The sequence below is a fragment of the Bacteroides sp. AF20-13LB genome, from assembly GCF_003603065.1.
GTDB classification, from domain to species: domain Bacteria; phylum Bacteroidota; class Bacteroidia; order Bacteroidales; family Bacteroidaceae; genus Bacteroides; species Bacteroides uniformis.
Map to the genome: position 1 here is coordinate 166178 of NZ_QTMH01000007.1, position 57671 is coordinate 223848.

Below are 57671 nucleotides of genomic sequence, written 5' to 3' on the forward strand. Positions count from 1 at the left end.
GCAGAACGTGATGACTGGAATGTAAGCTATGAATTGGGTGATACTTGGAAAAATGCACGAAAAATAAAGTTGAAAAATAGTTCTTTGTTCAAGATTGATATATTGGTGTATCCGGAATTCTCTTTCAAGAACGTGATTATTACGCAGATTTATCAAATTCTATTTGATTTGAGCCCTGCAATAGAAATTTCGTTATGGAAGGGGATGAAAGCCACAGCACAAGTGAAGATACCGGTTTATAATGATGGATATGGAGCTCGGGAAGGAAAGGTTCATCCGGGTTTCCTAACTCTTTCACAACGTTTCAGGTTGCCTTATAATGTTTTTGGTAAATTCTCTGTAGGCTATTTTAGTGGTAACCGATATGGTGCTGATGTAGATTTCTTTCGCCCCTTTAAAGATGAACGTTTTTCTTTGTTGGCAAGAATAGGATATACGGGAGCTGGACGTTGGGACGGATTTAGGTTCCAATATGATCCTTCATTATGGCGTATGACGTGGTCTTTGGGTGGAAATTTATATTGCTAACTCGCTCTAAATTGGACTTTGATTGAAAATCAAGAAGTTGGGCGTTTGCCTATATTATATAGGTAACAATATGGAAACGAGCGGACTTCTGCTCGTTTCTGTATTTTGCAATATGCAAAGAACGCCTCAATTCGGGGACAAAGATACGATATTTTTCTAAATATCCAATGATTTACAAGAGGAATTTTATGGAAATTAGAACTTTTGCGTAAAATCTGATGCTTACCAACACAATATGCATCCAAAAAAAACAAACAGCAGGTATTCGGACATAGCTTATCCGAAAACCTGCTGCCATAACGTTTTATTGCTGACGATGATTCTGACATCGGCTTTTATGTACTGTTGCAATATTGGGGTATTTTGTCCCTATGTGCTCACAGTGGCTGTAGCCATAAAATAGTTGCCATCTTCCCTATGTATAAGTTTGGCATTATGGCTTATGATGTTGCAGTTATAAGATGCATTGTCGTTGCCATCGAAAGAAACATGAGCTGTCCTTGGCTCATCGAAAAGACGCAAATACTTAAAAAATCTCAAAACATTCTTTGTCCCCGATTAAATATCGTATCTTTGCAACCGAAAGAGTTCTTTGAATGGTTATGCAAATCACGGCAGGATGCTACATTCTGTATATTTCTAATTCGTAACCTCTTCTTTTTATGAGATAAAAACTTATCTCATTCTCAATTACTTATAAAAAATAAGTACTTTCGAAGAAAAAACTCTTCAATATTTAGACTTACTGACATAGAGCTGTCATAGAAGACGCTATCTTTGTATCAAAAAGTATTCAACTTAATATTATAAAATATGAAAAGATTATTTTTATGCTCATCATTTGCTGATGTTGCTAATCTATTTGTCGATTGTGCCAAAGAAGATTTGCAAGGGAAAATTATAGCTTTTATACCAACTGCAAGCCTTACAGAACCAATACGATTCTATGTAAAAAAGGGGAAAAAGGCTTTAGAAGAAGCAGGAATGATTGTTGAAGAAGTCGAGATTACCCAACTGTCCAAAGAGGAAATATCTTCTATATTACATAAATGCGATTATATCTACATAACAGGTGGAAATACATTTTTCCTTTTGCAAGAGTTAAAAAGAAAAGGTGTTGATAAAATTATATCTAAACAAGTGAAATTGGGTAAACTGTATATTGGGGAATCTGCCGGAGCAATAATAGCCTCTCCCGATGCAGAATATATGAGAAGTGTGAATTTTGATCCAATAGAAAAGGCTCCTGAATTGAAAGACTGTACTTCTTTAGATTTGGTCGATTTTTATACGATTCCCCATTATGGAAATTTTCCATTCAAGAAAAAAGGTGAAAAGATAGTTCAACTATATAATGAGAAGTTGCAGCTTATTCCTATAAGTAATAAACAAGCTGTTATTATTGAAGATTCAAATATTCAAATTAAAGATGCAAAATGAATAGAATAGACCGTATTTCTGCTATATTGATTCAGTTACAATCGCACTCGTTAGTGAAAGCACAGCAAATTTCAGAACGTTTTGTAGCATAGACGAGATGCCAAGAAAGCATATCAAAGCAGAATGCAGCAACAAGAACGGTTGGCAATTCGTTACCTCAAAATCGGACAGTCCTCCCAATGTCCTTATTATAAAGGGATAAAGATTATATTCCAAAATTACACTAAATAAATGAGAGGGGAATGTATTAAGTTTATTTCCCTCTCATTTAGTTTAGTTAGTTTCCAGAAACTTTATTTTGAGCTTTTCATAGCACGTTTTATGCGATTTGATTCTTGCAAAAGCTTATTGGCTATACTATCTTTATAAGTAGCCATTTCAACCATTTCATGATGATGGCGAATAGAATCCTCGTAGGCAGCAACACGATTTCTTACATCATCTATAACTTTCTCATCTCGGCAAACAGAAAAATGCTTTTCGATGTATCGAACATTGGGGTCGTCAGATGGAAGAACCATCTTCAATGCCCGATATTTCAAATCTGCTACCTCCCAAGCTTGATACTCTCGCCATTGGGCTAGGTTGCCCCAAATGGAGATGACAAGAGATAGAGCCAAGCCTCCAATGAAAAGAAGAACATACTTTGAAGTTGGCTCGAAGCGATGAGTCACTACTTTCTTCAGAGGTGTGTTATCCATTGAGTGAAGTTTGTCCTGCACATTTTTTGATGTGGCATTCAGCTCTTGTTTCACCTGATTAATGGTATCAAACAAGAGTTTGCTTCGCTGTTCATCTTTGCTTGCTTCTTTCTTGGTAAGGTCGGTAAAGATACAGATAGCCTCTCTTAATCTTACCAATTTGTCAATAGCTTCCCCTTCTTTTACAGCCATAGCAAGAATAGCTTTTTCAAGTTTGCTTGTATCAACACTTACAGAGACTGGAGTGCTTTCCGCCTCTGTATTCTTTGGTGAGGCAGAAAGTTCATCGACTTTCTGCTCCAATCTCTCAACTGTGCCGTAGATGGCTTCCAATAGTTCTTCTTTCATCTTTCTTTTGTTGTTTGAATGGTTTGTAACTTGCATCAAAGGCTAAAGCCTCTTCTGCGTTTCTTCTTTTTCTTCTTGGATGATTCGTCCTCAGGGAAAGACTCAAAGGTCTGAGCGTTGGCAGAAGCAAAAAGTCCAATGGAAGAAATGCCGTCCCAAGGGTCTTGGCTGCTATCCGACATGGATGGCTCATGGTTGCTCTTGTGATAGCCTTGCTCGTATTGCAGAGTAGAGTTGGATTTTGGTGATACATGGTTCTCCATTCCCTCAAACCTTGCATTCAGCTTGCCAAAGCTATAGCCTCGGCTAATCTGCGTACCCTTGAAACTATATCCGTCCTTACAGAATCGGATGCCTTGTACCTTGGTTCTCTCCTTGTCCTTATAGACAAGCTCCAAGCGAACACCTCGTTTTGCAAGTTCATTCTTGAACTTCTGCCAGCTATCTGCAACTTTTAAGGCATCTTTGACTGCATTGTGAATCTCGTATTTGGCACGTTCCGCATTGCGCAATCTGTGAGTGTTAGTCTTGCTCTTATCCGTTCCATAAGTCAGTCCATATTTGGATTTTAGAGCCTTGGTAACTTGCTCATTACGCCTGTAATCATTCCTGTCTGATATGAGCTTGCCCTCGTTATTGATGCGGTTATACACAATATGGCAATGTGGATTATCCGTGTTGTGATGCCTTACGATGATGAATTGGGTATCAGTGATGCCCATCATCTGCATGTATTCAAGGGCTATCTTAGCCATGAGTTCATCCGTCAAACGAGGCTTGTCTTCGGGCTTGAAGCTCAAGGCGATGTGTCCCACAGGCTTCTTAATCTTTGGATTTAGTTGCCTTTGTAGCTCGAAACTTTGCGCCATCTCAGTATTTGTACCGAGTAACACACCATCCGAGGCAAGGATTTTCGCCTCATCCTTGCCTGTAACATAGCGGATGCAACCACCAAATGAGCTGCCTTTCTTTAGCTTGCCTATCATGTGGTATCCTCCTTTCTGCCCATACTGCTTGGCTTCGGTTTATAACTTGCTTGGCGATACTCGCCAAGGATTTCTTTCAATCTTCTCAACAAGTCCACCACATACACATGAGTTTCATGGAAACCTCTCTGATGCGACAGCTTGGTAAGTTGGTTGAGGTTGTTTGCCATACCGATGAGGTTCTTGGCAATGGCAACCGTCTCTGTGTTGTGTCCGCTCACCACCTCACCGTTCAAGGCGGACTCACGGATGTACTCCGCCAACTTGCGGTTGGCTTTTCTCGCCCTCAGTCTCAAAGCCTCGTAGCTTGGCTTCGAGAACTTTACCGTGACAGACTTCGACAGCTTGCGAACCCTGCCTGTTGGCGGTCTTCCGCCCTTTCTCCTGTCCTGTTCCTGCATGCTTGTCATTCGATATACTGTTTACAGTTGGTACACTCACTTTCTGCGACCATCGGGAGCAAAGTTCCTCCGCCCTCATGGTGGAGCGAGGCGTTTTGGGGTTCCCAAAACATAACCTCGCTCCCTCTCAGAACACGTTAGTTGGAACTACAGCCTTTCAGCTATCCACGTCCAAGGTCGCAGACCTTAATTCTCACAATTTGCGCCAAGCCTCGAAGTCTTCTTCATAAAGGCTTAGGTGGTGGCGCACGATGTTCTCGATGATGCCCGATACGCTCATGCGCCTCCCTCCGAGGATGCGGACGACTCGATCAAGACGGTCTCGTACATCGGAACTGACGAAGACTGGCTTGCGGTCGTCAATCCTTGGAACTTGGAGGAAGGTCTGCTGATACTCCTCTAATGTCGCCTTGCGCTGCTTGCCACTGATGCGCTTCTGCGGATTCGGTGGCGATTGAACCTCGTTCGTCAGCTCGTCCTCCATGTTGGAGGTTGTTGCAGCCACATTCTCTGTCACAACTTCTAAATCGGAGTTCTCCACCTCTTCAAAGAAAGAGCTATGTTCTTGGGCATAGTCTTTACCATAAGTGGATGATTGAAGCGAAGCCACCACCTCCTGTGTCATTTTCTCCTGCTGTTCAGGAGACATTTTCGTTTCTTTTGTTCTTACCATAGCTTATGCTGTTTTATTTGTTAGTATAGTGGTCACGGTTTGCACCATTGACCGATTGTCGGGTGCAAAGTAAGTGTACTGAGTGCAGCCATGCAACTGATTGGGTGTAACGTGGCAATTTAGTTGTGGCTTGCTTATTTGCATACCGAGATAGTTGTGAGAACTTCAACGTATTTCTCAACTCATCATTGTTCATGTATTCGTTGCAGTCGTGCAAGTTTTTCTTGTTGTTTTTGGCGTTGAAGTCGGCAAACCCCGGCAACATACTGCCACAGAAATTGAAAACGCTTGTTTTTAGATTGCCGTGCCTTATCTTTGCACTCACAAACGTGGAGCACAGCATATGCGTGGAGCTTTGCGACATACAACATAGTATTAACTTAGAAAAAAGAAAAGTATGGGATTCATCGTATTCGAGGAAGAGGCATTCAACTATCTTGATGCCCAGTTGGAGAACTTCGTGAAGCGCATGGACAGAATCCGTGAGCGCAGTGAGGACAAGACCATGAACAAGTGGCTCGACACGCAGGACGTGTGTCAGACGCTCAACATCTGCCCACGGACAGTGCAGACGCTTCGGGACAACGGAACTTTGGCTTATACGCAAATCAGCCACAAGACCTACTACAAGCCGGAGGACGTGATGGCTATCGTAGCAGTAGTGGAGGACAAGAAAAAGGACATGCGCTTTCGCAAGCGCACAGGTTAGGCTGTCAATATACAACAGCCACTTTATCCAAAGCAGCAAGTAAACCGAGTAACGTAAGTATCAACTATAAAACGAGACAACTATGAGCAATGAAGTAATGACAAGAAACAGCGAGTGGATGAACCACATCGTGAACCACCTCAACCGAATGGTTGACAATTTTGAACGTGCCGTGATGAACTACCGCCCCATGCTTGGCGGTGAGCGCTTCATGACGGACAAGGAGCTTTGTGCCAGGCTGCAACTGAGCCGAAGAACCCTGCAGGACTACCGAAACAACGGTGTCATCCCGTATATCCAGCTTGGCGGAAAGATACTCTACCGCGAGTCCGACATTCAGAAGATTCTGATGGCTAACTATCGTGAAGCGTACAGAATGAAAGGTGTGTAGGAGAATGTCCTTGATGAGTGGGGTGAAATGAACAAGGCGACAACGTATAACTTACCGAGCGTGGTTGTTATAGGTTGTCGCCTCGTTTTATTGGCTATACCGAGTTGGTCGTGTTTGCCGAGTGTTCTCCGTATGGTCTGTATAAAATCTAATACCATGCTAAAACACACTGCGGTGGTTCGCCCAAGTGGCTGGAGGCGCAAAGCCTCCAAGGAACGTTGCTTTATGGCAGGGCTATGCCATTGCATTCTCTGTAAAGATACAGACCAGTTTAGTGCGGCTTTTTTAGAGGCGCAAAGCCTCCAAGGAACGTTGCTTTATGGCAGGTCTATGCCATTGCATTCTCTGTAAAGATACAGACCAGTTTAGTGCGGCTTGTCTGCTTGCCGATGACGGACTGCATGATGAACTCCCGAAAGGCTCTGCTCTCAATGCTGTCAATACGGAAGGCTACCGCAATGACGAGTTCAAGGCTATACACATCATAGCAGATGCGGTCGTTCTTCCTGACATGACGGCGTACACCCTGCTCTTTCAGAATGCCGTCCTTGAATACAGCCTTGACAGCCTTGCGCACATAGCAGCCGAATACATTATACATGTCGGCAATCTCCTGCATGGTCATCCATACAGTATCGGTCGGCATGGATACCGTTCCGCTCTCGCTGATAGTTATAACTCCTCTGTTCATTTTCCAATAGTTTTTCGTTCGACAATCTGTTCCTTTCTCGCTTGGCAATAAGCTTATCCATGTCATTTGAAATCTTCTGCTCCGTCACCTGCGCATAGACCTGTGTGCTTGTAATGTCTGCGTGTCCCATCATCTTGGCTATGCTGCCGATGGGAATGTCCTCGTTGAGCATCAAGACTCCGAATGTATGGCGGCTGGCGTGGAATCCCAACTTATTACTTATACCAAGCACCATTCCAAGGGTATGCACATCAAGATAGATGTCTTTCTTCTCACCCAGTGGAAAAACAGGCTTGCTGTCGTCCGTGGTATTGTAGAGCGAAAGAATCTTCTCGGCTATCGGATGGAGTGGTACGAAGAACTCCACGCCTGTCTTCTCTCTTTCCTTGCGGATGAACTTCCTACCATCGGAGTTCTCACTGATATGGTGAGGGTACAGTTTCTTTACATCTATATAGGATAAGGAGGTGAGCGAGGCAAAAATGAAACATCTGCGTGCAAGCTCCGTTCGCTCGTCAGCCATCGGGGTAGAGAGCATCTTGATGAAGTCTGCCTTGCTGATATGGGTCATCTTCGGGGCTGCCTTCTTCTCATACCCTATCTTGGCTATGGGATTGAAGCGGATAATGCTCCTGTCCACTGCCTTGTACATCAACATGTTCAGCCAGAGAAGGCAATGGTTCACGTAGCTGTCGATACGTCCCTGGTCTCGTTTCAGGAACAGCTTGTATTCCTCCCCGAAATTCTCGTCTATGTCCTCAAAGGCGATGTCGTCCTTATCCAACGAATGGACAAAGGCTCTCAGGTTCTTCTGCCATGTCCGCTTGTGCAGAAAGGTTTGTCTGGCTTTTGAGGTTCGATACCATTCCACGATGGTATCACCAAAGTTCAGCAAGAACCTTCCTGTCGTGTCCTTGTCCTTCAACACTGCCTTCAGCATTTCCACGGTGATGATGCCGTTGGCGGTAAGAAGTGAGTTGTATTTATCCTTGACCTCAGCAAGGAAACTTGCCAATCGTCCGTTGTCCCTTGCGTTCCGTACCTCTCCCTTCTTGGCGTTCCACTCCTGTGGGGTACAGGATATGCCTGTGGAAATGGCTGCACTTTTGCCGTCAACGGTGATGCGGCAAAGTATGTTGGCTGTTCCGTCTGCCTTCACCTTCTGTCTGTTGATGTAAGGCAAAATTGAAAATGTACTTCTGCTCATAGTTGTTGTCCTTATAATATAATAATGTAGTTGAAACTGTAAAAAGAAAAGTTGAAAGCCTTGTTCATAATGCGAGAATAAAGTCCTTCTCGGTTGCAGCGATGAACTTGTCCATGTCCTCAAACAGCTTCTTTTGGGTTACTCTCGCATACCGCTGCGTCATCTTCACATCCTTGTGACCGAGCATCTTGCAGATGGTCTCCATCGGCACACCAGCCTCCAGCGTAATGAGGCTGGCGAACGAGTGCCGTCCCGAATGGTAGGAATAGGTCTTGCTCGTTTCCGCCAGCTTGCAGATGGTGATGAGATCGATACGAACACGATTCGTGTTCAGCAATGGGAAAAGGGTATCTCTTGCCCCGTCCTCGTATTTCGCCATCAGCTCCAACGCCTCGGGCAGGAGTTTCACCCTGGCAAGTGTTCCGGTCTTCTTGCGGTTATAGATGAGCCATTTGTCGCCATCCTCCAACACCTTGACATTGGCTTTCGTGATGGAAACGGTGTCTATGAAGGCTGTTCCTGCATAGCAGGCGAAAAGAAACAGGTCACGGCTAACGGATAGTCTCGGCTTGTCTTCGGGCAGTTCCACATCACGGATTTTTATGAAATCAGACATGCTGAGAGCCTTGGGTGTCGTAACCCTTGGAGTGCCAACCCGATAATGGGCGAACAGCAGGTTCTTGCACAAGCCTCGCTCAAAGGCGATGCGGCACATCTTCTTGAAGAGCGACACATAGATGGTGATGGTTCCTGATGAAAAGCCTTTCTCGTCAAGCAGGTAATGGTGAAAGTCACTGATGAAAGGCTCGGTCAGCTGTCCGAAAGCCAAATCAGTCAACCTATACTTCTCCCCGATGAACTCAGCGAGATTCTTGCGAATCTTTCTGTAAGTCCAGACACTGCTCTTCGACATATCGATGCCCTCATGGGTGCTGAGTTCACTGATATGCTCGTCCACGAAGGAGAGAAGGGTGGTCTGTGTCTTGACGCTGCCCTGCAAAGCCTCCTTGACATCCTTAGCCTCGAAGTCCGTTCTCTTTTCCACAAGCACATCGAAAGCCTTTTGGATGGAAAGCAACAACTGCCCGATGTCCTTGTTGGTCTCCACGGCTTCCTTGCTCTTGCCCTCCAATCGGCTGGCACGAGGATTCCAAAGCGATGGAGTGCAAGACAACTTGCAGGAGAACTGCGCCATAGTCCTGTTCACCGTGATGCGTCCCATGATGGGAGCTTTTCCATTCTTGTCCATTCCGCTCTTTTTTAGGTAGAGCAACACCTTGAATTTTTCGATTTTCATAACGCTTACATTTTGAGTGTGCAAATATAATCATTTTGTAAGCGTTCCTTGATACACAAAGCATTGAGAATCAGTGCAATAAAATCCGTTGATGCACAAAGTTGCCTTTCCGCATTGTTACCTGCTTTGCATAGGTAACTGTGGCTCACGATTTAGTAACTGAACTACTTCAATATTCCTCACTCGCTTGCTTTATGTCGATTTGGCAACTTTGTGCAAATCTGCTCATTCCCAACTGTTTACGTTCCAACCTCTCTTATTCTCCTTTGGCTGCTTTAGAGCTTTATGTTACTATTGGCCACGATTTAATACACTGTTCACACTGAAGGCTGAACAGTATTTGTTGAAGGAAAAGGGGGGTCGGTTTGAAATGATCCGTCATTTCCGCTATTGTTCGATAGGCTTTTATGCGATGAAGGCGGAGCATGCCAAAGCAAATGGAGGATTTCGGTTTCAAGTGGCATTGCCTCCATACAAATATAAAAGAAGGGGGCATATCCCACGTGTGAATACTTCTACTAACATGGGCATTGCTTATAATGCGGGTAATGAAAGGTATTATTATAAGGACTATAAGGCAGAAGCAAGTGATAATATAATGGAAAGAAATAGTTTTAACCCATATTTTATTAAGTCAGAATTGTTAAATTTTTAATTAATTAATTGAGATGAAAAAGAAAATTTTTTTAAGTGGCGTAAATGCTAAATTAGCATTGGCGGCAGTGGCTTTGACAAGTGTGATGTTCACAAGCTGCGAAAAAGAAGAATTCAATGTTGCGCCTGTAGAATTGGACCCTGCAAGTGCTACTGTTGCTATTACTGTATATGATTTATCAGATGGTTCTATCATAAATGGTGCAAGCATTACAGAAAATGGTGCTGCTATTACTAGCAATCCTTTCGTAATTGAAGCTGGTTCAGATGGAAAGATTGCTGCTGCAACAAGAACTTTTGCAGCTACAAAAGACGAGTATCTGTCTGGAGAAGGCCAAGCTACTGTTCCTGCTTTGAATAAAGGACAATTTGCTTTGATTCCGGTAAGTATTTTCTTGCAACAAGAACTGAATGCTGCTGAAGATGTTGTTGTTGATCAGGATGAGGAAACTATTACCCCTAGTGAAGTTGGAGGAGAACAAAAAGGTGGTGAAAATACAAGTAGTAAAGAAAAAGAAATGGATCTGCCATATACAGCAAAAGTTGGACAAGAAGTTACTAATATTGCTGCTGTAAATGCATCGATTGATGCTATGCCTATAACTAGAGGATTGTCTGATGATGAAGTAAAAAAGGTGTTGAAAGCATTGGTTAAATCATATAGCCCGGGTATCACAGATGTAACTTATACTAAGAAAGTAACAGTTCCTGCTTATACTATTGTAACTTTGAAGACTACTACAGAATACGAAACTTCTGATAATACAATCTCTACAGTGGTGGATGGCAAACTGTACACTATTCCTAATGTAAAGATTAAGAAGGTAGTTAAGACTGTTGTAGATCCAGTCTTTACTTCAACTGAACATGGTCATGGTCACGGTCATGGCAATGGTAACAATGCCGGTGGTGGTGACGGTGCTGCTGAATAATAATAGTTTTAGTTATTATTTTAATTTTAAACTAAAGGAATAATGAAAAGTAAATTAGTAATAGCCTCCTTATTATTAGCAGGCGCTTGTGCAGCAAATCTGAATGCACAAGAAAAAACGAACTACTACACTCCGAAATGGAGCGATAATATTTTCGTGAGTGTAGGTGGTGGTGTCCACGCTATCAACAATGATGGTTTCAATAAATTGGCTCCGCATTTCAGCGTATCAGTTGGTAAGTTGATTACTCCGACATGGGGTGTACGTGCCCAGTTCAATGGCGTTACTCAGCACTTGTGTCTGGATAACTCATATTGGGAACACAATAAGACGTACTTTGGTGGTAACATTGATGCAATGATCAATCTTTCTACATTGTTCGCAGGCGTTAATCCTAACCGTTTCTTTGAAGTTTATGGATTCTTGGGTCCTCAAGTAACTGTTGCAAAGTCAGCAAATGTGCTGATTCAAAACGATGGAACAATGATTCCTGATGGAGATGAAAAGGCTAGAGCACGTGTAGGCGCTTCTGCCGGTTTGGGCTTGAAGTTCAATATCAACACCAAGTGGACCATTGACGTAGAAGCTCGCGGTGCCATCGCTCCGTCCATTTTCGGTAATATCAGCAGCCATCGCAAGGCTGAAGGTACAGGTATGCTGACCGCAGGTGTTAGCTACATCTTCGGCGGTAAGAAGTTCGTTCCGGTTTCTAAGATTGACGAAGACGCAGTCAATGCGGAAATCAACAGATATAGAAGTGAACTGGCTCAGGCTCAGGCTGACCTGGCTAACTGCAAGAATGCACTGGCCAACGCTAAACCTGAAGTTAAGGAAGTGACCAAGGAAGTTGAAGTTGCCGGTCCGCGTGCCATCTTCTTCAAGATTGGCAGCGCCCGTCTGGACGACTATGGCAAGGTTAACATCCAGTTGGCTGCCAAGATTCTGAAGGCTAATCCGGATAGGAAGTACAAAGTTGCCGGTTATTGCGATAAGGCTACCGGTAGCGCTTCTTGGAACCAGAAACTGTCTGAAAAGCGTGCTCAGGTTGTTTACGATGCTTTGATTGCAGAAGGTGTAAGTAAAGACCAACTTGAGCTCGTAGGATTCGGAGGTACTGAAAACATGTTCGGCAAGAACTTCCTGAACCGTGTAGTTATCCTGGAATAATAACTCCAAGTGACAAATAGACTCTAAAAATGAAGGCGTCTGGGACTCAGACGCCTTTTTTTGGTACTATGTCCGATGCATGTCATAAAGCAATCCATTTTTTATCAGCGACTGAATTTATATGTGATGATGAAGTTTAAGCTATTCTTTATCGTTCTGTTTTGCAGCCTTTCCCTCTCGGCCTTTTCCCAGTTGTCGTATGGTACGACCGGGCTGTTGCATGCACCCTCTGCGGAGATGCAGCGTGACAAGACTTTCATGGTTGGCGGTAACTTCCTGAACAAGGAGCTCACACCACCCACCTGGTACTATCATACCTACAACTACTTCCTGAATGTCACAGTCTTTCCCTTTCTGGAAGTGGCCTACACGTGTACACTTTTCAAGGCGGAGGCGTTGGGATTGAAGCCATACGGATACAGCGGATTCACGAACCAGGACCGTTACTTTTCCGCCCGACTGCGTGTGTTGAAGGAGGGGCAGTTCTGGAAATACATGCCGGCTGTCGTGCTGGGGACGTCCGACCCGTTCACTTCTTCCGGAGGGGGGCAAGTCGGCACCACGGAAGGTAACGGATATTACAGCCGTTTCTACATTGCCGCCTCCAAGCATATACCCGTTGTGGGTAAAGAGGAGATTGGTGTCCATCTTTCCTACCTTTACAACAACCGCAAGGAGTACAAGCTGAATGGCTTTGCACTGGGTGTCACCTACAATCCGTCCTTCCATCCGCAGCTGAGGGTGATAGCGGAATATGACTCCAAGGACTTTGCCTTGGGAGCCACCTATCTGTTGTTCAAGCATCTGCATGTGCAGGTGGAAATGCAGAGGATGAAATATTTCAGTGGAGGGCTGACATACAAAATTCATCTGAAATAAGAAATAAGAAGTAACCCAAAGTCTCAGTGACTCCATTAAAAAAGCAGCTAAAGTATGACATCCAACTTTAACTGCTTTTATTCTAATATACCAATTTTACATTGTCAATCCACAACGAATTACCGGGAGAACCTATGTAAGCACCGCCATGGCTGGAGGTAAACTGTAACAACAAATGAGTAGGCACATCATCTTCCGTTCCCCAGGCAACCTCCTTAATAGGTACGCTCTCTCCTTTACTATTAACTGCATAGCGTTCTTCAACCTGAAGACGCATCATGTGGGCCTTGTACGCAGGGTCACCGGTAATATCACCGTACATGATGGAATAAGTGGCATTATTATGCCAATCGGTAGTAGTATAATATCTTACGACCATCGTTCCTACGCGCTTGGCATAGATATTCCCCTTCTCATCTTCCCAACGCTTTTGCAGAAACAGATTCACTTCCGGGAAGTCCTTTCCTTCCACATCTGTGATACGGCTAAAGCCCGTTGCACGAATACGCTTCTCGCGGTCGGACATCTTTACTTTATAATCAAACTGTATGGCGATAGGTTTCTTTGTAAACGGTATGCCGGAATTCAGCATTTTCTGCGGATTTTTGGTTCCCTTGATAGGTTCGTGCACCTCACCCAGAAACATAGAGCCGGCAGCCAGCACCGTGATATCCACTATTCCAAAAACCTTCACACTTTCCATACGGGTGTCCATGCGGGCGCAGAAACCATCCCCTCGCTTTTCCGGAAAAACAGAAGTATTAGTTTTCGTGATACCGGCTACCCGGGCCATCACATTGGATGTCGCCCACGGCGAACCTCCCATATTCTTGTATGCCTTGGTTTCGGTGACAGTAGCAGTAGGGCCGATGGCATACACATTCTTCGTGGCACCGCCAATAATACCGGATTCCTTGATTTGGCGGTCAATCCATTGATCCATATTTCCGAAAGGAATCATCTCTACCTCGTGCTGCTGCGCAGAAACGGCTCCGCAACAAAGCATGGCAGACAGCACTCCCAACATACGAATTTTCTTTTGAATCATTTCTCTCATTGATAATTGACAATCATTATAAATCGTACTTCCACTGTTCCAGCGCAAAATTCCAGTTATCCTGAACCAACTGCACTGTACGCTCATCATACTTGTATTTATTCTTCTTATATCCTTTCTTTCCGCCTACATACTTCTCAATATCGGCACGCGCCTCTGCAAAGCCCGGAATGGACAAAGCCTTGTAGATATGTTCAGTCATTCCCATTGCGTCCGCTTCGAAGTCCTCAAACTTCACCTCTATCAAGTTTCCTTCAGGAATGCATGCCTTGTCCGCTTCGTACTTATGATACAGTTTGGCATAAATGGACAAAATATTCTTCTCAAGCTCCTCATGACTGATATCCTGCAGTTTCAACGGCTGAATGGTGTTAGTAAAGAAACTACGTGTGCTTTCGAAAACAGTATAAGGATTACGCATCAGATAGATAAACTTGGCATTGGGGAACATCTTGACAAGCTCTTTCACACGTCCCGTATGAGGCGGATTCTTACTAAGAAACTGGGTTCCGTTCGTATTCCAAAGAGAAATCTTTATCAGTTTGACGAAAGTCTCCTCAAATACTTTCAGCTCTTTCTCTGTGATGTCATCAAACAGCAGGTATTTATCGGCATACTCTTGCTGATATTCGGGCAGGAACCAGAAATTATAATAGGTGTAGGGCATCATATTTGCCAAAGCAAACTCCTCTTCTTGCGGAAGGTCAACGGCAAGTTCCATATTGTCCGTGGGACGTTTGTCCGGCATCAACCAACTCATGTTCTTCTTGAAGAAAGGCTGCCCCCACATCATAAGATGCGGAAATACAGTCTGGTATGTCGTGTTGTAGCCGAAATGCTTGTCGCAGGAGAAAACATTATGCACAAACGTAGTTCCGCTACGCCAGTGTCCCAAAATGAATACCGGATCATGCTCCAAGGGCTTATCTGCCAGAAGCTTTTCATAGCGTCTGTCCTGCAGAGGAGCCAAAGTGGACAGCAGGCGGCAGACAGCTTTTGTTAGCCGATACTTGCCTTTGTAGGCAGCACCGATGTCACGACCGCCCGTTATATCCTTGAATGTTTTCCAATCCGCACCTACCAGGGTGTTTATCGGAAGCTTATTGAATTCTAACAATCCCATTATTATCTTTATATTAATATGTTATGGTTTTCTTCCGGTGATACCGAGAGAGAACTGCAATACTTATAAAGAAGTACTGCACTCTATCCGTACGGCCACGCCCTGGCGTTCCAGCTCTTTCACAGCCTTTTCTATAGCTTCGTAATGTTCGGGAGCTATACCCAGCTTAGGCAAATTCAGCATAGGCAGGTCCTCAGCTAAGTGCATGTCCTTATCCTCCACCCTATCGATAATCATACCTACAGCACTGGTATTGTTGGTTATCGGGTCTATCAGGATGAACGAACCGGTAGCCTTATTCTGCCGATAAGGGTCAAAGAAAAGCTCTTTGGCAGTGGTCAGCACCACACGCGCAATCTGATTGAGCTGCATCGGCAATGTTTCCTTGCTCAACTTTCCATTGTCAATGGAAAGATGCTCCATCGTATTGACATCCACCTTATACTTGATACTGTCGATGCGAGTACGGCTTATATTGGTGGTCTGTTTGATGAAGAATGATTTGTTGATATCCATCGGCTCTTCATCCATCCAAACCAGCATCGTTTCAAAATTGCGGTCCATGACGGGCAGGTTATCCGGATGTACCAGCATTTCCCCTCTCGACACATCTATCTCGTCTTCCAGAGTCAGGGTGACGGACTGGGGCGGAAAGGCGTAATCCAATTCGCCGTCGTATGTAACTATACTCTTGATATGCGACTTCTTACCGGAAGGCAATGCCATCACTTCATCTCCCTTACGAATAATACCCGAAGCCACCTTACCGCAAAAACCACGGAAATCGAGATTGGGGCGCAAGACGTATTGAATCGGGAAACGAAAATCCTTCAAATTATGGTCGTTGTCAATATGTACCGTCTCCAGAAAGTCAAGAAGTGAAATACCCTCATACCAAGGAGTACGTTCCGATTTCTCCACCACATTGTCGCCATCCAAAGCTGACAGCGGAATGCAGTTTACGTCAGGAATACCCAATGGAGCTATAAACTTCCGATATTCATCGACTATCTCATTAAAACGTTCTTCGGAAAAATCCACCAGGTCCATCTTATTGACAGCAAGCACCACATGCTTGATGCCAAGCAACGACACCAGAAAAGTATGCCGGCGCGTCTGCGTAATGACACCCATACGTGCATCCACCAGAATAATTGCCAAGTTAGCTGTAGAGCCCCCGGTAATCATGTTGCGTGTGTACTGCTCGTGTCCCGGAGTATCGGCAATGATAAACTTACGGTTGTTGGTCGAGAAGTAGCGGTATGCCACGTCGATGGTGATGCCTTGTTCGCGCTCTGCCTTCAAGCCGTCCAGCAAAAGGGCGTAGTCAATGTGGTCGCCGGCATTTCCCATGCGCTTGCTGTCGCGTTCCAGTGCGTCCAGCTGATCCTCATATAGTTTCTTGCTGTCGAACAACAGACGGCCTATCAATGTGGATTTTCCGTCATCCACAGAACCGGCAGTCAGTAAGCGCAATAAGTCTTTCTGCTCATCCTTATCAAGAAAAGCCTTTATATCAAGTGTAGAATCGTTCATCCTTAATGATTTAATTTTTAATTCTTAATTTTTAATTCCTTTAGAAGTATCCCTCGCGCTTCTTCTGCTCCATGCTTGCGTCTTGGTCGAAGTCAATGACACGGGTCGTCCGTTCACTCTTGGTGGTGGTCATCATTTCCTCGACAATCTTCTCGATGGTATCGGCATCGCTTTCCACAGCACCGGTCAACGGCCAGCAACCCAGCGTACGGAAACGCACCATACGCATCTTTATCTGGTCGCGGTACTGTTCAGGCAAGCGGTCGTCATCCGCCATTATCAGATTTCCGTCAATCTCCACACAAGGACGTTCCTTGGCAAAATACAACGGCACAATAGGAATATTTTCCAAACGTATATATTGCCAGATGTCCAGCTCCGTCCAATTACTTAACGGAAATACTCGGATACTCTCTCCTTTATGTACCCGGGCATTATAAATATCCCACAATTCGGGACGCTGATTTTTGGGGTCCCATTGATGGAACTTGTCACGGAAGGAGAAAATACGCTCTTTGGCACGTGACTTCTCCTCGTCGCGACGAGCACCACCGAATGCCGCATCAAACTTATACTTATCCAATGCGTGGAGCAAAGCCTGCGTTTTCATCAGGTCCGTATGCACCTTGCTGCCATGCGTAAAAGGCCCGACACCTGCATTGAAAGCTTCCATATTGCTTTCCACTATCAGGTTCCAACCATACTTCTTGGCATACTCGTCACGGAACTGTATCATCTCCTTAAACTTCCACTTGGAATCGATGTGCATCAACGGGAACGGCACTTTGCCGGGAGCAAACGCCTTTTCGGCCAAGCGCACCATAACCGAAGAATCCTTGCCGATACTATACAGCATCACCGGATTTTCAAACTCCGCTGCCACTTCACGGATAATATGAATGGACTCTGCTTCGAGTTCCTTCAAATGGCTCAATTTATATTCTTCTTTCATTATATCTTATTTCTTCTGAATTCTTGGTAAAATGAGTTCCAACAGTTTATTGACCGATTCTTCCAGGCTGAGAACAGAGGTATCCAACGTCAGAGCCGGATGAGCCGGTTCCTCAAAAGGCGCGGAAATACCTGTAAAATTCTTGATTTCTCCCTTACGTGCCTTGGCATAAAGTCCCTTCACGTCACGGCGTTCACACTCTTCAAGCGGGGTACTGACATAAACTTCCAGAAAATCGTCTTGTCCGATAATATCAGCCGCCATTTCACGAATATCGTTATTAGGACTGATAAAAGCCGCGATTGTTATAACACCCGTATCAAGAAAGAGTTTGGAAACTTCGGCTATACGCCGGATATTCTCCACACGGTCGGCCTCCGTAAAACCGAGGTTATTGTTGATGCCACTGCGGATGTTGTCACCATCCAGGATACGGCAAAGCAATCCTCTTTTATGAAGTTCGCGCTCCAAGGCAATGGCTATCGTACTTTTGCCGGAGCCGCTCAAACCGGTAAACCAAACCATCACGCTGTGCTGCTTCAACAAGTCTTCTTTGTCTTTCCGCATCAGCATTTTGTCAAATATCGGATATATGTGGTTGTTTTCTTCCATATGTTATTATTTCTTCTTTTTTTAAAATGGCCAAATTAAAGGAATCAAGAAAATGGATATCAGGAAAGTAATGATATTCAAAGGTAACCCGATGCGTACAAAATCCGTGAACTTATAGTTACCGATACCTTGTACAATCAAATTAGTCTGATACCCTATAGGAGTGGAGAAGCTGGCAGAAGCCGCCATACAAATTACAACGAAGAAAGGCATCGGACTGACTCCCATCTGTGAAGAGATGGAAAGTGCCAACGGGAAAGCGAGTGCCGCGGCCGCATTGTTCGTAATCAGTTCTGTAAACAAGTTCGTTATGATAAACACAGCAGCCAGCAACACGTGGGGGCCATAATGATGGCTCATGCCTATAATGAAACGCGCCACAGCATCTGCCACTCCGGAATTCACCATCGCCTTGCTGATAGCAAAAGCACAAGCAATCGTTATCAGAATATCCCAAGATATATATTTGGTATACTTGCGGGCCGGAAATATCTTTGTCCAGGCCATAATGATAGTAGTAATGGAAACGAAGAAAAACATATCCAACTTGATTTCCGGAAAAGCTTCCTTGACAACCGGAAGTTCACCAACCGTTGCACCCACTATCATCAATATCAGCAAAACCAAGGCAAACCAGCGCTTTCCCTTTCCGGGCACCGGTTCCGTATCCTTGCCATTGGCCAGCAACACGAACACCGAAGATTCCCCCCAGGTCTTTACAAAAGAGTCATCAGCCATCACCACCAGCGTATCCCCTTCGCGGAGATATTCATTTTCCAGATTTCCGACAATGCTCTGACCGCTACGCTTAATCTCCTTCACTTCGGCCCCATAATGCCGCTTGAAGTTAAAATCACCAAGTTTCTTGTTGATACCGGGAAAACGGGCGCCGAGTACAGCTTCCACCCGATGTAAATCTCCATGCTCCTCCGGTTCCTCATCCAGCTTTACCGCATCCGTACGAACATCCGGCAAAAGCCTTGAGGAAAAAGCGAACAGATAAAGGATGCCTGCAATCGCGACGAAAATGCCCACTTTACCCAACTCGAACATAGTAAAGCCTTCATATCCGGCTTCCAATATCATACCATGCACCACCAGATTGGTCGACGTCCCTATCAGGGTGCAGATTCCGCCAAGTATCGTCACATAAGAAAGGGGTATAAGGAACTTGGTAGCAGGCAATTTTACAGATTCGGCCCAACGCTTGATAATGGGAGCAAAGATAACAACCACCGGAGTATTGTTTAGAAAAGCTGAAATAAAAGCAATGGTGGGCAACATACGGAACTGCGCTTTAAAGACCGTAGTCTTACCTTGGGGAAGCAGCTTCTTGATTACTTGCCCCAAAGCACCCGATTGCCTGATGCCTTCACTGACCAAAAACAGCATGGCAACAGTCATCATCCCCTTATTACTGAACCCTTCCAGCATCTCCTTAGGAGTGAGGATACCTGCACACAAGAACAATACTACGACAGAAAAGAGCACCATGCCCGGACGCATTTTATCCAGAACCAAGGCAATCACCATGCCCAACAATGCCAGCAGCACAAACAATATCTCAAATGTCATAAAGTCGTTATTTTATTTCAGTATGCTTGGGTTCTACGATAAACCACGGATTCAGCAAATCCTCCTTATTATATTGCAAAGGTTCTTCCTTCCCCGCCTGATAAATTTCCATTCCGGCAGCACGTGCAATAGCATGCCCAGCCGCCGTATCCCATTCCATCGTAGGGGCAAAACGAGGATATACATCAGCCTTGCCTTCAGCTACCAGACAAATCTTGATGGAACTTCCACTTGATATAAGCTCAACTTCCGCATGGCTGCATTTCATTTTCTCGATATAATCTTCTGTCTCGGGCGTCAGATGCGAACGGGAAGCCACAATTACAAACCGTTCGTGCACGCTTGTTTCCGGCAGCCGAACAGCTTTCGCAAGCAGTTCATCCCACGACATTCCATCACGTGCAGTAATACCGGATAGCTTATAAGCACCCGAATCATGCACTCCAAAATAGAGCTCCTTTTTTACCGGCACATAAATGACTCCCATTACCGGTACTGAGTGATGCACCAAAGCTATATTCACTGTGAACTCACCGTTCCTCTTGATGAACTCCTTCGTACCGTCCAAAGGGTCTACAATCCATAAAGTTTCCCAACTCCGTCGTTCCGAAAAAGGCAAATGTTTGCCTTCCTCGCTTAGCAGAGGGAAAGGTGTATCAGCCAAAAAACGGCAGATAGTTTCATGAGCCTTACGGTCGGCAATAGTAAGAGGAGAATTATCCGCTTTTTTTTCTACCTGAAAATCCGATGCCGGATCATCGTAAATGGAAAGAATTTTCTCGCCAGCCTGCAAAGCGGCATCAATCGCATTCAGTATATATCGTCGTTCCATACTATATTCTTCTCAAAGATAAAGCACAAAATTAAAAACTTTTTCAGGTCTAAAAGTTTCCACCTCTTGTTTTATAACTTCTTTTAAACGAAAGAGAGAATATTATAAGCACTTTTCACAATCAGAAAAATCAATCCGGAGCAGAGAAATAGAGTGAAATATTCACGAAGGAAGAGGAACTAAAGAGACTGTGACAACATGAGTTTATCTGGGTCTTTTCTCAATTAGTCCGTTAGTTCACAGTACTGAACACTTTGTTTCAACCTTTAAAAACAAGTTGTTTCAGTATATAAAAACATTTTGTTTTTATGCGATAGAACGAGATGTTCTCCGTAATGAAACAAAGTGTTTTTTCAAGATGCGCAAATATAGTGCAAACCTATTAAAATTCAAATAGTTATAAAACTAATGTTTTAATCGGATGTGGTGAATAAAGCTAAATAGAGCATATTTGGGAGTGAGTTATGTTACTTATCTGTTACCTCTTCCAATTTGCCTACTAATCGGATATAAGGCATTAGTTTTCAATATATTGCATTATTCTTCATAACTTCAAATACCTCAACAGTAATTAAATTTGTAACTAAAAAAGTTGAGTTATGAGAAGTACATTCAGAGTGTTGTTTTACACTAAAAATCAATCGATTAAGAATGGTAAAGTACCTGTAATGGGACGTATTACCATCAACAAGACCACAGCTTGCTTTAGCTGTAAGAAGGAGGTGTCTATTTCTTTATGGGACGCCAAAGCTAATAGGGCTAAAGGGAAATCCGAAGAAGCTAGAATGTTAAACCAGGAACTTGATAATGCCAAAGCCCAAATTGCCAAGCATTACCAATACATATGCGATCATGACAGTTTTGTCACAGCCAAGAAAGTCTATAGCCGCTATGTCGGTTTTAAAGAAGATTCCCACACCCTTATGGAGCTTTTCAGGGAACAGCTTGAGTCATACAAGGAGAAAGTAGGCAAGGAAAAGGCAAAAAGCACCTATCTTGGTTTAGTAGCCGATTATAAGAGCGCATTGCTTTTTTTGAAAGACAAAAAGAATGTTGAGGACATTGCACTTGATGAACTTGACAAAGATTTTATTGAAGACTATTATAATTGGATGTTGGGCACATGCGGCTCGGCCAGTTCTACAGCATTCGGACGTGTTAATACCATGAAATGGCTAATGCATATCGCTCAAGAGAAAGGTTTAATAAAAGTTCATCCCTTCACGGGTTTTGGATGTAAGCCGGGATATAAAAGACGTTCATTTCTCTCTGAAGAAGAACTGCAGAGGCTTATACATGTAGAATTGAGGTATAAACGTCAGCAGGCTATGCGTGACATGCTACTTTTCATGTGCTTCACAGGCCTCGCCTTCGCAGATCTGAAAGCAATTACTTATAAGAATATCCATACAGATTCTGATGGTGGCACATGGCTCATGGGAAACCGTATAAAAACAGGCGTAGCATACGTCGTGAAATTATTACCTATAGCAATTGAACTTGTAGAAAAGTATAAGGGTGATAACAAAAAGAAAGATTCTCCTGATTGCGTTTTCCCCGTCGGTGATTATGAAACCATGAAAAGTAGTTTTAAGGTTTTAGGGAAAAAGTGTGATTGTAATGTAAATATCACCCCTCATATCGGTAGGTATTACCTTTTATCCTATCAGCTGAAAATAAGCAGTTTATACGAATCGCTTTATTAAGCAGGTAACGATTTAGAAACGAGCGAAGTTCTATATTTTTTCTTGTTTTGCATTAACCAAAAGAACGCTCCATTCAATGCAAAAATACGGAGTATTTCTATAATTACCAAAACAATTGTTAGGAAAAAAGGAATAGTAAACAAGCTTTTCAAACGAAGAACAATACTGTGCATATTAGTTTTTAAATCATCTTTTGCCTTTGAAGAAAAGCTAGATGGACTGCAAATATGGATAATGTCCAGTGTCTACTTTCTTAATATCTTCATTACAGAATTTTGGTAAAATCGTTTATTGCTTTGACTTCTTATTTGCGATTATCGCTCAAAATCTATTGCAATATCAACAAATTTAAGTGAGTATAGTAATTAAGTTATTTATCAATACATGGAAAAAAATGTATCCATCTTGGATTTTTTGTTTACTGTGCATTGTGATTGCACAGAATTGCGCTATCTTTACAAAAGATTATAAACCAATTGATTTTTAGAACATGGTTAATATATGCAATAGTGAACAGCATGTTGTTTTGATGAGGATTTTGGATACTCGTAACAGACCGTCCATAACCCCAGATATGCCCCTTTGGAAACTTAAATTAACCGAGGAAGAATATACAAACTTAAAGGAGACTCTTGTCCAAAATGCGTATCGATTAGAAGATTTTGGAATAGAGGCGGCCTTGTGTTACGCTGAATGGTGGAGAAGAGACTATAATGGAGGAATTCCTTCCAGAGAAGATGTTGCAGTCGGATTAGGACTGCCTCATTATTGTTGGGAGCAACTATATAAAGCTGCACGTCATGGGCTTAAAAGTCATGGATTTGCATTTATTCACTCTCTCAAGGGGAATGAATATTTTAGAACTTTACTAAATCAAGGAGGTCTTCCTGTAAATTACATAAAGAACGGAACTAATCTTAGCGGGTTTTCACGTTTTCTCATTGGATTGGTTGAAGAATTGTCTTCAATAAATATTGATTGGGATGATAATAATATAGATTTAATCAAGAATTTTAATTGTATAGCTTATCTTGGGAAAGCGTTCAAAAATGACAATATTTACGATGTTTCATTACAGATTGCTCATGCAATCATATCCGAAGAAGACCGCTGGCTACCATATGATGATACGGATTCCTCTTTGTCGGAACTGACTAAATCCTTAAAAAGAGAATACCGGCGAGTTAAGAGTGAACATAGAACCAAACCACTTTCTCTAAGTTGGAAACTTCGTTTGACCTCAAGTAAAACTGCAAATCTTTTTGTCAATTTAAATATAGTAAAAGAGATTTCATCAAAATCTATTGAAGGTCTAAACTATCAATCGTGCTACACCTTCGATGTGTTTGTCTCTGGTATACTTGTTGGAAAGTATGTAAGAAAATCCCTAGTTAAAGATGACAAAGGAGAGGTTATCGGTGCGATATATTCTCGTATAACTGTTGGCGTAGCAAATGATATAAAGTGGAGTGGAGAACCTGTAGTTGAAGTTAAGATCAGGTGTGACAACGATGACAGATTGTTTCCAACTTTATGTGGTAGTTATCCTCCGAATTTTGAATGCCCTCAGGTTTTCCAAATGCTTGATGATAATGTATATTCTTTGAAATCGACAGCGAATGCTGAAAATAATATAGCTGTTTTCTCCACTAATTGGAAGTGTGATGGTAGTCACAATCTATTACTAAATGGAGAACTTTATTCGGCGATTAAGTTTACTGATAAAGTAGATTTACACAATTGCATGTCGAATGAGGATATAACCATAACCAATGAGTTCACGCCTTATAGCGCTGAATTCAGAGGTACATATATACAATGGGTAGAGCAATCTAATTTTAAGTTATTGACTCGCATTCCAGTAATAAGCGTTTTTGACCAAACTGGCACTAGAGTCGGGAATATCAAGCCTAAATATCGTGTTCATAATAGTAAGGCTGAGTGGCGGAATTTGTCCAATTCATGCCTTTTGCCATTTGGACTTGTTGATATCAAGGTTGAATTTCCTGACAATAAATACGTGATGGAAACATTTTATTTCATAGACGATATGACATTTGTCTCTCGCAACGAAACAATGTTTTCCACAGAGCTACACCTATATTCTCGCCATGTTATCTCTGCAAAAGTTGATGAATGCGAAAACTTATCTGTTGAAATGACGGATAAAAATACCTGGAGGATTTCCAGAGATGCCTGTGCTTCTAAATATTCTCCTACGTGTAATTTGAAAATAATTGCCGAGAATAATCCTCCTTTGAAAGTATCTGTTGTAGCACCGTTTGAGGGTATAGTAATATCTGATTTGGAAGGGAAAATTGTGCCATCGGGAAAAATCATATCTTATGATAACCTGAGATATTTTAATATAATCAGTCATGGACAGTCTGGTATGATAGATGTAACTTACAAATCTGATAAAATAAAGGATGACAATACAATCAAGCATCTTAAGAGTCCAGTAATTGAAGGTATAGTTCCATTATCCGATTATCGTGATTTGTTTGCAAGAATGTTTCAATTATATGGTGCAAATACTTTTGACCGTAGTAGTTCCATAGAACTAAAAATATTTGACAAACGCATCTATATAAGAAAATTTGTTCTTGATAGTGAGTTGAGTTCAGATAAAATTCGAATCACAGATTATACCAGCGAAGACACTTCCGATTTCATATATGACGGTGATGTATATGCATTGCCGGTTTCAGAAAATATAAAACCAGCTGAATTAGTGCAGATAAAGCTTGAGCCGTATAATCGACAAATGAACTTGTTTACAATTCCTGATGAGCTTTTGAATTCGGAAGCAATTCTTTTCTCTGGTCCCGAAAGTTCGCGCAGGCTTGTTCCTAAGTATTACAATTTTGAACAAGAAGATTACAGTTCGGAAGTACGTGGAGAGATGTCTGCTGCTAACACAATACTTTGGAGTGAAAGGCTTTGCAAGGATGATGTTTTTGCCGGCGAGTATTGGGCAAAGACAGTAAAAGCATTCCGTATTATTTCAGAATTTAATCTTCCATTTACCACATATAATGCTTTCAAAGCTATTGGTTGTGAGCCTAAATTATTGGTTAACTTAATATTAGCTTGTTGGATTAATGGCGCTTCCGACGTTCTCATTCAAGAAATTGACCGTTTTGAAGATGAATTAAACATTGCAGTACATTGGATTCCGCACACTGTGTGGGGAAAATGTATTGAGAGTTTCATACGTTCGCTTCCTCCAACACTCATTAATATAATGAATACAAAATTAGGTGAGATTACAGAACTGATAAATGCACTTTTCAACGCTACACTATCTGCAGAAGTTGCGTCTGAACTTACCCAATATGTTGCGGGAGGGAATATCGGAAATGCCAGGATTTTCTCAAGAGCGGACATAAATCAATTTAAATCAAAAATACATGGGTGTACAGATAACAATATAGACCTACCTCTAACCCGATTTGTACTTCAAAATAAATATTATGTAGATCAAGAGATGCACAAGTCCTATCGTGTAATGATTGAGTCCGCAATGTGTGCTGCGGAAAACTTCGCACAAGTAAAAAATCGCACAAATCTTTTTTTATTGGAAAGTCGAGACTATGCTCGTATCACTAATTTTTACCGAAAATACTTTAAAGAAACCTACAGTGAGATATTCATTGGGACAGTAAAACAAATTGTAAACAAATGAATATGAATTATTTTTCATTCTACAATAAGGCCAAGGAATTATTAATAGATTCTCTTGCCTCTCTTTGGTTCAAGGGTCAAGCCCAAGAACAAGAATATATCAAGAGGATTTTGACTAAGGATGAGCCTCTTTTTGCAGAACCTGTATTCCAATCAATATTCCCTTGGGAGGAGAGTGCCGACAGTTTTGAGGAACATTCTTCTAAACTCAGATTGTTAACTCCTTCATTTGTTAATGCACTGAGTAGCGAAGAAGTTGACAAGGATTTGAGATTTCCATTAGACAGGCATCCTTATAAGCATCAAACAGAAAGCTGGAGAACTATGCTTTCTTCTCGACCACAAACCATTGTCGTGACTACCGGAACAGGATCAGGTAAAACAGAGTGTTTTATGATACCAGTGTTGCAAGATTTGGCTAAAACCAATGAAAAAAATTGTGTTCAGGCCATATTTCTTTATCCTTTGAATGCACTGATGAAAAGCCAACAGAAACGTATTCATGCTTGGTGCAAAGCTCTTCCCGAAAAGGTTACCTATGCGATATATAATGGAGAAACCGACAAAGAAAATCGGTCTGACAGATATACTGCATCTCATTATCCACAGCTCGTAACAAGGCCTCAAATAAGGAAAACTCCGCCTCAGATTCTCTTTACTAATCCAACTATGCTCAACTATATGTTGGTACGAGCAGAAGACCGTGAAATCTTGGAAAAATCCAAAGGGAAGCTCAAATGGATTCTTTTAGATGAAGCACATACTTATACTGGCTCTTCAGCCGCTGAATTATCATTGCAAATCCGTCGTGTACTAGATGCTTTTGGCGTAACTATTGATCAAGTGAATTTTGCTGTAACATCAGCGACTATCGGGGATGAAAGTGACCCCAAAACGACGATAAAGCTAAAAACTTTTGTGTCTCAACTCACTGGAAAACCATTTGAAGATATAAAAATAATTAGTGGCAAGCGCATTATTCCAGAACTAAACAAGGGAATTGCAGAAGATCAATTGTCCAAAATAAACAAAAAGTTTAGTATCGAATTGAGTTATTCTGATATTGAGAAGTTGAGAAAAAAGCTTAACTCTTCGCCGGTATTGAAAGCAAAGGAAATCGGTCGTATGCTTGATAAAGGAATTGGGAAAAATGTGGATACCTCATTGGAAATAATAGATGCTCTCGGGGAAAAAGTGAAAGGTATAAACAAAGGAGGCGGCCTTGGAGCTTTATTGCCAACACGTGCTCATTTATTTGTTAGATCGATAAGTGGAGTGTATGTTTGCACCAATCCCGATTGTCAGCGTCATAAGGGATATAGATTGTCGATAGGAAGTCTGACAACATATCAAAATATGAATTGTCCAGTTTGTAAATCAAAGATGCTGGAACTTGCTACATGTTCGTCTTGCGGCTCTCCCATTATAGTGGGTGAAACAAGCACAACTAAGGGATTTAGGATGCACACCAATGTAATTGATCTTGACAAGAGTCTTTTCTATGAGCAAAAGGAAGATCTCATTGATTTGGAAGATATGGGAAATATAGAAGATGTTGAGCAAAATGAGGCGGATGGCTTTTCTCGCTTCTTTTTCGCCATTCCGAAGAAAGCATGTCTAAGGAAAAATGCGAATAGAACATATCACATCTTCAATCATCGGAATGGTAAAATAGAACTTGTCCCTGAAGACAATAGAAGCAACAAGTGTTTTACTTCTTTAAAAAGTGAAGGAAGTATTCCTATAATATATCAATCTCTTCGACACTCAGGAGATAATCACGTTCTTTGTCCTCATTGTGGCAATAATCTCAGCGAGTTTAAAAACCTTGATTATCTCAGAATAAGTGCTACTCAAATTGGACGTACTTTAGCAACATTGCTTCTTGATAATGCTGAACCCATTGACAGTAATGACGCAGACGTTGTATATGAAGGCCGAAAGTATATAACATTTACCGATAGTCGTCAAGGGTCTGCACGTTCTGCGATGGGACTTAATCAGGATGTAGAACGTTCATGGATTCGAGCTTCCATTTTTCATAAACTTGCCGACATGCGTTTGAATGATGTGAAACCTGGTGGTCTGACTCCTGATGAGGAAGCAGAATACAATGCATATCTGAGTATTCGGGAACATCTTCCGACCTTACTTTTTGAAAAATTTAAACGACTTGAAGAAAAAAAGAATGGCACACCAGTAATCCCCAATCCAGAGGAGGTGTCATGGGGGCAAATAAGCCAGTCTCTTGAAAATGACTCAAATTTCAAGAAGTTGTATGAACATGTTGATAAAGCACGTGGCAGAAAAAATTTCAAGAATGCAACGGACTATCTGAAAGCACTTCTTGTCGACCAATTCGGATGGATTCCTAAACGGGCGAACTCATTGGAAACGATGGGATTCGTACGTCTTGTCTATCCAGCACTTAAAAATGCGAAATGCCCAGCACTCCTTCAGAAAAGATGTACAGACACCGACTGGCAGAATTTTCTCAAGATTTGTATGGATTATGTCATTCGTGGAGGTCGTCATTATATGCTTTCTGGAGCTTATAAAGATTACCTTACACAAAATAAGTACTGTTCTCCTATATATCCTTCAAATTCAGAACTGAGGAAGAATGGGAGCCCTGTATCGAAATGGTTTAAAGTCAATGTAAGTTCAAAAGGTATTAATGAGAATCAGAATAGACTCGTTCTTCTTCTATGTGCAGTTCTAGGTTATGATGATATTTCTCAAATCAATCAGATAAAGATTGCTGACATCAACTCAATGCTTGATGCCGCATGGGATTTTCTGAGACAAAATGTTCTTGAAGCAACAGATGTAGAAAATCAAGGATATATGCTCGATCTCATGGGGGATAAAGTTAAGCTGCAACTTATCGAAAAAGGTTATCTCTGTCCTGTTGACAATGTTATTATAGATGCACCGTTCTGTGGCTATAGCCCAAGAATGAACGGTTACATCGGTCGTGAAAATTTCGATAGATTCAAAATCAAGACGGAGTTTGTAAATCCGCTTTTCCCATTCAAGTCTGCGGATCAGACAGAAAAGAATGTCATGGAATGGATTGAGAAGAACTTCTTTGAACAAAAGGCTGCTGGTGTGTTCGGGGTTATGAACTCCAGAGTATTTGCTTCAAAACCGATTTTTATATCGGCTGAACATTCTGCTCAACAATCGTCAGAAGATCTTGACCGATACGAAAGAGAGTTTAATGAGGGGAAAATCAATATTCTTTCTTGCTCAACAACAATGGAGATGGGGGTTGATATTGGTGGTATTACAGAAGTCGTCATGAATAATGTGCCGCCAAAATCATCAAACTACCTTCAGCGTACGGGACGTGCAGGGCGAAGAAATGAAACTAAAGCTTTGGCTTTAACTGTTTGTGCTCCCAATCCTATTGGAACTCATACATGGAACAATCCAGATTATCCGATTACACATGTAACAGAAACTCCGTTGTTAAAATTGGAAAGCCGTCAGTTGATTCAACGTCATGTTAATGCGATGGTATTCGCATCCTTTGTAGCAGATCAAGGGGGAATCAGGGTTACGGCAACTCTTAGGGATTTTTTTGTCACGGCAGAAGGGATGTCTTTCTTTGATAAGTTTCTAAATTATATTGATAGTGTAATCAGCGGAAAGGTTGAACGTCTTCAAGAACCATATTCAAAATTAATCAAGGGAACAAGTCTTGCTCAGATAACATTGGCGGATGCCGCACAAGTAGTCAAGAAAGACATTGTTGCTGTTTACAATGTCTTTGATGCTCATAAAGGAGCTCTTGCAAAGGCGATTGAATCTCTGAAGAATGAATCAGGAACGACCAATGCTATCAAAGCTATAGAGAAACAAGAGGAAAATCTTTTAAAGACCTCGATGTTGTCATATCTTGCTGAAAATTCTTTTCTGCCAAGTGCAGGTTTACCCTTAGGACTAGTTGAGTGTCTGCTAGGCGGTAAGGAAAAGGTTGACGGTAACTCACCGACATTGCATATAAGTCAGGCCATCTCCTCTTATGCTCCCGGTAATCCAGTAGTGAAAAACGAATGGGTCTATGAGCCCAATGGTATTCGTCTGAAGACAAAATACGATGACAGCACTTCAAGGTATATCATACAAAATTGCACTCATTGTGGTTATACAACTATTATCTATGGAAGTGCTAAGACGGATTGTCCCAAGTGCGGTCGGCATGGAACTATGCATGGCATAAAGGACATCTCACTATCGACAGATCAGCGTTTTACAGAGGTCGTTGAACCTGCTGCATTCTCCGTAGCATGGGATTCGACCCCGACACGAAAAATGGACTCTCTCGGCAGTATGAATTTCATTCAGCCTATTTTGCTTGAAATGGATGCCTGGCTTCTGAAGACAAATTCTGCAAAAATGTCTATCCGCTGTTCAACGCCAAGGTCTGAGATTCTCTTTTATAATAAAGGAACGAGTGGGTATGGATATGCTTTCTGTCCTTATTGCGGTAGAATGAAATCAGAAAAATCACCAGACTCCACAGAGCGGATGCTGTCGCACCATAAACATCTTCTAGCTTCGACCTCTTGTCCCGGTGGCGAAAATGACGGTGCTGCAGTAAGACGTCATGTGTTGTTGGTCGGAAGATACCAGACTGACTTTGTTGAGATCAAGTTTTATGACAAGGACAACAATCTGGTAGAAGACACAGAGACACTCTATTCTCTCGGCGTGATTCTTAGCCGTAAACTCACGGAGCTGCTCGGAGTCAACGATGGAGAGATTGAATTCGGCTATGATGGCATAAATCATTCTATTTTCATATATGATACTGCTCTCGGTGGTGCAGGTTATTCATTGCTCTTCCGAGAATATAAAGAGGAAGTCCTAAAAATGGCTTTGGAGACTCTTGAAAGATGCGACTGTGAACGGTCTTGCACGAAGTGCCTTATAGATCGCAGATCGCAATGGTATACGAACTATCTTAACCGGCCTAAGGCTCTAGAATGGTTAAGACAGGAAGTCAAGGCCCGTGTTGCCCCAAAGGAAATTATTTATTTAATGCCTGATTCTCATGCTGTGACATCAGACATCACGACCGAGTTTTATCAGCTCACACGGAACAAGGACATCTCTGGTATCAGAATATTTGTCGACGACAACATTTCTCAATGGGATGCGGAAACATTCCCATTAAAAAAAATTCTCACAGAACTATCTCTAGAAGGAGTTGACGTTGCCTTTATACTGCCAAGCGTACCAGATGTAAAATCGCTCTCGTCAGCTGACAGTGCAACTTTAATTGCGGAGGTATTTAAAACCAACTTTAAATGTCTTGAAAACACACTGCCGACAGGATTATTTCCGTTGATGGTCGTGATTATGAATGACGGAATCGTCAAAACATACTTTGGGAAAAATATTGATACATCCTATTCTAAGAATTGGGGAAGTGGAGATGTATTCATAACCACACAGCCAAATTCATTGTCTTATGCCGACATAAATAGAATGCAACTGTTGAGCGCCTTTTCATCGGACGATTCTTCCTTTATGTTCGAATATAGAATAAGAGAACACAGCTCGTTGGGTCGTTTTTTTGATTCTCTGAAAGCTCCGGAAACTGGTAATTGGAATAGAATAATATCTAACCTACGAGGCAAGGCTGTTTCTATTGAATATTCTGATAGATACCTAAAAACGCCCTTAGGCTGTATGCTTTTGGCAAAAATGATTTCCAGTCTGAAGAATGAAGCAGACTTAGTCTTGGTATCAATTAAGGTTATCGTCACAAATATCGTCTCAATTAATGACTCAGATGTGGCAGTAAATGCTATAAAAGATTTTGCCAACGGTAAGAAGAGAAATCATTTCCTGAAGGATGCTATATTTGAACTGACCGGAATAGAACCGGAAATTCAAGATACAGGTTATGTTGAGCATGAACGGTGTCTGACGGTTAAAGCGGATAATGCAGAGGTCTGTATACGTCCAGATGCAGGTATAGCAAAAGGATGGGCACCATTTGGAAGAGATAACGCTGAATGCACCGACCGCGATTTCAGAGAAGATTGGAATATAGATCTCGAACTGTTCAATAAACAGCAGATAGGAAACGGAATACTTTACACCATCTCATATAAGCAACTCTAACAATGTCAGAAAATAGAAACGCTCAGTATCGTTATCAAGTGCTGGACAGATGCTTCAGTGACTGGAATAAGAAATATACTATCGAAGATCTCCTTGAAATAGTCAACAATCATCTTTATGAATTGGAAGGTTCGGACTCTACCATCAAGTTGCGTCAGTTACGAGGTGACCTAAATGCCATAAGAAAGATGCTACCCGATAACATCTATCTTGATGCCAAACCATTTGGAGGAAAGAAATGCTACTACAGATATTCTAAGCCAAACTATTCAATCTACCAGAATGGTCTATCGGTTAAAGAGGTTAATTCTTTACGCTCGATAATTGAAATGCTTAGTAAATATCGTGGAGTTACTGGTAATGCTTGGCTTGAAGATGTTATCTCCAATCTAGAACTTCGTTTTGGAGTAAAATCGGATAGAGAAAATCTTATTTCATTTCAGTGTAACTCATGTTTAAAAGGGCTTGAATACCTTTCAACTCTCATAGACGCAACAATCAATCACCAGCCTCTCGAAGTAAGCTACACAACACACGCAGGCATTAGTTCAACGAATGTGCTTCATCCATATTATATGAAACAATATAATAACAGATGGTTCATATTCGGACGTATTGATGGGAAAGATTATATTGTCAACCGAGCCCTTGACCGAATTGAGCGGATAAGTAGAAGTGATGTACCATTCTGTAAAAATGACCTTGTGGATTTCAACTCTTACTTTGATGATATTGTAGGGGTATCGGTGCCTTATGAAGTACAGGAGGCCGAAACAATTATTTTGCAATTTAGTTCAGAACGATTTAAATATATTGTTTCAAAGCCACTGCATACCTCACAGAAAATTATTGATGAATACAAGTGTATAGTTACTATCAAAGTAATACCAACACGAGAACTTGACCAATTAATTCTAGCTTTTGGACCTGATGTTGAAGTCCTAGCTCCAGATAAATACAGAATGAGCATTAAGACTAAAATTGAGAAATGTCTCAACAAATATCGCTCTGTGCATTGCGATTGCATATAAAATTATACTTTTATAATAAACAGATATAACAGAGCAGATATTAACCAACATTATATGGAACGTGATAGTGTGCAAAATATTAAAATTGAACATTCTAAAAGAAAAGGCGTATCAAGCTTTGTATTGAGTAATGATACGCCTCTTTTAAAATTCCTTTAAATCTACTCTTCAAAAAGCGAAAGTATATAAAATCTGATATATTTTTATCTGATTACGAATTTTGTATAGAAGATTGATTATACATATACACTCTTTATCTACGGCAGTATTATGGCTTTTTCATTTAAATATAAGTCCCATCTTTCAGGGAAGTATTAGTATTAAATGAAAGAGCTATATGGCTGTATAAAGTCTAATTTTTATCTTAACACTGGCCATAGGCTTATTTTTTAGGTTCGTCCGTAATAGACTTGTCCTTGATGGACTTCGCCTTGCTGTCCAGTTCTCTCGCGGCCTGTTCTTTCATCCGTGCCTGCTCGGTCAATGCCGCTTGTCTTTGTACCGCTTCCTCGTAGGCTTCCACGTCCTCACGTATCAGTCTTATCCGTTCGTTATCCCGGTTCGGTCCAAAGATGTTCTCAAGTTCTACAAGTTGCTCTGGGGTAGTCTCTCCTTTCATCTTGACATAACGGTATTTCAGATCATTATCGGCCTGAATGTTATATGTCCTCACCGAAAAATAGAGAGCAACGGACAAGGACACGATTGCTGCGAACATCACGGAAAAACTTCCAAAGATGTACGGGGATTTTATGCTCAGGCTGAAATGATGGTTGATGTTGCTTGTCTTAACGGCATTCTTTCTGATTGTGTCATTGGTCTCACAAAACAGGGCTTGCACTTTCTCCTGGTTCTTCCGCTGTTCATTATGCATTTCTGACAAGACCTGTCCAAGTCTTTCCTGTGACGAGTTCTTCCTGTCCATGGAAACCATATCGTTCTTAATGGCGGCAAGACCTTCGTACACGCGAGCCAACAATTTGCGAAATGTCTCATGATCATTCCGGACTTCATTCAGCACGGACTCATCCTTTTCATTGTTAACTGTCGGGCTATTACCTTCCGGCAAGGGAGCTGACTGCCCGTTGATTTTGTTTTCGATTCTTTCCAGGCATCCGAAGATACTCTCGATATATTCTTCCAATTTCATATTCCTGCAATTTTAATGTTCATGAATAATTTGAATGGGAAAGGACGGACTACAATCCGAAACCTTTCCTTTTTTGTCTCTTCTTCCTGCGTCTGCGCAAGAGTTCTTCCTGTGATAACGGCTCTTCGGGAGCGGTACCGTTTGTCGGACTGAACAGTCCAGGTCCTGTACTTTCGAAGAGATGACCTCCGTCCGGTATCCTTTGTTGCACCTTATGTTCAGATTCCTGTCGGGATTCAGAAGTCTTCCAGCCCAATTGGGCATTCAGCTTAGCAAAGCTGAACTCCCGGCTGATCTGTGAAGCCTTGAAGGTCTGCCCGTCCTTGGTGAACCGAATTCCCTGTATGTCCTCCTGCTTTTTTATCTCCCTGGTACGCTTTACAAATTCCAGCCTGATGCCCCTGCGAAGCAGGTAATCGTTGAACTCTTTCCATGTTCCGGAGTGCTTCAAAGCTGCCTTGACGGCATTGAAGATTTCGTATTTCACACGTTCCGAAACATGAAGTTTCTCCACGTTAGTCTTACCCTTGTCCTCGGCGTATGTCAACCCGTACCTGTCCTTAAGCAATTTCGTGGCGATTTCATTACGCTTGTAATCGCCTTGAGAAGAGATTACCTTGCCGTCATACCCGATGCGGTTGTAGACCAGGTGGCAGTGCGGGTTGTCCGTGTTATGATGCCTTACCAGGATGAACTGGGTGTTCCTTATGCCCATCAGTTCCATGTATTCCCGGGCTATTTTAGCCATAAATTCATCCGTCAGCAGTGCCTTGTCCTCCGGCTTGAAGCTCAATGCGATGTGCCCGACAGGCTGTTTTATCTTCGGATTAAGCTCACGCTGGTAGTTGAAACAGACCGTTATTTCCCGGATATTTTCAAGCAATACACCATCTGAGTCGATGATTTCCGCGTTGTCCTTGCCCATCACGTAACGGATACAGCCGCCGAAGGACTTCCCTTTCTTGATCTTGCCAATCATGACGGCCTCCTTTCTCCGTACCTGTACCGGATAATAATCTCCTTGAGCTTCTGCAGGAGTTCTGTCACCGTCCTTTGGGTACGGTGGAATCCGGCCTGATGGGACAAACGGGTCAGCTGGTTCAGGTTGTTCGCCATACCTGTAAGGCTGCGTATGACGGCAGTTTCCTCGGCAGAGTGCCTGGCCGTTATCGTCGTCTCAAAGGCTGATACGCGGAGAAATTCCGCCAGTGTGAGGTTGGCCTGTCTGCTGCGTCGGCATAACCGTTCATAGTCTATCTTGGAAAATTTCACTGTAACGGCTTTGCTGAGTTTGCACACTCCGCTTACTCGAGGACGTCCCCTCGGTCTGTTTTTCTTTCTGTCATTCATATTTTCTCTGTTTGATTTTTGATTATTCTTTTTCCCACAATCTGCGACCACCGGGAGCGGATTGCCTCCACTCTTCGGGAGTGGAGCGAGGTTTTCGGGATGCCCGAAAGATAACCTCGCTAACTCCCAAAACTGAAGTTTTGTCCGTTACCCCCTCAGGGCGGCTACTGACTGTCTGAATACTGTAATGACTGGAGTCAGTAAGCAAGTCAGTCATTCTGGAAAATGTCACAACTTTCTCCACTGTTCGAAGTCTTCCGAGTAGATCTCGAGATGCTGCCGGGCGATGTTTTCAAGCAGTCCTGAAACGCTCATTTTACGTCCTCCCAACCTGCGGACAAATTCGTCCAGCCTGTCACGTACCTCGCCGCTAACAAACACGGGCTTGCGGTCTTCGATTCTCGGGACCTGAAGAAAGGCTTTCCGGTATTCGTCCAGAGAAAGTTTCCTTTGCCTGTTGCTTATACGACGTTGAGATACGGGAACGGCTTCCTCTTTTACGGTTGACAGTTCCTGGTTCTCGGATGTGGTGTCGGTCAGTTCTACCGTCCCTTCTGACTTCTCTTTTCCAATATCATTCAAGGATGATTCCTTGGCAGTCTCAATGCTGCAATCTGACGGGAGTATGAGTGACATATCCGTACCTGTCATAGCCTCCCATTCTTCTTTGGTCAATTTCTTTTTTGTTACCATACATTTTTGATTTTAATCGGTTTACTCACTGGTCTCGGTGCGCACCTTGACTCGATGTCGTGAGCAAAGGAAATGTGTATAGTGAACATAATCAAGCAAATGGAGATACTGCGGCAATTATGTTACCCTATGCACAATATAGATTGGGCGGTCGGTGCAGCCTGCCGTGATTTGCCGGAGTGATTTCTCCATGCCGGATTATTCAAGCGGATTCCGTTTATAAAGAAGGCTCATTGTATGCAGTTGATATGTAACATGATGTCATTCCTGGCAACGCATCGTCACCGGTCTGAAAATCCATTGTAATGTGATTCCTACTGCTTTTATTTGCAGTGGAAACAGAAAAAACGGTCATATTTCCTGCTGAAAATAATACGACGAGACATGATGGAATATCGGCTGTAAAAGACCTGTTCTGTTACGGAATTTTGAATATATGTTTAACTAGAAAATAATGAAGACAATGGAAATCATCAGCTTTGAAAAAAGGACTTTCGAGGAGATTGCTGCCAAGCTGGATCGTTTCGTGCAGCGGGTGGAAAGTCTGTGCCGTGAACACGGCGGAAAGGAAACAGGTGAATGGATGGACAACCACGAGGTCTGCCGCAGGTTGCGTATCAGTCCGAGAACCCTGCAGACCTTGAGGGATAACGGGACGCTTGCCTTTACTAAAATCGGAAACAGGACTTACTACCGTCCTGACGATGTAGAGCGAGTGGTCGGGAATGTGGAGGAAAAGCGTAAGGAAGCCCGCTGGAAAGGCAAGACCATTTGAACGAGTTTCAAGAATAATGTATAACCCAATATCAAGAGCATATGAGTAATGAAATCAGAGAAAAGAACCACGAGTGGGTAAAGGCGTTCCACTCGGATTTCGACAGGCTGCTGGTCTTGCTCGAAAAGTTGTTGGAAAAACGGCAACCGTCTGTATATGACGATGAACTGCTGACGGACAAGGAAGTGGCGTACCTGCTGAAAGTGAGCCGGAGAACCTTGCAGGACTACCGCAACAACGGTATTCTTCCTTACACACAGGTAGGCGGCAAGATTCTCTACCGGGCTTCCGACATAGAAAAGACACTGATGAAAGGGTACAAGGAAGCGTACAGATACAAAAGGAGCTAATAACCCAAGCGTCCCCGCAAAGAACACGCAAAGATTTTGATTTTTCTGGAGGGAGCGCAGTTGACCGCCTGCCCATTTTATTTGTGTTTCTAAAAAATAGCCTTTCCAAATGATAAAATAACAGCATATAGAATTAGGCTCTATTTGAACCAATCTATATGCTGTTTTGTCTTTTTCTTCTGACTTTTCCGTCAGTCGCTTGTTTCCGCTGCCGTCGGCGTACATTGTACAGACGTGAAAGGGAAAAGGTTTTCGGGCTGAATACGCTCTGAAAGAGGAAGATTCTGCCCGAAACGGCAAAGCCGCCAGACCTTTTCGCTTTCAATAGAGTCTGTACTAACTTCTATGGACGGCGAGGAAATGGGCGACTTAACGGATTACTTATTTTCCCATAGCCTTGCATTTACTTTTTATACAGTATTGCTTTTCTCTAGTTTGTTACTTATTTTTTTCTAGCAAATTCTGTAAACAACAAAAACACCCACACAAATATTACAAAATTAATTAGCTGCAATTACATTACTTGATAATAGTCAACGGATGGCTAATCCTAAGTGCATCCATTAAACACTGATGCCATATATCGTTTTTACTACAAATTAATTCTCTTTGAATTAATGACACACAAGTCTCTGGAGTTACTGACGAGAACATTATAGATAACATATTTGTAGCACCTATGATTTTTGAAGGTTCAATTACTCCTTGAATCAAGCTCTTAGCCGCATCTATACCACTTACAATAGATTCAGGGTTATATTTTATATTTTTCAAACATGTTTGATAATTATTCGGATTATTGTTAGACATTAAATCATACTGAGATCGAATGTATTCGGATAGTATAGGATAACCGACATTTCCACACTCAAGCATAAACTGCCCCCATGCATTTGCATTCTCTATCCCCATCAATGTCAGCCACTGATATACAGAAAGTGTTGGAAATAGATTTAGGAAAAGTTTTTGAAAACACCAATCTTCCGTAAGCAACAACATCCCTTTGCGTGTAAGTAGCAAACTTTCCACTTCCACTCTCCATAACTGACTGTCATTTTGTGAAAAATCCATATTAATGATTTCCTCTACAGTCTCAATGCAACAATTTGCTCCAATCCATCTTTCAAGCGACTTTAACTTATTCCACAGAATAGTTTTATCTTTATCAATCACATCATAGCCAATTTTGTCAACAATATGTTTAGATATAAATTTAGGCATTCCTTTTTCTTCGTTGAGAAGTTGCTCCTTTATTAGTAGAGTTATAGATTTAGGCAAGAAAAATTTTTTCTCATACTTAAGCCCATATCTACGGTCAAATTCATAGAGCAATATCAAAGAAGTTATATCCAATACTATTTCTTTTTGCTTCCACTCTTCATGTTTTCCAAAAAAATGTTTAAAAAAATCAACAGGTATAGAGCAAACCATAAATTGTTGCCCAAATAACTTTTCGTATGTATCTGATATACATTCATGATCATTGATAAAATTAAAAAGAGACATCTCTCCATTTTGATATTGAGCAAGCAAAGCATTTTCCTTTGCAATAGTATCATCTGTTTTTCCCGCCATTTTACGAAGGGAGCCAATCGGATCATTTGTAAAATCAAAATCATCCATAGAAAACATCTTAATATTTCGACTTCCTTGGTTTTCAGCAACGTCCTTTAAAATATCACGTAATAATTTAAAGTATTTTGTATGTATTGCTTGAACTTCAACTAAGACAGGCTCTTTAATGATAATCTCTTTTTTATCACCAGTTTTACATCCTATTAATTCTTCATAAACAGATCCTTTAGACACAACGCACTCTTTTGTTTTACCTTCATAGAATATAGTCACAAAATCTCCACATTCAATAGAATCCTTCTCTTTTGAAATTAACTTATTAACGTCAGGATTTATATGCATAGTGAACAAGAAATCTTTAAGACTTTGGTCTTGAGTTCGATTTATCTGGTCATACAATAAGTCAAGAGCAAAGAGAGTTTCATTGATGGCATGATAAACATTAAATAAGATTTCAGTTGCCTGAGTGGAAAGGACTGTATTTACAAACTTATTCTTATGTTCTATTATTTCACTTTCGTGTCCTTCACATCGATATAATGACAGAATGTGGTTCACCCATACATTTATGTCATTCGGAATTTGTTTGATTAATTCTGATGTTATTGAAAGACTATTTTCATTATCTCCTATTTGGTTAGATATATTCAATTCAAGATACAACATATTTGGGTCCGTCTGACCTGCCTTACGTAATTCGAATAGCAAATGATACAATTTTTGGCTATATGATTTATCATATTGATAGAATTCTATCAAAAGATGTGTTCGAATATCAAGGACTTTGTGGTTGGAAACAGACTCAAGAATTTCAATAGCATCAGAAAGATTTCCTTTGTCTTTTAATATAATAGCCATATAGGGTACAACAGAATAAGGAAAATCATTTTTATGCTGTAAAATAAAATCTATGTCAACGTTATTGCTGTCATTTTTAAAGTCTAATAACAAAGCGAAAGCAGTTTTAGTAATCTCGCTTTCAAAATGTAGATTGCAAACATATTCTTTTACTGAATCATATAAGTTATATACAATTGTAAAAAAACAGTGAGCAAAGTGATCTGGAATTAAGACTTTACTCTCGGAAGCACATTTTAGTATCTCAATACACTCTGGCAAATCGTTATGATTTATTGCAAGAAGAAACCTCATATTCAAGATTGAAACAAGATTGTCTCCCGCATACTGGCCAAGCAATTCTTTAGCCTTATTATATTGTCCTGCATCATTGAGTAAAATAGCATATGTAAGATTGTATATTTCTTCCATGTCTTTTGATGGTTTGAAACCTGTAAATGCAGCAAGCCAAGATTTATCTTGATTACCGAAATATCCAGTTACAGCATGTAGAAATACAGTATCGGGAAGGGGATTATCAATTTCAGTTTTTCTCAGTTCTATCAAAAACTTATCTAAAAGATTATAGAGTTTCTCACATTGAGGCGTATACATTTCTTTTATATTCTTCTGAATCATAAAAGACTGACAGAAAAGAGTTGTTGCAACAGACAAATCCATTATCCATAGTGCAAAGTTATCTATAGTAATAGAATCAAGCGAATGGTATCGGTAACAGGCAATATCAACTCCTAAATCATTATTCTTTCCTCCTCCGAACATGATACAAGTAGCTAATGTATGTTCTAAGTCAATGTATTCAGGCATCGTTTTGATTGCGTCGGATAAATTGTCCGCTTGCATTAATTCAGATACATATCCCCAATAATTGTGAGGAGCAACACTTCTCAATTCTTTTGAGTATGTATCAGCCTGAGCATAATCACGCGAACGACAGGCTTCATAAATGACTCCAGTGAGAATCTGTTCATCACTTTTTTCTGCCTTTTTCATCAAATTATATGCACGTTCATGATACGATTTACTATCACCACCCTTTGCAAAGCGGGCACACTCTCCTTGTAAATATAAGATGGTTGCTTGTAGAGAATAGTCTTCTTGATGATTCTTCACTTCATCCCAAATTGTATCTAGATATTCACTGGCTGTTTTCACTTTTAGTGAATTTATACTCTCTTTTAATTTGGGTAATAAGGTCTTAATAGACGATGATGTACTTTCTAACTTTAAAAGAATCTCAGTCAACTTTTCATCCATATTCCTGTCATTGGAAAGGAGCTGTTCATTCTGCTGTTCAATATTTTTTGTACGATGCAATATTTTTTTTATCGCTTCGGCAACATCATCACTCCGATATCGCCAAAAATAAAATATCACAACCAAACTATTGATTGTTAAAAATATATAAGAGGAAGTACTTCCAAAAGAATCCCATTGAAATTCAAGAAATAATTTTCCAAAGTTATTCTGTTTGTCGTACTCTAATCCCGCACGAATAATAGGATAAGCTAACGAAATTCCACCATAAAGGAAGCACGAAGTTTTCAAATACAACATAACTACCTTTGTTGGTGTACCTTTACAAAAATAATCTGTCACTTTCAATGTGATAGTTCGAAGTAAATCCTGCCAAAAAGACACATCCTTGTTTCGATGTCTATACCGAAGGATAAGAATGATGATAAATAATATTACAATCCAAATAAATGTCATACAAACTTTTCAATAAAATAATTATATGAATGATTATACAAAAGTAATAAAAGCCTAGTAAACTCAGCCTTATCACAGCAATAGCTTTGCATATATTTGATATATTAAGAATATTTGTGATACTAGTCTGTGTAATTTTATAACAACTATTTTGCAAACTAATTATATGTCTTAATGTTATAAAGACTATATATGCGGATAGTGGAATTTAGTGTATAATATTATTTTCATAAAGTTACCTCAGCCATAGAACTTTGTATCATTGACATAAAAGAGAACAAAAGCTCAACCTTTTCAAGTTTAAGTTTAAAAGGAATACGTACTAGCTCTTATAGACAATAAAGGACTTAAGTTACAATAAGTTAATACCAAATAGAAATATCAAGGATTCTTAAAAAATCACTATATTTGTTCAGGTAATAGAAATCTTAAGTAGATAAAAATGATTAAAGATATAATTAATAAGATTATTCAAGATTTGGGAGATGACAGGCCTATCAAAGGGATATTGCTAAAAGCTCAAATTGTTGCATCTCAATTAAATAATAAAGAGTTTGAAGAGTGGATAAAAAGTGAGCAAAATGGATATTCCGATGCTAAAAATCTTCCAGATTATAGAGTTTTAGGAGCTATAGTTAAAGCTAACGTATTTCAGCCTTATATTGGATTATACCAAAACTGTACAATCCCTCCTGGAATATTTGAAAATGAAATTATTAATGATTGTATGAGCCATGCACGCATTATTAATTCTCTATCAGAAATAGAAAATATTTGTAGTTCAAATAAAAATGGCCATGTATCAATTAATTCTCCAGTTATTGCATATCCCGAAGTTGAGAAATATGTAAGAGGAAATGTAGATAAAGTTTGGCAAGAAATTCCTGTATCTTCTTTAGCTAATATTGTGGATACTTTCAAATCAAAACTGTTATCTTTTTTTCTTGATCTTGATAAAAAAATTGATGCAGGTGTCGATTTCTCTAAAATAGAAGGACAAAATGAAATAAAAAATATCATGAACAATTATTATATAAACTCGGTAGTTGCGAATACAGGGGACGGGACTGTAAATACAGGAGATATTTCTAAAAATAACAGTGTGTTATGCATATCTGATCCTGATCAACAAAAACAAATTAAAGAATTAGTATCAGAACTTATAAAAGCGACAAAAGACATTGATAATGAGGATTTAAAGATGGCAGTTGAAACCATCTCAGAAGAATGTAATAAACCATCTTGGGCTAAAAAGACATTGAGAATAGCATTTAATGCAATACAAGGAATTGCAACAGGTATTGCCGCCAATCAATTAACGCCAATTATTACAAAGGCATTGGCTCTATTGGCATAAACATACAAAACATGTGCTATTTATTCGAAATCATATAAGTTAAATATAAGACAAGAGCTCCCAGACTATAAGTAAATCTCAACTTACTGGCAGCTCTTGTATATTTAGAGTCAGATTTCCCCAATTTCTCATTTCAAATAAGAATCTAGGTAAAAATCTCTTTTACATTATAAACCTCCAAGCGATGAAGATTTATTAAATATACGTTTTCTTCTCTTCATTAGCTTATCCATATCCTCCGAAATCTTATCATCTGTAACTTTTGCGTATCCTTGTGTCGTTCTGATATTTGTATGTCCCATCATCTTTGATATGCTTTCCATAGGAACTCCGGCAGAGACCATCATAGTACCAAAAGTGTGACGACTTTGATGGTATGACAAGTTATGCTTGAACTGAAGTGAAAATCCCAATTCATGTATCTCAAACCAAATCATGCTCCGTATGGGTAACGGGAAAATGGGCTTACTGTCATCTGTCGTATTATACAAGGAAATTATCTGCTCCGCTACCGGGTGCAATGGTATAAATGACTCAACACTTGTTTTCTTGCGGTATGTTCTGATATATTTCCGTCCTTCCGCAGTTGTACCTATATGATGCGGATAGAGATTGCGCACATCAACGTAAGCCAAACCGCAAAAACATGAAAATATAAAGGTTCTTCTTGCAAGTTCCTGTAGTGGATCCGGTTTTGGATGGCTCATTATCTCCTGAAGCTGGTCCTTGCTTATATACATGAGCTTTGTAGGTGCCTTCTTTCCATATTTTATATCATCCAAAGGATTATATCTCAAAATTCCGTTATCCACGGCAAGATAAACCAGACGTTTCAGCCAGCAAAGACAATGGTTACGGTATGATGGCTTATGAGGGTAATTTGTTTTCAGATACAAAATGAAATTGATACCAAACTCTTCGGTTATATCTGTAAAAAGCATGTCCTCCTTGCCCAGAGAACGGATGTATTCACCCAGATAGTAATGATACATTTTTGATTGCCGGTAACTGGAAGTTGAATCTATTTGAATGGAACGAATTTTCAGATTTTCCCGTTCCACCTCTCCTGCCTGTAATATGTATTTCGGGATGTCGACTGCTCCGGTCATGGCTGTTTTCAACAACACTGCACTGATGACACCATTTATTTTCAACAGTTCAGCATAAGTTTCATCTATTCGTTTTTTATACTCGCAAAGCATCCCGTTCAGTCTGTTGTTCTTGACTTCTCCTTTTTTGCTGTTCCACTCTTCCGGTTGGCAATACAACCCGGTCGATAATACAACAGCATTTCCGTCTATTGTAATACGACACATGATTGATGTAGTCCCGTCTGACTTGACTTTACTGCGGTTTATATAATACAGTTGCTTATATGTACTTCTCATGATTCTTTCATTCTTGATTTATAATACCAGTTTCATATCACTCGTTGCCTCGATGAATTTGTCCATATCCTCGAAAAGTTTTTTAGGAGTTACCCTTGCATAAAGCTGGGTCGTTGTCAGATTGGTATGACCAAGCATTTTGCTGATTGTTTCAATAGGAACACCAGCTTCAAGGGTTATCAGACTTCCGAAGGTATGCCTTCCCATATGATAGACCAAATCACAGCTTATGCCAGCCAGGTCCCGTAAACCTTTCATGTGACGTCTCATATTGGGATGGTGTATCATCGGGAAAAGCTCTTTCCTGTCATCCGAACGATATTTTTCTATTAGAGCGATAGCCTCCGGCAGCAATTTGACGCGGGCCAGATATTCATTCTTCTTTCTCAGATACTTTAACCATAAGTCGCCTTTATCGTCCTTGTATATATTATCTCTAGTGATTGAAACTGCATCCGCATACGGAACTCCTGTATAACAGGCAAAGAGAAATAAATCCCTGGCTATATTATGAGTGATTCTTTCCGGTGGTATTACGACATCACGGATCTTCTCAAAATCCTCACGACTCAAAGCCCGTGGTGGTTTCCGGTTCTCTTGGGGTAGTTTGAAATTCACAAAATAACGCTTCTCCGCATGTCCTTCCTTGAATGCCATCCGGCAGATTTTCTTCAGGATTGCCAGATAATGTCTTGCTGTATCTACCGCAAGTCCTTTGTCCTTCAGTATATAATCCTGAAACTCCCATGGGATGTGTTCATTCAACTGTCCAAAAGCAACATCACTTGTCTTGAATCGTTTTTGAATAAATTCGCCAAGATACCTGCGGGTGTAAATGTATGTTGACATGGAGCTTTTAGCTACATCAATACCGATTCTTGAGCGCATATCCTCGATATGCATATCAAGCCGTTTCAAAAGAGTAATCTGAGTTTCTACACTTCCCTGCAAAAGCTCTTTGACAGCAGTTGCGTCAAAATCAATCTTACGTTCAACAAGTGAATCAAATGCAGAATTGACCGAAAGCAAGAGCCGGTCAATTTTTGCATTAACATCAACGGCTTCTTTACTCTTTCCATTCAGTCGGCTCTCTCTTGGATTCCATAACTCCGGAGTACATGACAGCTTACAACTGAATTGCGCCATCGTGTTGTTTACCGTTATTCGCCCCATTATCGGAGCCTTTCCAAATTTGTCAAGACCGCTCTTTTTCAGGTAGAGCAGCACCTTGAATTTTTCTACTTTCATACGCTTATTTTTTTAATGGCAAAATTACCTATTTTATAAGCGTCCTTTGATATGCAAAATGCTGACATACAGTGAATAATAGGCTCTGTGACAGTTTCTTCACTGTTCAGCCTGTTACCTATTCGGTTCAGGTAACTAGGCAGCTAACATTCTGGTAACTGAACACCTGCAATAACCTGTCCATTTTTGCTTTCCATTATTTCAGCAAAAAACAGAACTTTTTCTCATATTCAACCAATTACGTTTTCCTTTCTTATCTCTTCATCTGCTTGCTTCTTGTATTCTGTTCCATAGAAGGAGACATACCTTTGCAGTTTTGGCTATATTGAAAGGCATGCCGTTAGAAACTTTGCAAAAAGTATTAGGACACAAATCGATTCTTTCCACACAAGTCTATGCTGAACTGATCAATCCGAAGGTTGGGGAAGATACGGATAGGATGTGCGACAAGATTGGTTCCGTGTATCGCTTGGCCAATTAGAATAAGTATGAAAAAACACCCTTCAGCAAATGTTGAAGGGTGTTTTTCGTATTCAGGCAGGTTGCTTATTTCAAGTAACGCCTGAAATCTTTATAGTTCTTTTTTAGTACCTCGTATAGCCCGCTTTCCGGATAGAGCAGTTTACCCCCGACAGAGGTAATTGAGGTATAAGGTATTGCCTTTTCATCCCGTAGTGTTTGTAATGTACGCTTGGAAACATGAAGCATCCGGCATACCTCATCTCCACTCAGATAATGTTCGTCTGCAATCGTCGGACGTATCCGTGCCGCAGCAGCCTCCAGATTTTTTCCTGTCCGTTTGATCCATCCGGTAAGTTCCTTGAACTCTTCCGAATCTTTAGTGATAATGTCTGCCATACTCTTTATTTTCTTTTTTTGATTAGTCCTTCCTCCAGAATTTGCTGGATGTCCACTTCTTTATAAAAGAATTTTCCACCGATATTAGAATAAGGAATCAGCCCGTTATCCCGGTAAGTCTGCAGTGCCCTTTTGGAAATATTGAGAGCCAGGCACACATCCTGCGCATCCAGTCACTTGTCCGGTGTTACGGGGGCTATTTTCTTTTGAAAGTCCATCATTTGCACGGACAGCATACTTAGTTGTTTCTTCAAGTCCTGATAAGCACTTGTTTCGATAATTGTCAGTTCCATGATTTATAAATTAAATTGTGAATAATGAAATTGGGTGCAAGATAAAGGGAATATTACTATAAATCAATCGTTTAGTTTCCAGTGTCGTTAATAGTCATTAATAGTCATTTTTTGTCAGCGTAGCTTTTCTTATACTTTTTATTTAACGGGGGAGTCGTGAAATCCGACATCCCTTATACAAATGGTAACTCTTTCATCTTTTTTCCTTTTTTGCCCTGCCACATTTCTTTATGATATGGATTTCTTCGGAGAAATCAGAAATATGAGTATCTTTGGAACGAAATATAGATTTAAATGGCAGGCAATAGCCTTCCAATTAGATATAGACATAACATTCGCAGAATGTCTCAAGACGGAAATCTGGTAAATGTTATTTTACTTGTATTTATTTTGTTGTACACCAATAAAATAGCAGTCATAGCACCTTGCAAAAGAAACAGAATAGAAACAAAATCGGTATTTTAGGATATTCTTCGGTTTTTACTTTTCACTTGATTTTATTCCTTGCATTTGGTTGCACACAAAGTGTTTCTCAAAGTTACTCTCCCCACGACTTACCCCTTCCTCAAGAATATCGTTTGGCTAGCTATAGAGAATTTTGCAGCCAAAAGAGAAAATAGGCAAATGTACATCTTAAGGGTATACGCTCATTGTTTTTTGCACCACGCAAAAGTAAGTACTTCTATCAAATCATAGGCATATATGAAAAGGCAAATATGCCTACCTATATTTAGTTTACTTTGATTTAGCATATATATAGGCTAATAGACTAAACTAAACTGAATTTTCAATGGATTTCCACATTCTATCCTACACATATGCACAGCCAAAAGAGAAGAAATTTTCACCATGTGTTTTTCTCTTTTCGATGCAATAATATCATAATTTATCGGATAGAAATGAATACAGGTTTGTTTGCCCCATTTTATTCCTTATAAAGTTACTTCTACTGCTTTGTGGAAGGTAATCTAATTAATTCGCAATTAACCGTATCTATTGTTTTTTCTTGGTCAAATTTTACTGCTTTAACCAAATTAGCCCAGTCTCGAAACTTCATTTCAGGACTATCTCCATAATGCGCTTGCACAACTTTTATTGCTTCCAAGGTATGGGGTGTATCTATAGCTAAAAGGGGTCTTAGCTTCTCTAGTAACTTGACATCTGAAATAGTTGTAATCTTACCATTCTCGATAGATGGAGTATGAGTTATCACTTGTGCCTTAGGAGATGAATTTTCGAAAAATGAATCTATATTCTCAAAAAACATCAATAAGTCCTTACGCTTAAAAAAGACTGGTTCATCATCATTTTTCAATCGCTTACGCAATAATTCGCCTGGAGAAACTTCTTCTTGAAAAAATGTTCGTGAATAAAACGACACGCTCTTTCTTTCATTTAATCGTTTTTTAGCAATATGAAAATTCCAACATACTAAAACGTCATTTATTCTATCATAGCCCAAGAAAATGAAAGGATAGGCAGATTCCTTTATTTCTGAGAATTCATCTTTTATTGGTAGTTGAGCTCGTGTCGTATCAGGTCTATCTTTAAAATATGCAGAAGAAAGATTTTTTACATACACATAATATTTCCTCCCTTTTAACGACATTAAAAAGGGTTGTATTCCGCTTATATATTGAAAACTGTCTGCTTTTGCAAGTACATTCAACATTAGCTGAAGCAATGTTTCTGGTAGAACTTTCTCATTCATCATACGCTATAAACTTGAAAATAGTTTACTATGTGGGTATATTGCAGCAATATTATCCGGAACATCAATTTGTGATAAATCACAATCGAAATGGATATTAGTAATTTCATTCGGAATACTTTCACTATTCAATGACGGTATATATATAGCAGGAATCAGTTTATAGGAATCTACTGCCTGTTGATAATCAAAATAAACATCATATACCTTTTCAAATTCAGAACCTAATGTTCGAAATATAATTTCATTTAACTTATACCGCAATTCCAATGAACAAATTTGAGTCTCTATGTCCTCTTTTAAATCAAAGATATTTTTTCCTATTCCAGATTGAATAACAAAGATCGAAGATATAATCAAATTGGTGTTTTCAGTGGGAGATAATTGATCATACGAAAATTTATGTATTCTATGAGATTTAGATGTGCTTTTTACCTCTATTTTATCTATTCCATCATTAAAATCATATACATCATTTAATGAAGAATGCCATGCTTTTAATAAATATTCCGGATTACTGGCTATAGATATAACAAACAACTCCGCCCATAAGCCTTGAATTGTTTTTTGTGGAGGTAAATTAAAGCATCGAAATAAATCAACCAATTTTTGTATTTCATCATGCAGTTGTTTTTGAGTAGGATAATTGCCTAATTTACTTAATACAATTTCTACTACATCTATGAAATAATTGATATAATCGACATTCTCTGTTTGCAATGCAACTATTGTATAGTAATTCTCTATCGGTTTATCCGTATTTGACAATTTCAATCTACATAATTGATTGAATTGAATAGAGATTAAATCCAATTTTATGTTCGAAAGCGAACTAATATTCGAACTAGCAATAAAAAAGATTGGAAACCCCTCATAAGATATGCCTATTTTATGCGTATCAGAAAAAGGAATATTATCAGCAGCATAACAATTATGCTCCGTCAAAATTTTTGTTTGTAGTTTACTAAATATGGAATGAAGTGATACTTTCATATTATTCTTCTGTTTCTACATAATTGATTGCGAATTCTTCCGGATAATATATCGCCAAAGTATAAGCCGTTCGTCCCGCCCATTGAGTAGAATTGCATTTTAGTTTTACATGATGAATCTGAATACAAATTGAGTCTTCAAATTTTATATTCGCATCACCAGGATATACGGTACTACCGGACATCGAACGTCCAGAATGCAAATTATTTATTCTAAATGTATCAATATCAAAAGCACGTTCGCGGGGTATTCCTCTATATGCCATTTGTATGATATATGCGTACTCTAATGCTCCTTGTTTTTTGGTACTTAAGTATTTTATATATCTTAAAGTTGCCTCTTTTCTTGCAGCATCAGGCATATTCTGAAATTTAAACTCTGTTAAAAATTCAATGATTCTCTGAATTGGAAGCTTGACATATCCATGATTTCGATCGTCCGTACCATAATTCTCAAACAATTTCAATTCTACATCTGCAAGGAAGCGGTTTACAAATGTGGTATTTTCATCAATTGCTTGGAACGCATTCATTTTACGCCATCCATTCAATTTTGTTGTTACAGTATGTTTAGATAAGATATTTTTTCGCGTGGCATTTAATCTATTAGAGATTAATAGTAGTCGCTCAACATCTTCAAGGTTTTTATTATCGAGAAGCCATTTTCTCATTTCTTCTTCATGCTCTACATATTCTTTGTATTCAATTATTACCTCAAAAGGTAAAAACACACGGCATGACCAAAGATAATTTTGCTTATATCCAAAAAAACGACATCGCTGTTGAATTGTATCTGCGGTAGATTTTCCGACACTACATCTCGGCATATATGTTACTGCAAGATGCTCTACAGTAAAACCCCGATTAAGCATATCTGCTCCAACCAATATGTGAGAACAACTGCTAGCCCAATCAATCTCTTTATTTTCACCTTGTCTCTTATTCCTGCTTATAACTAATTCAACATTGGTGTCAAGAATGATATCATCTATACAGCACCAGATATCCTCAAAGGATGGGGCTGACTCATTGTGAGCTTCATACATCCGTATAGATTCTGGATAACATTTTGCAAAGCTATCTTTCAATTCTTGGTAGCCCAGGTCTTGTTCTCCATTAGCTAAAATATTCGACCATGCATCAATGATATTTTTTATCCATCTATAAAATTTCTCGCTCGCATCTTGATCTCTATCCGCATGTATCATCATAGATAAAAAAGATTCTTTCTGTAAAAGTTTTACTATGATAGCAACACCCATTAAATGTAACTGTAAGGCGTTTACAAGTGAATCCGGACAATCAGCAAGGTTATTGTGCTTTGAATGAAAAACTTCTCCTTCAGGAATTGTTATGATTAAACCTGGCTCATCACAAAAAAAAGTTTTGCCACCAGTATAAGTTTTGCCAGGAGTCAAAACAGTATGATGCTTAGGTGATAGTAAGTCCATTATACTTATTAACAATGGTCCTTGCGGAGTTGCCGTATATTGTATGTAGGAATGGTTTGCCAAAGCCCCCTTTAATTTCATGATACTACTATATGTAGTTGTATATTCATCATCTTCCCATTCTTCTGATTTACTATTTTTGTAAGCATAGCCATTCAGACTTGCTTGATCAGCTTCATCATCAATAATTAAAACTCCTGCTTTTCCTAATGTCTGTTTAAGTTGCATGGAATTAAACATTGCAGCCAAGTCTGAGATATACTTATGATGTTTAAGCACTGTTATCAAAATAGTTGGTTTAGAACTAATATTCAAAGCATTGCGTATCCTTTGCGCATATTCTAAAGTCGGATTTTCAAAAAGTTTATAGTATGCGCTATTTGCACTTCCATTAATTAAATCCTTTCTTAATCGTTTAGTGGTCTGAGAAAGAAGATTGTTTTTAGTTCCGGCAAAGTATATAATTATACGAAACCCATTGTCGTGAGCAAGTGCAGAAAGCGTTGTGAAAGACATGGTTTTACCACTTTGTACATAACCTACCACTAGATTGGTTACAGACTGCACTTCATTTTTGTAGGGGTTTGTACAATGCGATAAGATTTCAATTGTTTCAGAACTCAATGTATCGATGCCATCTTCATCTAATTTTTGCCCAAAACGAGACAATAATTCCATTGTTCGTTCCCCTATGACTGGAGAAAAATCATTTTTATGAGTATTGAGTATTTCTATTTCCATAACTACTGCAAAATATTTTGATTAAATAATATACGCAAATTTGATGCGAATTTAGTGCCTTTATCTGGTGCCATAATTTCAGCTAACGTCAATGCCTTAAAAATAGCAACTATCGGTGCATAGTCCTGTCCTTTTTTAAAATGCTCAAATCTCGTAAAGAACGGATGTGCTAAATTAATTTTGCATGATATTGATTTGGTATCAAGAAATAGATTTTCTTCTGTGTCAGTAGTAATTACAGAGTACAAAGAATCAGTTTCTGTTTCAGTTACCAAATCCATTGTGAGGATATAATTTTTCCCATTGTATTGAAAAGATTCACTATAGCTATCAAGTGGTTTTGCATTTATAATTACATCTTCGTTTTTCTGCAAATATTGTTGGTTGCTAATTTTGGCTTCCACTTCACTAACTTGACGAGATAGTTGTTTGGGTTTTGCCTTCTTTTCCAAGTCCTTTTTTATAGCTTTGGAGATTTTTGTGTATTGATCTTTACCGCGTTGTCTATAATTATCCGTTTGCCCAAGAATATTCAGATTGTCCGCTTTTAATTCATCCTTTAAGGCGTCCATAAAAAGATATAAATCTTCTTCTTCTCTGAAACCATTTTTATTAAATGATACTTCAAAACCCTCTAATTCAATTTCTCCGAATAAACGTCTGTATCTAAAACTACCAGACTGTCCAAATATAACAGTTGGGAAATACCTCTCATCTCCTCCTCCAACAATTACTCGACCTCGACGCATTAACACTAAACCATTTGCTCCATTTTGGATTTTATCAAGTATTGCTATGAATCCTTTTGCTTTATATTCCCCCATTTCAAAATCTATTTCTTTTCTCCAAAGAATATTTTCACCATCAGGAGTTTTATAGAAAGGGGCATAAAGTATTCCATAATCTGGTGCTTCAAGACTTTGACCATTTACAATGATCTCAACATTCCCAGTTCTAAGGAACTGTCTGTAAATACTTGATAAGTGTCTGCGTATCTTTTCCATTTGCCCTGGTTTTGGCGCATTTGTGGATAATTGAGATAATATTATTCTTGTATAATGCTCATTAGCTGGAGCATTTTTCTCAATCACAACAAGTTCTTCCTTTTCCTCTGTTGTTACTTTTTGTAAATCAAATTCAGTAAAACGTTCAACATCTTCTCCTAAAGCTTTTGTATATACACACCATTTATTTGCGAGCCAAACAGATGCTGTTTTCATACCCATTCCAAATTCATTTAAGCCGGTGTCATCCAATGGAATATGCGCAGGCTCAAAAGCCCTTTGATAGTTTACAGCATCAATACCTGCGGCATTGTCAGATATTAAAATTGTTCTATTCTCCCAATCAACAGAAATCTCAATGCGAAGTTTGTAATTAGATTCTAAATCAAATAATTCTGTTTTATGATTCAAGAAACTTTGCACTGCATTATCTACATACTCTCCCAATGTATTTGAGACGGTATTGTTTAAATTTCGAAATGTACTATATACATTGGGTTTTAATGCAATTGACACCTTATTTATTTGTTTCATTTCCATCAAATAACAAATTTATTGCAATACGTTTTACAACTTCTACATTAACCGCATTTCCAAAAGCTTTAAATGCGCTGGCAATCGTATCAGGATATTCCGCCAATTCTTCCATACATTGAAGTTTGGCTCCTTCTTTTCTTGTCATGTACCGACCTTTTTCTCCATTGGGAGTTATCAACCACGGAATTATAGGAATTTGAGTTGTTGTTAACACCAATGCAGGCGAATAGGTCGGCAATTTCACACGCATTCCAGATGGACGGAACTGAATAATTTTATTATATATTGTAGGGTGTTCTTCATAACCACAATTCCATTCAAATTTTTGATGGCTATTTTCGAATCCTTCTTGCTTAATTTCATCAATCCATGCATCAATCCATGATTTATTATCTTGATAGAATTGTCGGTTCTGTCTGATGAATTGTTTTTTCCAATCCGGGAATTGTCGTCCTGTTTTAGGTTTTCCTTGAGAATATATGGGAAGAAGTTGCAAAAAATCATCTTTTGAGTTTCCAACTATATCTTCTCCAAATTTACCTTTTTTCCCAGACAATTGTTGCCGTTTCTGAAAGTAAGGTGCTACCCCCTCGTAATCATAAGTGGCACCAAATTCCATTGCCCAAATAGGGAATGTTGGTAGTGTACTCTTATTTTGAGAAAGTAAATCCAAGAATTTTTGCCATGCTGCCATGTGCTTTCTCGTGACTGGACGTAAAGACATATAGTCTGTATCTTCAGGAATTAGTATTTGAGAAATATCACAGTCAGGCCTTTCCTCATGTTTTGGAAATGCAAAAGTTTGCAACCCACCTCTACTTTTTAAACGACCAACAATATACATTCTTGTTCGATGCTGGGGAATACCAAAATAATGGGGAGATATAATATCTTCTTTTACCTCATAAAGCATTGATAGCTTTTCATGAATTACACGATACGTATTTCCTTTATCATGAGATTTCAAGTTAGGAACATTCTCAAGAAATACAAATTCAGGCTTGTGAAATTCGAGAACTTCCATTATTTTATTAAACAAGTTGCCCCTTTCTTTCTCATCCTGAAACCCTTGTTGTTTTCCTGCTTGTGAAAATGGTTGACATGGAAAACCACCACATAAAATATCATGTGATGGAATGTCCTTTTCGATATTAATAAGATTAATATCCCCAGCACACTTCATACCAAAATTACTCTCATACAAAGTGCGTAAATCTTGCTGGAGTTCACTAGCAAATACACATTTGCAGCCCAATTGCTCTAAGGCCAAATGGAATCCTCCTAATCCTGCAAATAAATCTATAAACTTATATGTTGGCATAATTGGATCGTTTTTAAATTTGGTGTCATAATTAATTTTTCAGACATCCAATAGGTACAACATAGACTCCATCTGTTCGCTTATAGGCAAAATCACCAACGCCTGTCAGCACCATACAAAAAGCAGGAGCTTTCATTCGAGATGTATCTATGATATTTGAGAGTGCCATTAATGTTTTTGCACCATCCTCAATCAATTTCTCTCCACCCAATTTTATTTCAATGAGACCATACGAACCATTACGCAAATGTACTACAGCATCACATTCCAAACCATTCTTATCTCTATAATGATAGACAGAACCATCTAAGGCATCAGCATAAACCCTAAGATCTCGAATACACATTGTTTCAAAAAATAACCCAAAAGTATTTAGGTCGTTAATTAAATCATTGGGACCTAAACCAAGGGCTGCCACGCCAACCGAAGGGTCAACATAATACCTTGTATCAGATGTACGAACCGCTGTTTTACTTCTCAAGTTAGGATTCCATGCCGGCATATCCTCAATTACAAATATTTTCCGCAAAGCGGTAAGGTACGCATCTATCGTTTCATCGCTGACATCCTCTGGTTCATTTGTTGATATGTCGGCAAGGATTGTGGCGATACTTGCTTGAGAGCCTTGATGCCTGGCATATGAACGCATAATTCTTTTTGCCCGTTCTGCATCTCGTTTTACATTGTCTACTCGTGATATATCGCTATTTGTTATCGCTTTATAATATTCTGTTGCCTGTAATAGTGCCGCCTTTTCTGTTTTCTTTTGCAAAGTTTTAGGCCACCCCCCACGGCAAACAACAAACGCAAGCACTGGCAATGTAAGTTTATTCAAGGCTCCTATTTTATCCGGGGCAAGGAACAGTTCCGACAGACTTATCTCACCTGTAGAATCCCCTGATTCCCACAAACTCATAGGACGCATGGTGAGCCATCCATATCTTCCAGTACCTGTGTGGTGAATTTCCTTAGCTTCGACAGGTACAGCAGAACCTGTAAGCATAAACTGCCCGTCTTCATCTCGGTGATCTACTTCAAACCGAATAGCATCCCAAAATTGAGGAACTTCCTGCCATTCGTCAATCAAACGAGGAGTTTCCCCTTCGAGCAAAAAACTAATATTGGTTTGAGCCATTTGCCTATATTGCTGTTGCTTAGTAGGGTCATCCATATAGATAACACTTTTGGCCTGTTGTTCAGCCGTGGTCGTTTTACCACAAGCTTTAGGTCCCTCTATCAATACAGCACCCATCGCCTCTAATTTATCACGCAGAAGTTGATCCGCTATTCGATTCTTATATTCCATACACCGTATTTTTCTGCAAAGATAGCTTATTTCTTTGTATTCCAAATCAATTTCAAAAATATATTTGGAAATTTGACGCAAAATCATTTGGAAATTTGGCTTTGTTTCGATTGGAAATTTGGCGTATAATTATTTTATACTATTGCGGTGATATTATTTACGGCATTTTCTTTGGAATATTCTCTATCTCTGACCTCATAATTAGGTATTAAGCATTTGCCACAGCCGTTTTCGTTTGGGCTTGCCCGTGTGCCACGAAATATCTTTCGGGGGAGCCTAATACCCCAACCGCCTTACGGCGTCGGGTAGGCTGCCATACAATCTGCAAGCAGAGGCGGTGGGATTATCCGATATATGACGGATTATAGAATGGCAGTCAAATGGATAAACAGCCTTTCCCGGTCGGAAGATTTTAGACCTCAATTCGCGAATAGGTTTTAACCGACAAAAGGGAGCTGAAAAAATTGTTACCAATAATTGTTTCTCGCGGGTTAAGAACGGATTTGCTTCTCCGACATAATCCGTTCATTTCTCAGCGGTCGAATTACGACCTTTTCCTTGTCGATAATGCTACCGGCATTCGAGTGTAAGAATCCTGTTTTAGAGTACGATTTCGGTCATCAAAGTTCAACCGCATTTCTTTTCAGTTGTTTGCATGAAACGGTTTACTTTAGTTTTCTTGCCCTATATATAGAGAAATACTAAACTAAACAGAATTATATATACCCGCGCGGGAATAAACTACACCTGCAAAAAAAACATCGGGAAACCAGAAAATTCGGCAGTTGCTTTAGTCGAATAATCCGTTTACTAAATTGACCGCATCGTCCTTTTTCTGATTGATGATTTTGGCGTAGACTTGCGTCATTTTCACATCAGCATGGCCGAGTAATTTCGAAGTGGTGTAGAGGTCTGCTCCGAGCGTCAGCATCATTGTCGCGAACGTGTGGCGGCTCGTGTGAAATGAAAACCGCTTATCTATTCCAGCCGCTTTCGCCCAAGGTTTGAGAAGCGTGTTTATCATCGTTGGGCTCGGCAAATCGAATACATGATCTTCCGATGTCTTCTCTCCACGTTCCGGCATCCACTTCAAGGCTTCGGGGGAAAGCGGCAGATAAATCGGCTCTTTGGTCTTTTGCATAGATACAGCCAAACGATATTGTCCCCTATCAACAAAGACATCTTTCCACTTTAAACTGATGATATCGCTTATCCGCAGTCCGCAGAAGCAGGAGAACAAATAAGCCTGTTTTACGGCTTCGTTTTTCATCGGAGCAGCAATCAATGCCCGCACCTCTTCAATGGTCATATACGACCGCTTGCTCTCCGGCAGACGGATTTTATCCGAATTGTTGATCTTCGTAAAAGGATTGACTTTTATAATTTCCGCTCGCACGGCTGCATTCAAAGCTCCGTTCAGAATGCGGTAATAGGTGTGTAGCGTAAAATTAGATACTTGTTTGCCCTTCGGTCGATATTCAGTCAATAGATAGTCGATATACTCTTGACAAAACGCCTTGTCGATTTGATCCATCGTTACCCGTTCTCCGGCATAATTTTTCAAGATGCGGATAGTAACTTGGATTTGGTTTCCATCTTTCTTTCCTCGCTTCGCCTGATTCTCTTTGTAGGTTTCCATCCAGTCCAGAAGAAAAACCTTTTCACGGGTTTCGATACCCGCTTCGCCGTTGGTAAGTTGAATGATTCGTTTCGATTTGATGGCATTGGCTGCGGCCATAGTCGT

Annotated in this window: 44 protein-coding genes and 2 pseudogenes (1 of these 46 cut by a window edge); 16 read left to right on the forward strand and 30 right to left on the reverse strand. The window is 40.1% G+C overall.

Translation table 11 applies throughout. The features are described 5' to 3' along the window. Both DWX62_RS09920 and DWX62_RS09930 read left to right on the forward strand, forming a co-directional pair. Nucleotides 1-522, forward strand: a pseudogene (locus DWX62_RS09920) (hypothetical protein); the annotation flags it as partial. A gap of 819 nt (nt 523-1341) precedes the next feature. Next, on the forward strand, nt 1342-1968 hold the full coding sequence (locus tag DWX62_RS09930) for a Type 1 glutamine amidotransferase-like domain-containing protein (protein WP_117830045.1): 627 nt from the start codon (nt 1342-1344) through the stop codon (nt 1966-1968). A 293-nt stretch (nt 1969-2261) separates the two neighbouring features. Here DWX62_RS09930 and DWX62_RS09935 read toward each other — a convergent pair whose 3' ends face one another. From DWX62_RS09935 to DWX62_RS09950, 4 genes are all read right to left on the reverse strand, one after another. Then, the gene (locus DWX62_RS09935; protein WP_120172817.1) at nt 2262-3017 is read right to left on the reverse strand and encodes a hypothetical protein; all 756 of its coding nucleotides are present in this window, start codon (nt 3015-3017) and stop codon (nt 2262-2264) included. A gap of 35 nt (nt 3018-3052) precedes the next feature. Next, nucleotides 3053-4003, reverse strand: a complete 951-nt coding sequence (locus DWX62_RS09940) for a relaxase/mobilization nuclease domain-containing protein (protein WP_120172791.1) — start codon at nt 4001-4003, stop codon at nt 3053-3055. Beyond that, nucleotides 4000-4413, reverse strand: a complete 414-nt coding sequence (gene mobC, locus DWX62_RS09945) for a plasmid mobilization relaxosome protein MobC (protein WP_120172792.1) — start codon at nt 4411-4413, stop codon at nt 4000-4002. Before mobC (DWX62_RS09945) ends, DWX62_RS09940 begins: the two co-directional genes overlap by 4 nt. A 184-nt stretch (nt 4414-4597) precedes the next feature. Beyond that, on the reverse strand, nt 4598-5077 hold the full coding sequence (locus DWX62_RS09950; RefSeq protein WP_120172793.1) for a DUF3408 domain-containing protein: 480 nt from the start codon (nt 5075-5077) through the stop codon (nt 4598-4600). Nucleotides 5078-5474: 397 nt separating this feature from the next. Here DWX62_RS09950 and DWX62_RS09960 point away from each other — a divergent pair, with 397 nt between their 5' ends. Both DWX62_RS09960 and DWX62_RS09965 read left to right on the forward strand, forming a co-directional pair. After that, entirely contained in the window at nt 5475-5786 is a 312-nt protein-coding gene (locus DWX62_RS09960; protein ID WP_008656559.1) for a helix-turn-helix domain-containing protein, read from the forward strand. 82 nt (nt 5787-5868) lie between these two features. Further along, a complete protein-coding gene (locus DWX62_RS09965; RefSeq protein ID WP_008628594.1) occupies nt 5869-6177 on the forward strand; it encodes a helix-turn-helix domain-containing protein in 309 nt (102 codons plus the stop codon). 328 nt (nt 6178-6505) lie between these two features. Here DWX62_RS09965 and DWX62_RS09970 read toward each other — a convergent pair whose 3' ends face one another. From DWX62_RS09970 to DWX62_RS09980, 3 genes are all read right to left on the reverse strand, one after another. Next, nucleotides 6506-6868 carry a hypothetical protein gene (locus DWX62_RS09970; RefSeq protein WP_120172794.1) on the reverse strand — a complete coding sequence of 121 codons (363 nt, stop codon included), beginning with the start codon at nt 6866-6868 and terminating at the stop codon, nt 6506-6508. After that, a complete protein-coding gene (locus DWX62_RS09975) occupies nt 6771-8075 on the reverse strand; it encodes a site-specific integrase (protein ID WP_243636260.1) in 1305 nt (434 codons plus the stop codon). The genes DWX62_RS09970 and DWX62_RS09975 overlap by 98 nt, the downstream gene beginning before the upstream one ends. A 64-nt stretch (nt 8076-8139) precedes the next feature. Then, on the reverse strand, nt 8140-9372 hold the full coding sequence (locus DWX62_RS09980) for a site-specific integrase (RefSeq protein ID WP_120172795.1): 1233 nt from the start codon (nt 9370-9372) through the stop codon (nt 8140-8142). A 289-nt stretch (nt 9373-9661) separates the two neighbouring features. Between DWX62_RS09980 and DWX62_RS09990 the strand changes: the two are divergent. The 4 genes and pseudogenes from DWX62_RS09990 to DWX62_RS10005 all read left to right on the forward strand — a co-directional run. After that, nucleotides 9662-10027 (forward strand): annotated as a pseudogene (locus tag DWX62_RS09990) (hypothetical protein); the annotation flags it as partial. A gap of 13 nt (nt 10028-10040) precedes the next feature. Continuing rightward, a complete protein-coding gene (locus tag DWX62_RS09995; RefSeq protein ID WP_005827850.1) occupies nt 10041-10958 on the forward strand; it encodes a DUF3869 domain-containing protein in 918 nt (305 codons plus the stop codon). Between the two features lie 42 nt (nt 10959-11000). Further along, nucleotides 11001-12125: an OmpA family protein gene (locus DWX62_RS10000; protein WP_057097706.1), complete on the forward strand. Its 1125-nt coding sequence runs from the start codon at nt 11001-11003 to the stop codon at nt 12123-12125. A 126-nt stretch (nt 12126-12251) separates the two neighbouring features. Further along, complete coding sequence (locus tag DWX62_RS10005) at nt 12252-13004, forward strand: YjbH domain-containing protein (RefSeq protein WP_057097705.1); 753 nt, start codon at nt 12252-12254, stop codon at nt 13002-13004. An 82-nt stretch (nt 13005-13086) separates the two neighbouring features. Here the strand turns inward: DWX62_RS10005 and DWX62_RS10010 are convergent, their stop codons facing one another. From DWX62_RS10010 to cysQ, 7 genes are all read right to left on the reverse strand, one after another. Next, entirely contained in the window at nt 13087-14052 is a 966-nt protein-coding gene (locus tag DWX62_RS10010; RefSeq protein ID WP_057088318.1) for a PCMD domain-containing protein, read from the reverse strand. A gap of 25 nt (nt 14053-14077) precedes the next feature. Further along, on the reverse strand, nt 14078-15184 hold the full coding sequence (locus DWX62_RS10015; RefSeq protein ID WP_022402110.1) for a sulfotransferase: 1107 nt from the start codon (nt 15182-15184) through the stop codon (nt 14078-14080). Between the two features lie 63 nt (nt 15185-15247). After that, nucleotides 15248-16720, reverse strand: a complete 1473-nt coding sequence (cysN, locus tag DWX62_RS10020; protein ID WP_022402109.1) for a sulfate adenylyltransferase subunit CysN — start codon at nt 16718-16720, stop codon at nt 15248-15250. A 40-nt stretch (nt 16721-16760) separates the two neighbouring features. Further along, nucleotides 16761-17672 carry a sulfate adenylyltransferase subunit CysD gene (gene cysD / locus DWX62_RS10025; RefSeq protein ID WP_005826557.1) on the reverse strand — a complete coding sequence of 304 codons (912 nt, stop codon included), beginning with the start codon at nt 17670-17672 and terminating at the stop codon, nt 16761-16763. Nucleotides 17673-17678: 6 nt separating this feature from the next. After that, nucleotides 17679-18284: an adenylyl-sulfate kinase gene (gene cysC / locus DWX62_RS10030; protein WP_005836053.1), complete on the reverse strand. Its 606-nt coding sequence runs from the start codon at nt 18282-18284 to the stop codon at nt 17679-17681. Nucleotides 18285-18305: 21 nt separating this feature from the next. After that, nucleotides 18306-19859 (reverse strand): SLC13 family permease, encoded by a 1554-nt coding sequence (locus tag DWX62_RS10035; RefSeq protein ID WP_005826561.1) that lies wholly within the window; start codon nt 19857-19859, stop codon nt 18306-18308. A 7-nt stretch (nt 19860-19866) separates the two neighbouring features. Beyond that, nucleotides 19867-20691 (reverse strand): 3'(2'),5'-bisphosphate nucleotidase CysQ, encoded by an 825-nt coding sequence (gene cysQ, locus DWX62_RS10040; protein ID WP_005826562.1) that lies wholly within the window; start codon nt 20689-20691, stop codon nt 19867-19869. A gap of 599 nt (nt 20692-21290) precedes the next feature. On the opposite strand from cysQ, the gene DWX62_RS10045 reads away from it, so the two are divergent. The 4 genes from DWX62_RS10045 (at nt 21291) to DWX62_RS10060 (ending at nt 33256) form a co-directional block, all read left to right on the forward strand. After that, nucleotides 21291-22397, forward strand: a complete 1107-nt coding sequence (locus tag DWX62_RS10045) for a site-specific integrase (protein WP_120172796.1) — start codon at nt 21291-21293, stop codon at nt 22395-22397. 574 nt (nt 22398-22971) lie between these two features. Continuing rightward, on the forward strand, nt 22972-26085 hold the full coding sequence (locus DWX62_RS10050; protein ID WP_235816616.1) for a hypothetical protein: 3114 nt from the start codon (nt 22972-22974) through the stop codon (nt 26083-26085). Further along, entirely contained in the window at nt 26082-32225 is a 6144-nt protein-coding gene (locus DWX62_RS10055; RefSeq protein WP_120172797.1) for a DEAD/DEAH box helicase, read from the forward strand. The genes DWX62_RS10050 and DWX62_RS10055 overlap by 4 nt, the downstream gene beginning before the upstream one ends. A 2-nt stretch (nt 32226-32227) precedes the next feature. Then, entirely contained in the window at nt 32228-33256 is a 1029-nt protein-coding gene (locus DWX62_RS10060; RefSeq protein ID WP_120172798.1) for a WYL domain-containing protein, read from the forward strand. 382 nt (nt 33257-33638) lie between these two features. On the opposite strand, the gene DWX62_RS10065 is transcribed toward DWX62_RS10060, so the two are convergent. The 4 genes from DWX62_RS10065 to DWX62_RS10080 all read right to left on the reverse strand — a co-directional run bounded on the left by DWX62_RS10065 (nt 33639) and on the right by DWX62_RS10080 (nt 36449). Next, nucleotides 33639-34406 (reverse strand): hypothetical protein, encoded by a 768-nt coding sequence (locus tag DWX62_RS10065; RefSeq protein ID WP_120172799.1) that lies wholly within the window; start codon nt 34404-34406, stop codon nt 33639-33641. Between the two features lie 49 nt (nt 34407-34455). Beyond that, a complete protein-coding gene (locus DWX62_RS10070; RefSeq protein WP_120172800.1) occupies nt 34456-35385 on the reverse strand; it encodes a relaxase/mobilization nuclease domain-containing protein in 930 nt (309 codons plus the stop codon). After that, the gene (gene mobC, locus DWX62_RS10075) at nt 35382-35756 is read right to left on the reverse strand and encodes a plasmid mobilization relaxosome protein MobC (protein WP_165859009.1); all 375 of its coding nucleotides are present in this window, start codon (nt 35754-35756) and stop codon (nt 35382-35384) included. Before mobC (DWX62_RS10075) ends, DWX62_RS10070 begins: the two co-directional genes overlap by 4 nt. A 228-nt stretch (nt 35757-35984) precedes the next feature. Further along, complete coding sequence (locus DWX62_RS10080; protein ID WP_120172802.1) at nt 35985-36449, reverse strand: DUF3408 domain-containing protein; 465 nt, start codon at nt 36447-36449, stop codon at nt 35985-35987. Nucleotides 36450-36903: 454 nt separating this feature from the next. Between DWX62_RS10080 and DWX62_RS10085 the strand changes: the two genes are divergently transcribed. Beyond that, nucleotides 36904-37224: a helix-turn-helix domain-containing protein gene (locus tag DWX62_RS10085; RefSeq protein WP_120172803.1), complete on the forward strand. Its 321-nt coding sequence runs from the start codon at nt 36904-36906 to the stop codon at nt 37222-37224. Nucleotides 37225-37265: 41 nt separating this feature from the next. Continuing rightward, entirely contained in the window at nt 37266-37574 is a 309-nt protein-coding gene (locus DWX62_RS10090) for a helix-turn-helix domain-containing protein (RefSeq protein ID WP_120172804.1), read from the forward strand. Between the two features lie 519 nt (nt 37575-38093). Here the strand turns inward: DWX62_RS10090 and DWX62_RS10095 are convergent. Then, nucleotides 38094-41720, reverse strand: coding sequence for a hypothetical protein (locus DWX62_RS10095; protein WP_120172805.1), 3627 nt, complete (start codon nt 41718-41720; stop codon nt 38094-38096). Nucleotides 41721-42162: 442 nt separating this feature from the next. Between DWX62_RS10095 and DWX62_RS10100 the strand changes: the two genes are divergently transcribed. Beyond that, on the forward strand, nt 42163-43077 hold the full coding sequence (locus tag DWX62_RS10100) for a hypothetical protein (protein WP_120172806.1): 915 nt from the start codon (nt 42163-42165) through the stop codon (nt 43075-43077). 167 nt (nt 43078-43244) lie between these two features. Here DWX62_RS10100 and DWX62_RS10105 read toward each other — a convergent pair whose 3' ends face one another. Continuing rightward, nucleotides 43245-44465 carry a site-specific integrase gene (locus tag DWX62_RS10105; RefSeq protein ID WP_120172807.1) on the reverse strand — a complete coding sequence of 407 codons (1221 nt, stop codon included), beginning with the start codon at nt 44463-44465 and terminating at the stop codon, nt 43245-43247. 18 nt (nt 44466-44483) lie between these two features. Continuing rightward, nucleotides 44484-45713, reverse strand: coding sequence for a site-specific integrase (locus DWX62_RS10110; RefSeq protein WP_120172808.1), 1230 nt, complete (start codon nt 45711-45713; stop codon nt 44484-44486). Between the two features lie 226 nt (nt 45714-45939). Between DWX62_RS10110 and DWX62_RS10115 the strand changes: the two genes are divergently transcribed. After that, complete coding sequence (locus DWX62_RS10115) at nt 45940-46194, forward strand: tyrosine-type recombinase/integrase (protein WP_279387158.1); 255 nt, start codon at nt 45940-45942, stop codon at nt 46192-46194. 65 nt (nt 46195-46259) lie between these two features. Here the strand turns inward: DWX62_RS10115 and DWX62_RS10120 are convergent, their stop codons facing one another. From DWX62_RS10120 to DWX62_RS10165, 9 genes are all read right to left on the reverse strand, one after another. Then, complete coding sequence (locus DWX62_RS10120; protein ID WP_004311879.1) at nt 46260-46571, reverse strand: helix-turn-helix domain-containing protein; 312 nt, start codon at nt 46569-46571, stop codon at nt 46260-46262. Between the two features lie 5 nt (nt 46572-46576). Beyond that, on the reverse strand, nt 46577-46744 hold the full coding sequence (locus DWX62_RS10125) for a helix-turn-helix domain-containing protein (RefSeq protein WP_008771129.1): 168 nt from the start codon (nt 46742-46744) through the stop codon (nt 46577-46579). A gap of 1066 nt (nt 46745-47810) precedes the next feature. Next, the gene (locus DWX62_RS10135; RefSeq protein ID WP_070750559.1) at nt 47811-48578 is read right to left on the reverse strand and encodes a hypothetical protein; all 768 of its coding nucleotides are present in this window, start codon (nt 48576-48578) and stop codon (nt 47811-47813) included. A 3-nt stretch (nt 48579-48581) separates the two neighbouring features. Further along, on the reverse strand, nt 48582-49568 hold the full coding sequence (locus tag DWX62_RS10140) for a PD-(D/E)XK motif protein (protein WP_070750560.1): 987 nt from the start codon (nt 49566-49568) through the stop codon (nt 48582-48584). 1 nt (nt 49569) lies between these two features. Next, on the reverse strand, nt 49570-51759 hold the full coding sequence (locus DWX62_RS10145; protein ID WP_070750561.1) for a Z1 domain-containing protein: 2190 nt from the start codon (nt 51757-51759) through the stop codon (nt 49570-49572). Nucleotides 51760-51761: 2 nt separating this feature from the next. Further along, complete coding sequence (locus tag DWX62_RS10150) at nt 51762-53297, reverse strand: ATP-binding protein (protein ID WP_070750562.1); 1536 nt, start codon at nt 53295-53297, stop codon at nt 51762-51764. After that, entirely contained in the window at nt 53281-54621 is a 1341-nt protein-coding gene (dcm, locus tag DWX62_RS10155) for a DNA (cytosine-5-)-methyltransferase (protein WP_120172809.1), read from the reverse strand. Before dcm ends, DWX62_RS10150 begins: the two co-directional genes overlap by 17 nt. 31 nt (nt 54622-54652) lie before the next feature. Beyond that, a complete protein-coding gene (locus tag DWX62_RS10160; RefSeq protein WP_120172818.1) occupies nt 54653-55927 on the reverse strand; it encodes a DUF4143 domain-containing protein in 1275 nt (424 codons plus the stop codon). A gap of 790 nt (nt 55928-56717) precedes the next feature. Continuing rightward, nucleotides 56718-57671, reverse strand: the 3' portion of a protein-coding gene (locus tag DWX62_RS10165; protein ID WP_070750369.1) for a site-specific integrase. It continues 180 nt past the right edge of the window; only the last 954 of its 1134 coding nucleotides appear in the window; its start codon lies beyond the right edge, outside the window; its stop codon occupies nt 56718-56720.

Bases quoted from the DNA above. Each gene is read 5' to 3' on its own strand.
- dcm (WP_120172809.1), bottom strand. From the start codon at position 54,621: ATGCCAACATATAAGTTTATAGATTTATTTGCAGGATTAGGAGGATTC.
- mobC (WP_120172792.1), bottom strand. From the start codon at position 4,413: ATGACAAGCATGCAGGAACAGGACAGGAGAAAGGGCGGAAGACCGCCA.
- DWX62_RS10110 (WP_120172808.1), bottom strand. From the start codon at position 45,713: ATGAAAGTAGAAAAATTCAAGGTGCTGCTCTACCTGAAAAAGAGCGGT.
- DWX62_RS10095 (WP_120172805.1), bottom strand. From the start codon at position 41,720: ATGACATTTATTTGGATTGTAATATTATTTATCATCATTCTTATCCTT.
- DWX62_RS09930 (WP_117830045.1), top strand. From the start codon at position 1,342: ATGAAAAGATTATTTTTATGCTCATCATTTGCTGATGTTGCTAATCTA.
- DWX62_RS10135 (WP_070750559.1), bottom strand. From the start codon at position 48,578: ATGATGAATGAGAAAGTTCTACCAGAAACATTGCTTCAGCTAATGTTG.
- DWX62_RS09975 (WP_243636260.1), bottom strand. From the start codon at position 8,075: ATGAGCAGAAGTACATTTTCAATTTTGCCTTACATCAACAGACAGAAG.
- DWX62_RS09960 (WP_008656559.1), top strand. From the start codon at position 5,475: ATGGGATTCATCGTATTCGAGGAAGAGGCATTCAACTATCTTGATGCC.
- DWX62_RS09995 (WP_005827850.1), top strand. From the start codon at position 10,041: ATGAAAAAGAAAATTTTTTTAAGTGGCGTAAATGCTAAATTAGCATTG.
- DWX62_RS10050 (WP_235816616.1), top strand. From the start codon at position 22,972: ATGCCCCTTTGGAAACTTAAATTAACCGAGGAAGAATATACAAACTTA.
- DWX62_RS10000 (WP_057097706.1), top strand. From the start codon at position 11,001: ATGAAAAGTAAATTAGTAATAGCCTCCTTATTATTAGCAGGCGCTTGT.
- DWX62_RS10065 (WP_120172799.1), bottom strand. From the start codon at position 34,406: ATGAAATTGGAAGAATATATCGAGAGTATCTTCGGATGCCTGGAAAGA.
- DWX62_RS10090 (WP_120172804.1), top strand. From the start codon at position 37,266: ATGAGTAATGAAATCAGAGAAAAGAACCACGAGTGGGTAAAGGCGTTC.
- cysC (WP_005836053.1), bottom strand. From the start codon at position 18,284: ATGGAAGAAAACAACCACATATATCCGATATTTGACAAAATGCTGATG.
- mobC (WP_165859009.1), bottom strand. From the start codon at position 35,756: ATGAATGACAGAAAGAAAAACAGACCGAGGGGACGTCCTCGAGTAAGC.
- DWX62_RS10145 (WP_070750561.1), bottom strand. From the start codon at position 51,759: ATGGAAATAGAAATACTCAATACTCATAAAAATGATTTTTCTCCAGTC.
- DWX62_RS10055 (WP_120172797.1), top strand. From the start codon at position 26,082: ATGAATATGAATTATTTTTCATTCTACAATAAGGCCAAGGAATTATTA.
- DWX62_RS10160 (WP_120172818.1), bottom strand. From the start codon at position 55,927: ATGGAATATAAGAATCGAATAGCGGATCAACTTCTGCGTGATAAATTA.
- DWX62_RS10005 (WP_057097705.1), top strand. From the start codon at position 12,252: ATGATGAAGTTTAAGCTATTCTTTATCGTTCTGTTTTGCAGCCTTTCC.
- DWX62_RS10060 (WP_120172798.1), top strand. From the start codon at position 32,228: ATGTCAGAAAATAGAAACGCTCAGTATCGTTATCAAGTGCTGGACAGA.
- DWX62_RS10085 (WP_120172803.1), top strand. From the start codon at position 36,904: ATGAAGACAATGGAAATCATCAGCTTTGAAAAAAGGACTTTCGAGGAG.
- DWX62_RS09970 (WP_120172794.1), bottom strand. From the start codon at position 6,868: ATGAACAGAGGAGTTATAACTATCAGCGAGAGCGGAACGGTATCCATG.
- DWX62_RS09940 (WP_120172791.1), bottom strand. From the start codon at position 4,003: ATGATAGGCAAGCTAAAGAAAGGCAGCTCATTTGGTGGTTGCATCCGC.
- cysN (WP_022402109.1), bottom strand. From the start codon at position 16,720: ATGAACGATTCTACACTTGATATAAAGGCTTTTCTTGATAAGGATGAG.
- cysQ (WP_005826562.1), bottom strand. From the start codon at position 20,691: ATGGAACGACGATATATACTGAATGCGATTGATGCCGCTTTGCAGGCT.
- DWX62_RS10070 (WP_120172800.1), bottom strand. From the start codon at position 35,385: ATGATTGGCAAGATCAAGAAAGGGAAGTCCTTCGGCGGCTGTATCCGT.
- DWX62_RS10080 (WP_120172802.1), bottom strand. From the start codon at position 36,449: ATGGTAACAAAAAAGAAATTGACCAAAGAAGAATGGGAGGCTATGACA.
- DWX62_RS09980 (WP_120172795.1), bottom strand. From the start codon at position 9,372: ATGAAAATCGAAAAATTCAAGGTGTTGCTCTACCTAAAAAAGAGCGGA.
- DWX62_RS09965 (WP_008628594.1), top strand. From the start codon at position 5,869: ATGAGCAATGAAGTAATGACAAGAAACAGCGAGTGGATGAACCACATC.
- DWX62_RS10150 (WP_070750562.1), bottom strand. From the start codon at position 53,297: ATGAAACAAATAAATAAGGTGTCAATTGCATTAAAACCCAATGTATAT.
- DWX62_RS10100 (WP_120172806.1), top strand. From the start codon at position 42,163: ATGATTAAAGATATAATTAATAAGATTATTCAAGATTTGGGAGATGAC.
- DWX62_RS10045 (WP_120172796.1), top strand. From the start codon at position 21,291: ATGAGAAGTACATTCAGAGTGTTGTTTTACACTAAAAATCAATCGATT.
- DWX62_RS10015 (WP_022402110.1), bottom strand. From the start codon at position 15,184: ATGGGATTGTTAGAATTCAATAAGCTTCCGATAAACACCCTGGTAGGT.
- DWX62_RS10010 (WP_057088318.1), bottom strand. From the start codon at position 14,052: ATGATTCAAAAGAAAATTCGTATGTTGGGAGTGCTGTCTGCCATGCTT.
- DWX62_RS10035 (WP_005826561.1), bottom strand. From the start codon at position 19,859: ATGACATTTGAGATATTGTTTGTGCTGCTGGCATTGTTGGGCATGGTG.
- DWX62_RS10120 (WP_004311879.1), bottom strand. From the start codon at position 46,571: ATGGCAGACATTATCACTAAAGATTCGGAAGAGTTCAAGGAACTTACC.
- cysD (WP_005826557.1), bottom strand. From the start codon at position 17,672: ATGAAAGAAGAATATAAATTGAGCCATTTGAAGGAACTCGAAGCAGAG.
- DWX62_RS10140 (WP_070750560.1), bottom strand. From the start codon at position 49,568: ATGAAAGTATCACTTCATTCCATATTTAGTAAACTACAAACAAAAATT.
- DWX62_RS09935 (WP_120172817.1), bottom strand. From the start codon at position 3,017: ATGAAAGAAGAACTATTGGAAGCCATCTACGGCACAGTTGAGAGATTG.
- DWX62_RS09950 (WP_120172793.1), bottom strand. From the start codon at position 5,077: ATGGTAAGAACAAAAGAAACGAAAATGTCTCCTGAACAGCAGGAGAAA.
- DWX62_RS10105 (WP_120172807.1), bottom strand. From the start codon at position 44,465: ATGAGAAGTACATATAAGCAACTGTATTATATAAACCGCAGTAAAGTC.